Annotated in this window: 39 protein-coding genes (1 of these 39 only partly in view); 9 read left to right on the top strand and 30 right to left on the bottom strand. The window is 72.4% G+C overall.

Going from position 1 to position 42,448, the window contains the following annotated elements; all coding sequences use genetic code 11:
* From murC to ACFY9V_RS31210, 3 genes are all read right to left on the bottom strand, one after another.
* Positions 1-319 carry the 5' end (the start) of a UDP-N-acetylmuramate--L-alanine ligase gene (murC, locus tag ACFY9V_RS31200; RefSeq protein WP_355338682.1) on the bottom strand. Its footprint begins 1,076 nt before the window's first position, so only the first 319 of its 1,395 coding nucleotides appear in the window; it begins with the start codon at positions 317-319; the stop codon falls past the left edge of the window.
* Positions 320-639: 320 nt separating this feature from the next.
* Positions 640-1,107 carry an indole-3-glycerol phosphate synthase gene (locus tag ACFY9V_RS31205; RefSeq protein ID WP_355338685.1) on the bottom strand — a complete coding sequence of 156 codons (468 nt, stop codon included), beginning with the start codon at positions 1,105-1,107 and terminating at the stop codon, positions 640-642.
* Positions 1,108-1,317: 210 nt separating this feature from the next.
* Entirely contained in the window at positions 1,318-2,079 is a 762-nt protein-coding gene (locus ACFY9V_RS31210) for a dihydrofolate reductase family protein (RefSeq protein ID WP_391163887.1), read from the bottom strand.
* 181 nt (positions 2,080-2,260) lie between these two features.
* Here ACFY9V_RS31210 and zapE point away from each other — a divergent pair, with 181 nt between their 5' ends.
* A complete protein-coding gene (zapE, locus tag ACFY9V_RS31215; protein WP_391163888.1) occupies positions 2,261-3,298 on the top strand; it encodes a cell division protein ZapE in 1,038 nt (345 codons plus the stop codon).
* Positions 3,299-3,317: 19 nt separating this feature from the next.
* A complete protein-coding gene (locus tag ACFY9V_RS31220; RefSeq protein ID WP_391163889.1) occupies positions 3,318-4,286 on the top strand; it encodes a PPK2 family polyphosphate kinase in 969 nt (322 codons plus the stop codon).
* Between the two features lie 16 nt (positions 4,287-4,302).
* On the opposite strand, the gene ACFY9V_RS31225 is transcribed toward ACFY9V_RS31220, so the two are convergent.
* From ACFY9V_RS31225 to glgX, 5 genes are all read right to left on the bottom strand, one after another.
* Positions 4,303-4,455: a hypothetical protein gene (locus ACFY9V_RS31225; RefSeq protein WP_223186409.1), complete on the bottom strand. Its 153-nt coding sequence runs from the start codon at positions 4,453-4,455 to the stop codon at positions 4,303-4,305.
* Complete coding sequence (treZ, locus tag ACFY9V_RS31230) at positions 4,452-6,218, bottom strand: malto-oligosyltrehalose trehalohydrolase (RefSeq protein WP_391163890.1); 1,767 nt, start codon at positions 6,216-6,218, stop codon at positions 4,452-4,454. The genes ACFY9V_RS31225 and treZ overlap by 4 nt, the downstream gene beginning before the upstream one ends.
* Before the next feature lie 251 nt (positions 6,219-6,469).
* Positions 6,470-7,420 (bottom strand): GNAT family N-acetyltransferase, encoded by a 951-nt coding sequence (locus tag ACFY9V_RS31235; protein ID WP_391163891.1) that lies wholly within the window; start codon positions 7,418-7,420, stop codon positions 6,470-6,472.
* A gap of 286 nt (positions 7,421-7,706) precedes the next feature.
* Positions 7,707-10,229 (bottom strand): malto-oligosyltrehalose synthase, encoded by a 2,523-nt coding sequence (gene treY, locus ACFY9V_RS31240; protein ID WP_391163892.1) that lies wholly within the window; start codon positions 10,227-10,229, stop codon positions 7,707-7,709.
* Between the two features lie 178 nt (positions 10,230-10,407).
* A complete protein-coding gene (gene glgX / locus ACFY9V_RS31245) occupies positions 10,408-12,546 on the bottom strand; it encodes a glycogen debranching protein GlgX (RefSeq protein ID WP_355338705.1) in 2,139 nt (712 codons plus the stop codon).
* Positions 12,547-12,821: 275 nt separating this feature from the next.
* Here glgX and ACFY9V_RS31250 point away from each other — a divergent pair, with 275 nt between their 5' ends.
* Together ACFY9V_RS31250 and ACFY9V_RS31255 are read left to right on the top strand one after the other, a co-directional pair.
* Entirely contained in the window at positions 12,822-14,051 is a 1,230-nt protein-coding gene (locus ACFY9V_RS31250) for an SAV2148 family HEPN domain-containing protein (RefSeq protein ID WP_391049028.1), read from the top strand.
* A gap of 125 nt (positions 14,052-14,176) precedes the next feature.
* Positions 14,177-14,887 (top strand): exonuclease domain-containing protein, encoded by a 711-nt coding sequence (locus tag ACFY9V_RS31255; RefSeq protein WP_391048729.1) that lies wholly within the window; start codon positions 14,177-14,179, stop codon positions 14,885-14,887.
* Between the two features lie 169 nt (positions 14,888-15,056).
* Here ACFY9V_RS31255 and ACFY9V_RS31260 read toward each other — a convergent pair whose 3' ends face one another.
* Positions 15,057-15,923 (bottom strand): aminoglycoside phosphotransferase family protein, encoded by an 867-nt coding sequence (locus ACFY9V_RS31260; protein ID WP_355338711.1) that lies wholly within the window; start codon positions 15,921-15,923, stop codon positions 15,057-15,059.
* Positions 15,924-16,265: 342 nt separating this feature from the next.
* On the opposite strand from ACFY9V_RS31260, the gene ACFY9V_RS31265 reads away from it, so the two are divergent.
* Positions 16,266-16,487: an STAS domain-containing protein gene (locus tag ACFY9V_RS31265; protein WP_188280389.1), complete on the top strand. Its 222-nt coding sequence runs from the start codon at positions 16,266-16,268 to the stop codon at positions 16,485-16,487.
* Here the strand turns inward: ACFY9V_RS31265 and ACFY9V_RS31270 are convergent.
* The 16 genes from ACFY9V_RS31270 to ACFY9V_RS31345 all read right to left on the bottom strand — a co-directional run bounded on the left by ACFY9V_RS31270 (position 16,446) and on the right by ACFY9V_RS31345 (position 34,143).
* Positions 16,446-17,468, bottom strand: coding sequence for a sigma-70 family RNA polymerase sigma factor (locus ACFY9V_RS31270; RefSeq protein WP_355338814.1), 1,023 nt, complete (start codon positions 17,466-17,468; stop codon positions 16,446-16,448). The two genes, ACFY9V_RS31265 and ACFY9V_RS31270, sit on opposite strands and share 42 nt — an antisense overlap.
* A 253-nt stretch (positions 17,469-17,721) precedes the next feature.
* Complete coding sequence (locus ACFY9V_RS31275) at positions 17,722-19,971, bottom strand: MMPL family transporter (protein ID WP_391049024.1); 2,250 nt, start codon at positions 19,969-19,971, stop codon at positions 17,722-17,724.
* Between the two features lie 212 nt (positions 19,972-20,183).
* Complete coding sequence (locus ACFY9V_RS31280; protein ID WP_391163893.1) at positions 20,184-20,936, bottom strand: CbiX/SirB N-terminal domain-containing protein; 753 nt, start codon at positions 20,934-20,936, stop codon at positions 20,184-20,186.
* Positions 20,936-21,871 carry an ABC transporter permease gene (locus tag ACFY9V_RS31285; protein WP_355338720.1) on the bottom strand — a complete coding sequence of 312 codons (936 nt, stop codon included), beginning with the start codon at positions 21,869-21,871 and terminating at the stop codon, positions 20,936-20,938. Before ACFY9V_RS31285 ends, ACFY9V_RS31280 begins: the two co-directional genes overlap by 1 nt.
* The gene (locus ACFY9V_RS31290) at positions 21,858-22,661 is read right to left on the bottom strand and encodes an ATP-binding cassette domain-containing protein (RefSeq protein WP_391048725.1); all 804 of its coding nucleotides are present in this window, start codon (positions 22,659-22,661) and stop codon (positions 21,858-21,860) included. The genes ACFY9V_RS31285 and ACFY9V_RS31290 overlap by 14 nt, the downstream gene beginning before the upstream one ends.
* Before the next feature lie 73 nt (positions 22,662-22,734).
* Entirely contained in the window at positions 22,735-23,880 is a 1,146-nt protein-coding gene (locus ACFY9V_RS31295; protein WP_355338726.1) for an aliphatic sulfonate ABC transporter substrate-binding protein, read from the bottom strand.
* Between the two features lie 261 nt (positions 23,881-24,141).
* Positions 24,142-25,506 (bottom strand): GTP-binding protein, encoded by a 1,365-nt coding sequence (locus ACFY9V_RS31300; RefSeq protein ID WP_355338729.1) that lies wholly within the window; start codon positions 25,504-25,506, stop codon positions 24,142-24,144.
* 2 nt (positions 25,507-25,508) lie between these two features.
* Entirely contained in the window at positions 25,509-26,444 is a 936-nt protein-coding gene (gene cysD, locus ACFY9V_RS31305; RefSeq protein WP_391163894.1) for a sulfate adenylyltransferase subunit CysD, read from the bottom strand.
* Positions 26,441-26,980, bottom strand: coding sequence for an adenylyl-sulfate kinase (cysC, locus tag ACFY9V_RS31310; RefSeq protein ID WP_391163911.1), 540 nt, complete (start codon positions 26,978-26,980; stop codon positions 26,441-26,443). The genes cysD and cysC overlap by 4 nt, the downstream gene beginning before the upstream one ends.
* A 92-nt stretch (positions 26,981-27,072) precedes the next feature.
* A complete protein-coding gene (locus ACFY9V_RS31315) occupies positions 27,073-27,777 on the bottom strand; it encodes a phosphoadenylyl-sulfate reductase (protein ID WP_355338735.1) in 705 nt (234 codons plus the stop codon).
* Positions 27,774-27,953 carry a hypothetical protein gene (locus ACFY9V_RS31320; protein WP_391163895.1) on the bottom strand — a complete coding sequence of 60 codons (180 nt, stop codon included), beginning with the start codon at positions 27,951-27,953 and terminating at the stop codon, positions 27,774-27,776. The genes ACFY9V_RS31315 and ACFY9V_RS31320 overlap by 4 nt, the downstream gene beginning before the upstream one ends.
* Positions 27,950-29,674, bottom strand: a complete 1,725-nt coding sequence (locus ACFY9V_RS31325) for a nitrite/sulfite reductase (RefSeq protein WP_391163896.1) — start codon at positions 29,672-29,674, stop codon at positions 27,950-27,952. The genes ACFY9V_RS31320 and ACFY9V_RS31325 overlap by 4 nt, the downstream gene beginning before the upstream one ends.
* A 155-nt stretch (positions 29,675-29,829) precedes the next feature.
* On the bottom strand, positions 29,830-29,913 hold the full coding sequence (locus tag ACFY9V_RS31330; RefSeq protein WP_355338823.1) for a putative leader peptide: 84 nt from the start codon (positions 29,911-29,913) through the stop codon (positions 29,830-29,832).
* Between the two features lie 162 nt (positions 29,914-30,075).
* Positions 30,076-30,615: a GNAT family N-acetyltransferase gene (locus ACFY9V_RS31335; protein ID WP_391163897.1), complete on the bottom strand. Its 540-nt coding sequence runs from the start codon at positions 30,613-30,615 to the stop codon at positions 30,076-30,078.
* A gap of 229 nt (positions 30,616-30,844) precedes the next feature.
* A complete protein-coding gene (locus tag ACFY9V_RS31340) occupies positions 30,845-32,122 on the bottom strand; it encodes a GAF domain-containing protein (protein ID WP_391163898.1) in 1,278 nt (425 codons plus the stop codon).
* A gap of 383 nt (positions 32,123-32,505) precedes the next feature.
* Positions 32,506-34,143 carry an acyl-CoA dehydrogenase family protein gene (locus tag ACFY9V_RS31345; RefSeq protein ID WP_355338747.1) on the bottom strand — a complete coding sequence of 546 codons (1,638 nt, stop codon included), beginning with the start codon at positions 34,141-34,143 and terminating at the stop codon, positions 32,506-32,508.
* A gap of 18 nt (positions 34,144-34,161) precedes the next feature.
* Between ACFY9V_RS31345 and ACFY9V_RS31350 the strand changes: the two genes are divergently transcribed.
* Both ACFY9V_RS31350 and ACFY9V_RS31355 read left to right on the top strand, forming a co-directional pair.
* A complete protein-coding gene (locus ACFY9V_RS31350) occupies positions 34,162-35,409 on the top strand; it encodes a YhjD/YihY/BrkB family envelope integrity protein (protein ID WP_391048707.1) in 1,248 nt (415 codons plus the stop codon).
* Positions 35,410-35,463: 54 nt separating this feature from the next.
* Positions 35,464-36,156: a helix-turn-helix domain-containing protein gene (locus ACFY9V_RS31355; RefSeq protein WP_391163899.1), complete on the top strand. Its 693-nt coding sequence runs from the start codon at positions 35,464-35,466 to the stop codon at positions 36,154-36,156.
* On the opposite strand, the gene ACFY9V_RS31360 is transcribed toward ACFY9V_RS31355, so the two are convergent.
* Positions 36,131-36,547 carry a VOC family protein gene (locus tag ACFY9V_RS31360; protein ID WP_391163900.1) on the bottom strand — a complete coding sequence of 139 codons (417 nt, stop codon included), beginning with the start codon at positions 36,545-36,547 and terminating at the stop codon, positions 36,131-36,133. The two genes, ACFY9V_RS31355 and ACFY9V_RS31360, sit on opposite strands and share 26 nt — an antisense overlap.
* 491 nt (positions 36,548-37,038) lie before the next feature.
* Here ACFY9V_RS31360 and ACFY9V_RS31365 point away from each other — a divergent pair, with 491 nt between their 5' ends.
* Entirely contained in the window at positions 37,039-38,283 is a 1,245-nt protein-coding gene (locus ACFY9V_RS31365) for a ThuA domain-containing protein (protein WP_391163901.1), read from the top strand.
* 190 nt (positions 38,284-38,473) lie between these two features.
* On the top strand, positions 38,474-38,722 hold the full coding sequence (locus tag ACFY9V_RS31370) for a sigma factor (protein ID WP_355338762.1): 249 nt from the start codon (positions 38,474-38,476) through the stop codon (positions 38,720-38,722).
* 43 nt (positions 38,723-38,765) lie between these two features.
* On the opposite strand, the gene ACFY9V_RS31375 is transcribed toward ACFY9V_RS31370, so the two are convergent.
* From ACFY9V_RS31375 to ACFY9V_RS31390, 4 genes are all read right to left on the bottom strand, one after another.
* The gene (locus tag ACFY9V_RS31375; RefSeq protein ID WP_391163902.1) at positions 38,766-39,878 is read right to left on the bottom strand and encodes an ATP-binding cassette domain-containing protein; all 1,113 of its coding nucleotides are present in this window, start codon (positions 39,876-39,878) and stop codon (positions 38,766-38,768) included.
* Positions 39,875-40,735, bottom strand: coding sequence for an ABC transporter permease (locus ACFY9V_RS31380; protein ID WP_391048694.1), 861 nt, complete (start codon positions 40,733-40,735; stop codon positions 39,875-39,877). Before ACFY9V_RS31380 ends, ACFY9V_RS31375 begins: the two co-directional genes overlap by 4 nt.
* A complete protein-coding gene (modA, locus tag ACFY9V_RS31385) occupies positions 40,732-41,568 on the bottom strand; it encodes a molybdate ABC transporter substrate-binding protein (RefSeq protein ID WP_391163903.1) in 837 nt (278 codons plus the stop codon). Before modA ends, ACFY9V_RS31380 begins: the two co-directional genes overlap by 4 nt.
* Before the next feature lie 126 nt (positions 41,569-41,694).
* Positions 41,695-42,339: an LUD domain-containing protein gene (locus tag ACFY9V_RS31390; protein ID WP_391163904.1), complete on the bottom strand. Its 645-nt coding sequence runs from the start codon at positions 42,337-42,339 to the stop codon at positions 41,695-41,697.
* Between the last annotated feature and the right edge of the window lie 109 nt (positions 42,340-42,448).

Consider the following 42,448-nt stretch of genomic DNA (forward strand, 5'->3'; position numbering starts at 1 on the left):
TCAGCGCGGCCAGCGCGTCACTGCGGTGCACGACGGGGACGCCGCGCTCGCGGGCCGCCGCCAGCTCCGGATTCTCCGGGCGGATCGCGCTGGAGACGACCACCGAGGTGGCGTCCTGCGCCAGGTGCGCCGCGTCGTGGCCGATGTGCACGGTCACGCCGAGCGCGCGCAGCGCGCCCGCCGTCTCCGACTCACGTGAGTCACTGCCCGCCACCCGCGCCCCGCGCTGCGCGAGGATCTTCGCGATCCCCGACATTCCGGCGCCGCCGATGCCGATGAAGTGCGGTCGGTCCATGGCGGGGGGAACGGACGGGCTCATACGGAGGTCTCCCGGAGATGTGCGTGGTTCGTTTATTGACCGGGTCCTGATTCTCGCACCTCCGGGCGCGCGGACGACTCTGCCCGCGCGCCCGTGGCACCTTCCGCCGGCGCTGCCCGCGCGCCCGTGGCACCGCGCGCCGACCCTGACCGCGCGCCCATGGCACCCCCCGCCCGGCGAGACGTTTCTGCAAGGGGTGCCCGGGACACACGACGCCCGAGCCGCCGGGCGGCGCGGCACCGCCTCACCGCGCTCACCGCGCTCGCCGCCTCATCGTGCCCTGCGGCTCATCGCGCTCGCCGCCTCATCGCGCGCTGCGCCTAATCGTGCTCGGCGAAGAGCTTCAGCACCGGCACCCCCACCTTGTGCCGCGCCCGCGACGTCCAGTCGCGGTGGAAGAACTCCTCCACGAAGTGCGGCGCGGTGAGCACGATGACCTCGTCGGCGTTGGTCTCCTCGACGACCGTGCGCAGCAGGTCGAGCGGGTGCTTGTCGACGATCCGGCCCACCGCCTCCGCGCCGGAGGCGCGCAGCGCCTCCAGGGAGTGCGCCAGGGCCCGCTCCGCGACCGGGGTGGCGTCGTCGCCCTCCGGCTCGCGGTCCTCGTGCGCGGCGTCATCCAGATAGCCGAGCGCCACGTCGTCCACGGCCCGCAACAGCCGGTCCTGGTCGCCGCGTGGCTGCATGAGCACGACGAAGGAGACCTGCTCGTCGCCGTGGAGAGAGGTGACGAGCTCCACGTCGGCCGGTGCGAGCGGCTTCTCGATCATGAGTACGGTCGTGAACACGGACGCGTCCTTCTTTCTCGTGCTTCGTCGGGGCCACCGGGCCGGCGTTGGAACGATCCTGCCCCGATCTTCGCGGGGCACTCGGGTAAGTGTTCCCGCGCGGAGCGAAACGGAACGAGGGAATCCGCTTTTTTCGGTCGCGGTTCCACCGTGCGGCGCGCCGCTGGTCAGGTGGGTGGCATGAGGGGTGTCGGTGGGACGGTCGGGCGGTCAGGCCCGGACGTAACGGGTGAACAGGAAGCCGTCCTCCTCCAGGACGGAGCGCGGGACGAGGCGGGCCGGGCCCGGAACGTCGGGGCCGTGCATGATCCGGGGCGCGTCGCCGCCCCCGAGTACCGGGGCGACGGTCAGGCACAGTTCGTCCAGCGTGCCGGCCGCGGCGAACTGCGCGAGGACCCGCGGGCCGCCCTCGTGGAGCAGCCGCGTGTGGCCCAGCGCGGCCAACTCGCGCACCGCGCGGACCGGGTCGACGCCTTCGCCGTCGCCCGCGACGACCACATGGGCGCCCGCCGCGCTGGCGGCGGCGACACGGTCGGCGGGCGGCGACGCGCCGGTCAGCACCAGGGTGGGGGTGACCGGCGCGGTGAACAGCGGTGTCGTGAAGTCCAGATCGAGTCCGCGGCTGATCACCGCGACGGCGGCGGCCGGGGTCTGGCCGTCCGCCGCCCTGCGCGCCGCGAACACCTCGCGGGCCCTCGCGGGCCGGTAACCCTCCAGGCGAACCGTTTCCGCACCCACCAGCACCACGTCGGCCAGCGCGCGCAGCACGCCGAAGACCCGCATGTCCGCCTCCGACGACAGCGGCGCCGACCTGCCGTCGTACCGGGCCGCGCCGTCCAGCGACGACACCATGTTGGCCCGGAGGTACGGGCCCGCTCCCCGTTCGGGGTACGCGTACGCGTCCGCCAGACCGAGCGGGGTCTCCAGCCCGGCCGAATCGTTCGCTCCCGCTACGGGATAGAGCCGTCGCATCCCCGAAGTCTCCCACGCCGCGCCGCTACGGGCCGGTCGGCGCCCTCGGCCCGCCGCCCCCGTACGCGTGGGGTCGGACACATGCCGGCGGGGGCGGAACCGGGAGGCACTACGCTGGTGAGCTGTGTCGACCTCTGTCGTTTCGTCTGGGAGTGCCGCGATAGGCGGCGATGGCGGGCCCGTGTCACTCAGCGCGCGCACGCCGCATGTGCCGGTGGAGCGATTGGTGGCGGAGATGGTGCCGCCGCCGCGGTTCGACGGCGTCAGGTTCGAGACCTACGTGCCCGACCCGAATCAGCCCAGCCAGGCCGCGGCCGTACGGGCCCTGGCCGGTTTCGCGGCGTCGCTGACGGCCGCGCCGACGCCCAAGCGGTGGTTCCGGCGGGAGGCACCCGCGCCCGGCGGCCCCGGCGGGGTCTACCTCGACGGCGGTTACGGCGTCGGCAAGACCCACCTGCTGGCGTCGCTGTGGCACGCCACCCCGGCGCCCGCCGAGCGCAAGGCGTTCGGCACGTTCGTGGAGCTGACCAATCTGGTCGGCGCCCTCGGCTTCCAGCACGCGGTGGCGGCGCTCAGCGACCACCGGCTGGTCTGCATCGACGAGTTCGAACTGGACGACCCGGGCGACACGGTGCTGGTGTCCACGCTCCTCGGCAAGCTCGCCGACGCGGGCGTACGGCTGGCGGCGACGTCGAACACGCTGCCCGGCAAGCTCGGCGAGGGCCGCTTCGCCTCCGCCGACTTCATGCGGGAGATCCAGGGCCTGTCCGCCCGCTTCACCAGCCTGCGGATCGACGGCGAGGACTACCGGCACCGCGGCCTGCCCGAGGCGCCGACCCCGCACACCGACGAGCAGGTCACCGCCGCCGCGGCCGTCACACCCGGCGCCGCGCTCGACGACTTCGGCGCGCTGGCCGCGCACCTGGCCACCGTCCACCCCAGCCGCTACGGCGCGCTCTGCGACGGCGTCGGCGCGGTCTTCCTGCGCGGCGTGGAACCCGTCACCGACCAGGCGACCGCGCTGCGCCTGGTGGTGCTCGCCGACCGGCTCTACGACCGCGAGATCCCCGTACTGGCCTCCGGCGTGCCCTTCGACCGCGTCTTCGGCCAGGACATGCTGGCGGGCGGCTACCGCAAGAAGTACTTCCGCGCCGTCTCCCGGCTCACCGCGCTCGCGCGGGACGCCGAGAAGCTGACCGGCACTGGCGGAGACCGCTGATCCGGCGCAGGATCGGTGCATGGCCAAGAGCGGGAGCAAGGGCAAGGGCAAGCACGGCGCCGAGCACGCGCACGTGGACCGGCACGCGCACGAGGACGGCCGGGGCGGCAAGCACGCCGACGCCGCCGCCAAGAAGGCGCAGAAGGACCCGGGCCTGCGGTCCCTGCTGCGCGTGCCGCCCGGCGGCGGACCGGTCAACCTGCGGGCGTACGACCCCTCCGCGACCCCCGGCGGCCCGCGCGACAAGGCGACGGCCCTGGCCGCGACCGCGGAGCTGCGCGCCCGGCTGGCCGAGCTCCAGGAGCGGCTGTGGGCGCAGAGCACCGCGGGCGACCCGCACTGCGTGCTGCTGGTGCTCCAGGGCATGGACACCTCGGGCAAGGGCGGCACCGTCAAGCACGTGTCCTCCGGGCTGAACCCGTCGGGCATCCGCGTCACCGCGTTCAAGGCGCCCACCGAGGAGGAGCGTCAGCACCCCTTCCTGTGGCGCATCCGCCGCGCGCTGCCCCGCCCCGGCGAGCTGGGCGTCTTCGACCGTTCGCACTACGAGGACGTGCTGATTGCCCGCGTGCGCGACCTCGTGCCGCGCGCCACCTGGAGCCGCCGCTACAGCGTCATCAACCGCTTCGAGCAGTCGCTCGCCGACGACGGCGTCACCGTCGTCAAGGTCTTCCTGCACATCAGCTACGACAAGCAGCGCGAGCGGCTGCTGAAGCGGCTCGACAACCCGGACAAGCACTGGAAGTTCAACCCCGGTGACATCAGCGAGCGCGCGCTGTGGCCCGCGTACCAGAAGGCGTACGAGGTGGCCCTGGAGCGCTGCTCGACCGACGCCGCGCCCTGGCACGTCGTGCCGTCCGACCGCAAGTGGTACCGGAACTGGGCGGTCGCCAAGCTGCTGCTCGAACACCTCGAACTGATCGACCCGGCCTATCCGAAGGCCGACTTCGACATCGAGGAGAACCGCGTCGCGCTCCTCAAGACCTGACCCGCGTGCCCCGGTCCTAGCCGGAGCACGCGGTGCGCTGCGCCTCCTGCCACTCGCACACCGGGCAGTACGTCGCGCCGCGCGTGCTCGCCGGATACTCGGTCGGCTCGCCGCACAGCACGCAGTCCGCGAGGGCTTCCGCGTCGGGCGTCGGGGTCGTCTGTGTCACCCGTTCACCGTAACGCGGGCGCGCAGCACGGCGGCCCCCCGGGGCGGAAGCTGGACGGCCGCGTCCGGGCCCGGCAGCACCTTGCACGACGGCCGGGCCAGCACCACCTCGCACGGCACGTCCAGCGGCACCCGCGCGGGCGCGTCGGAGAAGTTCACGACCGTACGGAAGGGGCCGCGGGCCAGCCGCAGCGTCCGGCCGCCCGCGGTCGCCGCGACCGTGTCGAGCTGGGGATCGGTCAGGGCGGGCTCCGACCTGCGCAGCGCGATCAGCCCGCGGTACCACTCCAGCAGCTCGCGGTGCCCCGCCTTGTCCGGCTCGGCCCAGTCCAGGCACGAGCGGTCCCGGGTCGCGTGGTCCTGCGGATCGGGCACGTCCTCCTCCGCCCAGCCGTGGTCGGCGAATTCGCGGCGCCGCCCGCGCGTGATGGCCGCGCCCAGCTCCGGGTCGTCGTGGTCGGTGAAGAACTGCCAGGGCGTGCCCGCGCCCCACTCCTCGCCCATGAAGAGCATCGGGGTGAACGGCGAGGTCAGGACGAGGGCCGCGGCCACGGTGAGCTGGTCAGGGGTGAGCCGGTCGCCGGTCGCGCGGTTGCCGATCTGGTCGTGCGTCTGCGCGTAGCCCAGCAGCCGGTGGGCGGGCGCGGCGGCCCGGTCCAGCGGGCGGCCGTGGTGCCGGCCGCGGAAGGAGGACCAACTGCCGTCGTGGAAGAAGCCCCCGGTGAGCGTCTTGGCCACCGCGGCGGCCCCGGCGGCGGCGAAATCCGCGTAATAGCCCTGCGCCTCACCGGTGACGGCCGCGTGCAGGGCGTGGTGGAAGTCGTCGCTCCACTGGGCGTGCAGGCCGAGGCCGCCCGCCTGGCGCGGGGCCGTCGTCCGCGGGTCGTTCAGATCGGACTCGGCGATCAGGAACAGCGGGCGGCCGAGCGCGGCTGACAGCCCGTCCACGGCCGTCGACAGCTCCTCGAGGAAGTGCAGGGCGCGCGTGTCGACCAGCGCGTGGACGGCGTCGAGCCGCAGTCCGTCGAGCCGGTAGTCGCGCAGCCACGACAGCGCGCTGCCGATCAGGAAGTCCCGCACCTCGTCGGAGCCGGGCGCGTCCAGATTGACCGCGTCGCCCCAGGGGGTGTGGTGCCGGTCGGTGAAGTACGGGCCGAACGGCGGCAGATGGTTGCCCGACGGGCCCAGGTGGTTGTGGACCACGTCGAGGACGACGCCCAGGCACTGCTTGTGCGCCGCGTCGACAAATCGCTTCATTCCCTCGGGGCCGCCGTACGGCTCGTGCACCGCCCACAGCGACACGCCCTCGTACCCCCAGCCGTTGGTGCCGGGGAACGGGCACACCGGCATCAGCTCGATGTGCGTGATGCCCAGCCGGGCCAGGTGCGGCAGCCGCTCGATCGCCGCGTCGAAGGTGCCCTCGGGGGTGAAGGTGCCGACGTGCAGTTCGTAGACCACCGCGCCGGGCAGCGCGCGGCCCGGCCACGGCACCGTCCAGGCGAACGCGTCGTGGTCGACGACGGCGCTCGGCCCGTCCGGGCCCTCCGGCTGGCGGCGCGAGCGCGGATCGGGCAGCGGCGGACCGCCGTCGAGCAGATACGCGTACCGCGTGCCCGGCCCGGCGGACACCTCCGCGCGCCACCAGCCGGCCCGCGCCGGGTCGGGGCCGAGGCCGTGCCGTGTGCGGTCGTCGATCAGGATCTCCACCTGCTGGGCATCCGGCGCCCACACCTCGAACAGCACCCACGGCTCCCGTCTCGTCATCCGGTTCGTTCAGCGTCTTCGGTCTTCCGCGCGGCGGTCTTCCGCGCGGAAGTTCTCCGTACAGCGGTTTTCTGTACGGCGGTACGGCGGTCTTCTGTACGGCAGTCTTCTGTACGGCGGTCTTCTGTGCGGGCGCCCCCGAGGCTGTTCCTCGCGGGTGCCCGGGGCCGTGGCCGCGCCACGGACCCCGGGCACATGCATGCCCACGGAACGGCCTCCCGCATCACCGCGAGCGGATCAGCGGGGGAACATCACACTGCGTCGGGGACGAAGTCGATCCGCTCCTGAACGATCGGATACCCCGCCTTCGCGAAATTCCGCGCCATCGGGACATTCGTCCGGTCGGTGGCCGCCGCGACCTTGACCGCGCCGCGGTCGACCAGGTCGTGAGTGCACTCGACCAGCAGGTCGTACGAGTAACCGCGGCCCCGCTGCTCGGGCACCACGGCGATGAAGCCGATGCACGGGCCGGCCGGATTGCGCGCGGGCACGTGCAGCCCGGCCACCTCGCCGTCCGGGGTGTACGCCACCCGCCGCCAGTCGGCGGGCGAGGGGAACCAGTCGAAGATGCCGATGGTCTCGTCGAGGGCGGCCTCCAGGCCCTGTTCGGCGATCATCCGGCGGTCGTGGGCGTCGAGAGTGCCCTCCATGATGCGGGCCATGACGGCCCGGAAGGCGGTGTCGTCCGGCTCGGGCCGGTACTCAAGACGCCCGGTGCGCGGCGGCAGCGGGCAGTCCGCCGTCCACTCGTAGCGGTACCGCTCGACCAACTCGCGCAGTCCCGCGGCCTCGACGGCCGCCGCGCGGCTCCGCGCCGCCGCCGTCACGTCGGGGCGCTCGCGCCAGTCGGGCGGCAGCAGCAGGCTGTACTCGGTGTTCAGCGGCGCGGCGCGCAGCAGTTCGGTGGCCGCCTCGGCTTCGCCCTCGGCGAAGTCGAACCAGTCCAGGGCCAGCGGCTCGCTGTCCTCGGGCTTGGCCCACCACGCGGCCCGCGCGACGACCTTCGCGCCGCGCAGCGCGACCCACGACCACTCGGGCCGGTACTCGCCGCCCGCGTCGAGGGTCGCGAAGGACTGGCCGAGCAGGGCGCGGCCGACGAACGCGTCGCCGGTGCCGGTACGCGTGCCGGATGCCGTCTCGGCAAGCGAGTTGAACAGGGCGGACTCGCCCGCGACCAGCGGGCGGAAAACCAGATCGGACATGGTGAAACGATTCCTTCGGGAGTTCGACGGAGCGCTCCCGGGACCATCTCCCCGTGGATCTACGGACGCCCTGCGGAGGGGCGGGAGCGCGGCACAGTGATGTACGTCATCGCTCTCGCCTCCTTCTCGTCCGGTCATGGGCGTGATCGGCACCCTAGGCGGGCGACGGCCGACAAGGCCACCGGTTTTACGCGGCGGCCTTGTCGGGATGTCGACGCGGGTGCGCGGGAGCGGGTGTGGGCGGCTCAGCCCGCCGGGCTCACCTGCCGGGCTCACCTCTCCGCGCTCACCTCTCCGGGGTCAGCAGGGCCACAGGGCTGCGGCCCAGCAGTTCGGCCAGCGGGGCCGCGCCCTCGTACGTCCCGCCGCCCAGGCGGTCGTGCCAGCGGCCCGGAGGGAGCGGCAGCGACGCCTCGCGCCAGCCGCCCGCCGCGGCGAGGCGGGCGGAGAGCCGGGTGACGACGGTGAGGGCGGAGCCGCCGCGCAGGAAGGCGAGGCAGTGGTCACCGGCCGGACCCTGCGCGACGAGGGGGATGTACGAGGCGGTGGGGCCGTACCACTCGGGGCGGTCGCGCCGCAGCCGGAGCGCCACCGCGGTCAGGCGCAGCTTGGCCTCGTCGAAGGAGCCCGGCGCGGCGCCGTCCAGCAGGCGGTCCAGGGTGCGGTCGACGCCGAACCGCTGGGTCCCGCCGACCGGCCCGTTCATGGGGCCGCGGTTGTCCGGGTCGACCAGGGTGTACACCGGGAATTCGGTGTTCTGGTAGACGTCGGGCACACCCGGCATCGTCAGGTGCACCAGCGCCGCGCCGAGCGCGTTGGCATCGGCGTACGGGGCGAGGGAGTTGACGAATTCGCCCACGTCGTAGACGCCCGCGCCGCACGGGCCCTGCTCGGTGAAGTCGGTGACGGCCTTCTCGTACGCCTCGTCCTGCTCGGTCCACGAGGTGTGCAGGCCCGCCTCGCGGACCGCCTTGAGCGCGGCGGGCACCAGCCGGTCCGGGTGGCAGAAGCCGAGGCCGACGCCGGTCTGGAAGACGGTGTACGCGGTGTGCCGGTCGGGCGCGGGCGCGTCGCCTGACCGCTCGGCGCGGGCCTCGCGGGCGCCCATCCACTCCCGCCAGGCGTCGGGGAGTTCGGACAGGACGGCCAGCCGCAGCCGCAGGTCGGCGCTGCGCTTGGTGTCGTGCGTGGACAGGACGGTGCCGGTACCGGGGTGGTCGCGCTGGATCCGCGCGCAATAGGCGTGGAATTCCTCCGGGGCCGTCGCCGGATGCGCCGGGCTGCGGCCGACCTCGCACAGTGACAGCAGCGGCGAGTAGCGGTAGAAGGCGGTGTCCTCGACGGACTTGGCGTGCAGCGCGGAGGCGACCTGCGCGAAGCGGACGGCGAAGTCGTCGGCGTCCTCACCGGGCACCGTCGCGCCCTCGGCCGGGCGGCCGAGCGCAAGGTCGCGCAGCAGGCCGATCGCCGGGGCGAGCCGCCCGTCGGCGCTTTCCGCCGCACTGGAGGCGGCCTCGGTCACCATCAGGGTGTCGCCGGGCGTCGCCGGGGTGCCGGGGCGTACGTACGGGCGGTACACCGGGATACGGACCAGCAGCTCGCGCAGCGCCTCCTCCAGCACGGACGTCGCATAGGGCGCCGTGTAAGGGTCGGTCTCCTGGTGCTCGGCTGTTACCGGCCCGCCCGCCCCCTCGGTCCCGCCGCCCGTGCCGGGGCGCTGCGCCCGCTGCGCGCTCGCCGCGAGGCGGGAGACCTCCGCGGCGAGGTCGTGGCCGACGATGCGGTGGGCGGCGCGCCGCGCGGTCGGCTCCCACCGGCCGCCGCGGCTGTCCTCGACGCCGGTGAACTCCCGGTAGAAGCCGGTCACTTCGGCGACGCCCGCCGGGTCCGTGAACAGCCCGTCGATCCGGTCGAGCGCGTCGTACCCGGTGGTGCCCGCGCACGCCCAGTCGGCGGGCAGCGCCTCGTCCCGCTGGAGGATCTTCTCCACCACCGTCCACCGCCCCTCGCTGGCCTCGGCCAGGCGGCGCAGATAGCCCGCCGGGTCGGCGAGGCCGTCCGGGTGGTCGATCCGCAGCCCGTCGGCGACGCCTTCGCGCAGCAGCCGCAGCACGGTCGCGTGGGTGGCCTCGAAGACGTCCTGCCGCTCGACGCGGACCGCGATCAGGTCGGAGATCGTGAAGAAGCGGCGGTAGTTCAGCTCGGTGCGGGCCTGCCGCCAGTACGCCAGCCGGTACCACTGCGCCTCCACCAGTTCCGGCAGCGGCAGATTCTCCGTGCCCGGCCGCAGCGGGAACCGGTGGTCGTAGTAGCGCAGCACCTCGCCGCCCGCGCGCTTGTCGGAGACCACCGAGAGCTGCCCGAGGACGTCGGGCAGGGGGTCGCCCAGCACAGGCAGCAGCACCTTGCCGCCCAGCGCGGCCCAGTCGATGTCGAACCAGTCGGCGTACGCGGAGCCGGGACCGTCGCGCAGCACCTCCCACAGCGGGCCGTTGAGGTGTTCGGGCGCGGGCACCGCCATGTGGTTGGGGACGATGTCCAGGATCAGGCCGAGGCCGTGCTCGCGGGCGGTGTGCGACAGCGCCCGCAGGCCCTGCTCGCCGCCCAGCTCCTCGCGTACCCGCGAGTGGTCCACCACGTCGTAGCCGTGGGTGGAGCCGGGCACCGCTTCGAGGATCGGCGACAGATGCAGGTGCGAGACGCCGAGCGAGGCCAGGTACGGCACGTGCGCGGCGGTGTCGGCGAAGGTGAAGCCGGGCTGCACCTGCACCCGGTAGGTGGCGGAGGGCGTCACGGGAAGTCCGGTCATGAGGTCTTCTCTACCCCGGATTCGGCCGTGAAGCGGCCGAACGCGCCCGGGTCTCCCCGGACGCCGTCCGTATCGCCGAAAGCGGCCCGTCCTTCCCCGCGGCAGGCCGGCCGCGCCGCCTTAGGCGGAGCCCCGGCCGTGCCGCCTCACGCGGAGCACGTGTCGCGCCGCCGGGCCGCTACAGCGCCGGGCGCTGGAGCACCACCATGCTGCGGTCGGCCAGCTCCACCCGGTCCCCGGCCTGTACGCGCTGGCCGGTGCCCGGCGGGACCCCCCCGGCCAACTGGGTGTCCACCACGAGCTGCCACTCCAAGCCGTGGTTGACCGGGACCACGAACTCCTGCGGCTTCGGCGCCGCGTTGACCATCAGCAGGAACGAGTCGTCGGTGACCGGCTCGCCGCGCGGCCCCGGTTCGGAGATCGCGTTGCCGTTGAGGAAGACCGACATCGACCTGGCGTGCGCCGCCTGCCAGTCGCGCTGCGCCATCTCCTGCCCCTCGGGCGTGAACCAGGCGATGTCCGACAGTTCGTCGTGCGTGCCCTCGACCGGCCGCCCGTGGAAGAAGCGCCGCCGCCTGAACACGGCGTGGTCGCGCCGCAGCCACACCATCGTGCGCAGGAACTCGTGCAACTGCTGCGCCTCGTCGTTCGGCCCGCCGTCGTCCGGCTTGCCGGGCCAGGACACCCACGCCAGTTCGTTGTCCTGGCAGTAGACGTTGTTGTTGCCCTTCTGGGTGCGGCCGAACTCGTCGCCGTGCGAGATCATCGGCACGCCCTGCGAGAGCATCAGCGTGGCGAGGAAGTTGCGCATCTGCCGCCCGCGCAGCGACCGCACCTTCTCGTCCTCCGTCGGCCCCTCCGTACCGCAGTTCCAGGACCGGTTGAAGCTCTCGCCGTCACGGTTGTTCTCGCCGTTGGCGTCGTTGTGCTTGTCGTTGTACGACACCAGGTCGCGCAGCGTGAAACCGTCGTGGCAGGTGACGAAGTTGACCGAGGCCAACGGGCGGCGGCCGTCGTCCTGGTAGAGGTCGGAGGAACCGGTCAGCCGGGAGCCGAACTCGGCCAGCGTGGCGCTCTCGCCGCGCCACAGGTCCCGTACCGTGTCGCGGAACTTCCCGTTCCACTCGGTCCACAGGGGTGGGAAGTTGCCCACCTGGTAGCCGCCCTCGCCGACGTCCCACGGCTCGGCGATCAGCTTCACCTGCGAGACCACCGGGTCCTGCTGGACCAGGTCGAAGAAGGACGAGAGCCGGTCCACCTCGTGGAACTGCCGGGCCAGCGTGGCCGCGAGGTCGAAGCGGAAGCCGTCCACGTGCATCTCGGTGACCCAGTACCGCAGGCTGTCCATGATGAGCTGCAGGACGTGCGGGCTGCGCATCAGCAGGCTGTTGCCGGTGCCCGTGGTGTCCGTGTAGTACCGCTTGTCGCCGCCGAGCCGGTAGTACGAGGCGTTGTCCAGGCCGCGCAGCGACAGCGTCGGCCCGAGGTGGCTCCCCTCGGCCGTGTGGTTGTAGACCACGTCCAGGATCACCTCGATCCCGGCCCGGTGCAGCGCGCGCACCGCCGTCTTGAACTCCAGCACCTGCTGCCCGCGGTCGCCCAGTGAGCAGTACGAATGGTGCGGCGCGAAAAAGCCGATGGTGTTGTAACCCCAGTAGTTCGCGAGGCCCGCGTCCACCAGACGGTGGTCCTGGATGAACTGATGCACCGGCATCAGTTCCAGTGTCGTCACCCCGAGTTCCACCAGATGGCCGATCACCGCCGGGTGAGCCAGCGCCGCGTAGGTGCCGCGGATCTCCTCCGGCAGACCCGGGTGAGTCATCGTCAGGCCCTTGACGTGGGCCTCGTAGATGATGGTCTTGTGATAATCGATCCGCGGGGCGCGGTCGTCGGCCCAGTCGAAGTACGGATTCACCACGACGGACGTCATGGTGTGCGGGGCGGAGTCCAGATCGTTGCGCGAGTCGGGCTGTCCGAAGCGGTAGCCGTAGACCGCCTCGTCCCAGTCGATGCTGCCGCTCATCGCCTTGGCGTACGGGTCGAGGAGCAGCTTCGCGGAGTTGCAGCGGTGGCCGCGGGGCGGGTCGTAGGGCCCGTGCACCCGGAAGCCGTACCGCTGACCCGGCATCACCCCCGGCAGGTAGGCGTGCCGTACGAAGGCGTCCGCCTCGCGCAGCTCGACGGCCGTCTCCGACCCGTCGTCGTGCAGCAGGCACAGCTCGATACGGGACGCCACCTCGGAGAAGACGGCGAAGTTGGTGCCCGCGCCGTCGAAGGTGGCACCCAGGGGGTACGACTGACCCGGCCAGACTTGCATCTCGTGACTCTTCCACTCCCGGACCGGGAGAGCGCGGACCGATCCCGCGCACCCGGCCAGCTTCGTTGCCGAATTCGTTGCCGAGAGTGCATCCTCCCACCTGGTCCACCCGAGGGTGACAAAGCCACAACAGCCAGCTACCGCAAGGGTGATGAGCTTGTCCGGTAGTAGTCAAGTAGGGTCAACAGGGCTGCGGGGCACCCTGCACCGCAGTACCCTTCCTTGATCGTGGACGGGGGTGGGAGGCGGGTGGCGTGGAGACGTCCGGAGGTCTGATGCTCCCGGGTGGTGGAGATCAGGAGGACCGTCAGGTCGCGGACGGTGCCGCCGCCGAGGCGGTGCAGAGCGCGGTCACCCTCGCCCAGCCGCTGGAGATCGGAGCGGAGCTGGACTGGGGCGCGGAAGCCTGGTCGGAGGTACGCACCCGCGCCACGCGCGCCGGGCGGGCCTACGTGTGGCTCAACCTCGTGGAACAGCGCCTGCGCGCCGTCGTCAACGCGGTGCTGCGCCCGATCTACGAGCCCGTGCACGGCGAGGAGTGGGTGGTCGCCGCCGCGGGCCCGGCCGGGCACGAATGGGTGCAACGGGCCGTCGCCGTACGGGAAGTGAGCCGCCGTAAGGGCTTCCTGCTCGACCCCGCCGACGACAATGTGCTCAGCTTTCTGACGCTGCCCCAGCTCCGCGAACTGGTCGTCCAGCACTGGCCGTGCTTCGAGCCGTACTTCGACGACCGCCGCGACCTCGAACTCGCCCTGGACGAGCTGGAGGTGGCCCGGCACGTCGTCTCGCGCAACCGGGCGCTGTCCAGGACCGTCCTGGACCAGGCCGAGCGGGCCGCCGCCAAGCTGCTGGAGCTGCTGGGCGCGGGACCCGCCCGTACGGCCGCGCAGCGGCTGCCGGTGGACGCCGTCGAGGACCTGGTCGCCGACCGCTACTCCGACGTCATCGGCGTCTACCCGGACCGCGTGCGGCTGCAACGGCAGCTGCCCGTCGAGGACTTGTTCGCCGGCGCGCGCCGGCTCGACGCGATAGGCATCGGCCTCAATCTGCTGGTGCAGAACTACTCGGGGCGGCGCCTGGTGCGGCTCGCCGAGTCCGGCTGCCGGGTCAGACTGCTCTTCCTCAACCCCGCGAGCAGTACGGTCCGCCGCCGCGAGCGGGAACTGGGCCTGGGACGCGGTGAGCTGGCCCGGTCGGTCGAGATGAACATCATGCACATGCGCCGGGTGCGGGCCCGGCTGCGGGACCCCGACGCCTTCGAGATCCGGGTCTTCGACGAGACCCCGCGCTTCACCGCCTACCTCGTCGACGGCGACACCGGCGACGGCCTGGCCGTCGTGCAGTCCTATCTGCGGCGGGCCCGCGGCATGGAGGTGCCGGTGCTGCTGCTGCGCGGCGGGTCCCGGCAGGTGGTCGCCGAGGAAGGGCCCGCGGAACACGGGCTCTTCGAGGTCTACCGCGAGGAGTTCGAGGGCATCTGGACGGATTCCCGTCCCGTGTCGTGACCTCCGGGGGAGGGGCGGGGACGCCCCGGGAAACGGAACCCCGCCGTCCGGCGCTGTCAGTGGTCCGCGCGATGATGGCAGGGCACACGGGGGTTACGGGGAAATGGGTGGGAAGGATGCTCGCCATGGCATGGCATGAGGAGCTGTTGGTCGGGTTCGACCTGGAGACGACGGGGACGGATCCGCGCCAGGCGCGGATCGTGACCGCGGCGGTCACCGAGGTGAAGGACGGGGAGCCGGTACGGCACCGGGCGTGGCTGGCCAATCCCGGCGTCGCCATTCCCGAGGAGACCACCGCCATCCACGGCATAAGCACCGCCCGCGCGGCGGCCGAGGGGCGCCCGGCGCCGGAGGTCGTCGCCGAGATCGCCGACGCCCTGCGGGGGTACTGGGCGGCCGGGGTGCCCGTCGTCGTCTACAATGCGCCCTTCGATCTCACCCTGCTGGACGAGGAGTTGCGGCGGTACGCGCTGCCGCCGCTGGCCGTTCCCGGGGCCCGCCCGGGGCCCGTGCTCGACCCGCTGGTGATGGACCGCGCCCTCGACAAGTACCGGCGCGGCAAGCGCACCCTGGAGGCCGCCTGCGGCGTCTACGGTGTCGTCCTCGACGGCGCGCACGAAGCGGGCGCCGACGCCCTCGCCGCCGTCCGCGTCGCCCGCGCCCTCGCCGCCCGCTACCCCCAGGTCGCCGACGCCGACCTCTGGGACCTCTACGACGAGCAGCGCGGCTGGTACGCCGACTGGGCCGAGGACTTCGCCTCCTGGCTCCGCCGCAAGGGGTCCGCCGACGCCTCCACCATCGACCGCGCCTGGCCGCTGCGCGTCTCCGCCGCCTGACCCCTCCGGGGCCGGTCACCCGCCAACCCGCGGCCCGCCGCGGCGGCGGATCGAAGAGGCGCCCCCTCTTCGGCTCACCTGTGCGTCGCGTTCAACTGGGGGCCGTGCAAGGGGTGATGGGGTGGGGGAGGGCGGTGCCTTCCTTGAAGGCCGCCGCGGTGGGGCGGGGTCAGAAGGAGTACCAGCGGACGGTGGGGTCGGCGGCTCTCAGCGAAGCGACACGTCGGCGGAATTCGTTGAGGGCGGCCGGGCTGGCGGGGGCGTGCTGGGCGACCCAGGCGCAACTGGCGGTCTCGCGGGCACCGCGCAGGACGGTGATGCCGGGCCACTCGGTGACGTCCCAGCCATAGGCGGCGGTGAAGGCGTCGTACGCCGCCGCGGGCACCCCGTAGCGGTCACGGCTGAGCGCCTGGACGACGAGGTCGTGCTCGCGCAGGTCGGAGGAGAAGGTCTCCAGGTCGACCAGGACCGGCCCGTCGGGCCCGATGTGCACGTTGCGCGGCAGCGCGTCCCCGTGGATCGGCCCGCGCTCCAGATGCGGTACGAGCTCGGCCGCGGCGGTCGCGAAACCGTCGCGCCGATTGCGCAGATACGCGGCGTCCGCCGGATCGATCGCGTCCCCGGCCAGCCGCAGCCAGCGCTCGACCCCGCCGAGCAGCTCACGCGGCGGCAGCCCGAAGTCCGGCTCGGGCAGCGCGTGCACGAGCAGCAGCAGCGGCGCCACATCGGCGGGCTCCGCGGGCCGCAGCGGCTCGGGCAGCCGCTGCCAGTACGTGATCGGGTGGCCGTCCACCAGCCGCACCTCGGACTCCGCCGAGCGCACGGCGGGCACATCGTGCTTGGCCAGCCAGTCGGCGGTGCGCACCTCGCGCCGGGCCCGCTCCAGCAGATCGGCGCTGCGGCCGATCTTGATCACCAGACGCCCGGCGGCGTAGACCGCGTTCTCGCCGAAGGCGAGCAGCTCGGCCTCGTGATGCCCGGCGGCATCCAGCACCGCCCGCGCCCGCTCCCGCGTGAACACCCTCGTGTCCGCCATGCCGAAACCCGAACCCTTCGCCGAATCGCCCGCAGTCCCGAATCGTCCACTGTCCCGTACCGCCGCGCCCGCCCGCGCCCTCCTCGTACGCCCCCGCCGTGTCACGCGCCGCCCCACCGACGTGCCGCTTTCCGTACCGCATATGCCGACAGCATCGGTCAACGGCGCGGAACTAGGCCAGTGTCGCATCCGCGCGCCCCCTGAACGCGCGTCACCGGCTGAGAATGCGCCGTGAATACGCCCGAATACGTCGGGCGCGCAGCGATGAATCCTGGCCGCCCGGCCGGTCGGTATCCATGAAGGCCCGTCCGGGGGCCAGGTCCAGGAGAGGCGGAGAAGACTGTGACGGCGGCACCCGGCCCGACGGAACCCCTGGTCGTGGACGTGACCGGGCTCCCCGGCGGCGCGCCCGGCACCATCGGCGCGCTCGCCCGGCTGGGGCTGGCCGCGCACAGGACCGGGCACACCGTGCGGTTGCGCGGCGCCACCGCGGAACTCCGCGAATTGCTCGAACTCGCCGGGCTAGCGGGGCAGTTCGAGTGGGAGGCCGAAAAGCGGGAATAGGTGCGCGGTGTCGAGGAACGCGTTGATGCCGGTGATCCGGCCGTCGGTGATCTCCAGCACCTGGAGCGCCCACGGGTGGTGGCCGCCCTCCGGGCCGTTCGACCGGTACTGCCCGAAGCCGGGCGATCCGTTCGCCCACACCGGCAGCAGCCGGGAGTCCTTGCACTCGATACCGGTGCCGAGGAACCAGTCGCGTATGTCCTGGTGACCCTGGAGCCACAGGGCGTACGGCGGCATGGACAGCGTGACGTCCTCGTGCAGCAGGGCGGTCAGCGAATCGAGGTCGTAGCGCTCGAAGGCGTCCACATAGCGCGCGAGCAGCTTCTCCTGCGCCTCGTCCATCGGCGCGGCGGCGGCCTTGGCGTAGTCGGTCCCCGCCGTGCTCACCCCGGCCTCGCTGAGCGTGGCGCGGGCGCGCTGCAACGCGCTGTTGACCGACGCCACCGTCGTACCGAGCAGTTCCGCGGTCTCGCTGGCCTTCCAGGCCAGCACCTCGCGCAGGATCAGGACGGCCCGCTGCCGGGCGGGCAGGTGCTGGAGGGCGGCGACGAAGGCCAGCTTGATCGTCTCGCGGGAGACCACGACATCGGCCGGGTCGCCGGAGGACGGCAGGGCGCGGACGTCGGGTACCGGCTCGATCCAGACGCTCTCCGGGGAGGCGGCGGGCAGCGTCGCGTCGGCGTGCGACGCGGGGGACAGGTCCATCGGGCGGGCCCGGCGCTTGCCCGCGTTGAGACTGTCCAGGCACACATTGGTCGCGATCCGGTACAGCCAGGAGCGGAACGAGGCCCGCCCCTCGAAGCCGCGCTGCCCGCGCCAGGCGCGGACCAGCGTCTCCTGCACGGCGTCCTCGGCCTCGAACACCGAGCCGAGCATGCGGTAGCAGTAGCCGGTCAGCTCTGCCCGGTGCTCCTCAAGACGGAGCTCCACCTCGTCGGCAGCCAGGGCGGTACCGCTCCCGGCGCTTTCGCTCTCTCTCACGGTCACGCTTTCCACACTAGGCCCGCCCACTGACAACGAGCCCGGAAAAGGGGCCCGGATCACCGCCCGGAACGCGCCGGAGCCCCCGTCCCGGGCGGGACAGGGGCTCCGTGACCTGCGGAGAAACGCGGGATCCGAATTTTCCGAGGTAATTTTCGCGCCGGGCCGAGGCGGGCCGGGCCGGGCCGGGAACAGGTCCCGGGGTCCTCCCCGGCCCCCGGCCCCCGGCCCGGGATCAGGCCCTGGCCGGGGATCAGACCCGGTCGGGCACCTGGTCCCGGTACGGCTCCTCCGGCAGCGCGACGACCGGCGGCGGGGCCAGGGTCGACTCGTCGTGCGTCATGTCGGGCAGCCGGTGCATCCAGCGCGGCAGGTACCAGTTGCGCTCGCCGAGCAGGCTCATCACGGCCGGGAGCAGCACCCCGCGGATGACGGTCGCGTCGATCAGCACCGCGAAGGCCAGGCCGACACCCATCTGCTTCATGCTCTGCATGGACAGCGTCCCGAAGATCGCGAACACCGCGACCATGATGACGGCGGCGCTGGTCACGACGCCCGCGGTGGTGGTGATGCCGTGCTCGATCGCGCCGCGGGTGCTCATCCCGCGCACCTTGGCCTCGCGGATCCGGGAGACCACGAACACGTGGTAGTCCATGCTCAGCCCGAACAGGATCACGAAGAGGAACAGCGGCAGCCAGGCCACCACCGCGCCCGTACCGGTGGCGCCCACCAGCGACGCGCCCCAGCCGTGCTGGAAGACCGCGGACAGGATGCCGTAGGCCGCGCCCACCGAGAGCAGATTCAGCACGATCGAGGTCAGCGCGATGGTCAGCGACCTGAAGGACAGCAGCATCAGCAGGAAGGCGAAGACGGTCACGAAGGCGAAGACCGGCAGCACACTGCTGGTGATCTTGGCCGTGAAGTCCATCGACCCGGCCGTCCCGCCGGTCACCGGCGCCTGGAGGCCGTCGACCTTGCCGAGCGTGTCGGGCCGTACGTGGTCGCGCAGCGTCCGCACGTTGTCCTGGGCCTTGGCGCGGTCGCTGCCGCCGGCCAGTGGTACGTCGATCTGGGCGACGTTCTGCGCGGCGTGCACGGTCAGGGTGACCGGGCCCTTGCTGGCGCCCGAGGACACGGCCTCGGCGCGGAAGGCGGCGATCGCCTTCTTGACCGCCGGGGCGTCGATGTCGTCGGCCTTGACGACCACGTTGGCCTGGTCGGGACCGCCGGGGAACGCCTCGTTGATGTGCTCGTAGGTCTGGATGATCGGCAGCTTGCTGCCCAGTTCCTGCGGCATCGACAGATTCGCGGTCTTCATGCCGAACGCGGGGAGCGCGATGACCAGCAGCGCGCCGCCCGCCATCACCGTGGCGGTCTTGGGGTGGCTCAGCACCGGGCCCAGGACGGTCTTCCAGAAGCGGCTGCTGGGGTTGGCGGCGCGCCGGGCGGTGTTCTTCCGGCCGCGGTTCAGGAACGGGATGCGGCCCTTCTCGACCCGGTGGCCGAGCAGCGACAGCAGCGCGGGCAGCACGGTGACCGAACCGAACATCGCGATGGCGACGACGATCATCGTGGCCAGGCCCATCGCCTTGAAGTCACCGATGCCGGTGAAGAGCATGCCCGCCATGGCCACGATCACGGTGATGCCGGAGATCAGGATGGCCCGTCCCGAGGTGGCCGCCGCGATCTTGATCGCGGTCTGTCCGTCGTGCCCCGCGGCCCGCTCCTCACGCTCGCGGCGCAGGTAGAACAGGCAGTAGTCGACGCCGACGGCCAGGCCGACCAGCAGCATCACGGAGTTGGCGGTGTCGCTCATCGGGATGATGTGGCTGACCATCGCCACCACACCGCCCGCGGCCATGAACGCCGTCATCGCCAGCGCCACCGGCAGCAGCGCCGCGACCAGCGCGCCGAACGCGATCAGCAGGATGCCCAGTGCCACGGGCACGGCGGAGAACTCGGCGGTCTTGAAGTCGCTGCCGAAGGCGTCGTTGAGCACCTTCCCGCCGCTCGCGTCGCCGAATTCCTCGATCCGCAGGTCCGTGTGGCGCGACTGGACCTTCTTCACCGCGTCCATGACCGGCTGCACCTTGTCGGGCGCGTCGTCCGCCAGGCCGAGCATGTCGAAGCGGACCAGCGCCGAACGCCGGTCGGCGGAGACGGCCTTGGTGTCATAGGGCGAGGTGACCGCGGTGACCTTGCCCGTGCCCTTGACCGCGGTCATCACCTCGGCGACCGCGGTGCGGAAGGCCGGGTCGGTCGCGTGACCCGAGCCCTTGGCCTGGATCAGCACCATCTCGCCCGCCGCGCTCTTGAGCCCGGCGTTCTCCTTTATCGTGGCGGCCTGGTTGATCTCGCCGGACATCGACTTGTCCTGGTCGAGGTCGACCCGGCCCGCCGACTGTCCGACGAACATCGCCAGCATGACGAAGAGCAGCCACCCGCCCACCGCCGCCCAGCGGTGCCGGGCGCTCCAACCGCCCATAGCCGCCGCGATGCCCATCCTGCTGCCGTGTGCGCCTGAGCGACTCACGGTGTCCCCCTTGAAGGATCGTCATGGGTGGCGGCCTGACCTGGTGATCCGGGGCCGCTCCGTACGCCTATGACGCTATGGGGACGCGGGGCGCCGACCCATCCGGCCTGCTGGTGACTTCCGGGAGGGCGGGCTCCCCCTCAGGGGTGGGGACAACCCCACCATGGCCGGGAAGTTGGCCCTTACACCGACACCAGTCGGCGCGCGGGCAGCAGCGCCTCGTCGTACCGGCGCAGCAGCAGTTCGGCCAGCTCCGGCGCGGCGCCGAGCACCGGCGCGAGCACGTCGGCGCCCGCCTCCCGCGCGCCGCGGGCGATCCGGTCGGGCAGGAAGCCCGGCGCGATGACGTACGGGGCCACGGCGATCCGGCGGACGCCCTCGGCGCGCAGCGCGCGTACGGCGTCCTCGGTGCGCGGCAGGGCGGCGGAGGCGAACGCGGGCCGCACGGCGCGCCATCCGGTGCGCCGCCACTCCCGCGCGATGTCGGCGATCACCGCCCTGGCCTCCGGGTCGGTGGAGCCCGCGGAGGCCAGCACGACACCGGTCGAGGCGCGGTCGTCCGGCCGCAGCCCGGCCTCCGTCAGCCGCCGCTCCAAGGTGGCGACCAGCAGCGGCGACGGGCCGAGCACGTCGGCCTGCGTGATCCGCAGCCGGGAGGGGGCGTCCCGCAGTACGGCGGGGATGTCGGCCTTGGCGTGGAAGGCGCGGGTCAGCAGCAGCGGAAGGGCGACGGTCTCCCGTACGCCCTCGGCCGCGAGCCGTTCCAGCACCTGGGGCACCGAGGGGGCGCAGAAGTCCAGGAAGCCGGTCTCGACCCGCAGACCCGGCCGCGCCGCCCTGACCCGCCGGGTCAGCGCGCGCACGGTCTCGGCGTGCCGCGGGTCGCGGGAACCGTGCGCGATGACGACCAAGGGGGGCCGGGCGGCGGGGCGCACTACTGCTGGGCCCCGGCGGTCAGGCCGCGGCTGCGCAGCACCCAGCGCTCCAGCGGGCTGAAGATGATCTGGTCGATGGCGATGCCGACGAACAGGATCAGCAGGATGCCGAGGAAGACCCCGGCCATGTCGGAACCCTCGCGCATGTTCTCCAGGTAGCGGCCGAGGCCGACGCCCAGGTCCGGTGAGGACGCGATGAGTTCGGCGGCCATCAGGGAGCGCCAGGAGAACGCCCAGCCCTGCTTGAGGCCCGCGACGTAACCGGGCAGCGCGGCGGGCAGCAGGATGAACCAGGCGCCGCGCAGGCCGGTCGCGCCGATGGTGCGGCCCGCGCGCAGGTACAGCGGCGGCACCTGGTCGATGCCGGACACCAGGCCGTTGGCGATCGACGGCACCGCGCCCAGCAGGATCACCGTGTACATCGCCGAGTCGTTGATGCCCAGCCAGATCACCGCGGCGGGCACCCACGCCACCGACGGCAGCGACTGGAGCCCGGACAGGATCGGGCCGATCGCCGCCCGTACGAACGGCACACGGGCCACCAGCAGGCCCAGCGGGGTGCCGATGGCCAGCGCGGCGACGAAGCCGAGCAGGCCGCGCTGCACGCTGGTCCAGATGATGGAGAGCAGGTCGCCCTCGTTCCACCGCTCGGACAGCGCCTGGCCGACGGCGTGCGGGCTGGGCAGCTTCGTCGGGTCGGAGAAACCGCCCCACACCGCGAGCTGCCAGACCACCAGCACCAGCAGGATCGCGGTGACCGGCGGCAGCACCTTCTTGAACAGGATCTCCCAGAAGGGCGCCCGCCGGACCTCGACGGTCTCCAGCGCGTCGAGGCCCGCTTCGAGCCCTGACAGGTCGTGCCGGTCCGCGGCGCCCGGCCCGTCCGTCTTCCCGAGCGGGACGGCGCCTTGCGCGGACGTCTCAGTGCTGGCCATGGCGGCGGATCTCCCCACGCAGTTCTTCGGTGATCTCGACGGACAGGTCCGCCACGGCCGCGTCCTCGATACGGCGCGGCTGCGGGATGTCGATGGTCCACTCACGGGCGATCCGCCCCGGCCGCGACGACATCAGCACGACCCGCTCGGCGAGCCGTACCGCCTCCCGGACGTTGTGCGTCACGAACAGCACCGACAGGTCGGTCTCGGACCAGATCCGGGTCAGCTCGTCGTGCAGCACATCGCGGGTGATGGCGTCCAGCGCCGCGAACGGCTCGTCCATCAGCAGCAGTTGGCTGTCCTGGGCGAGCGCGCGGGCCAGTGCCACGCGCTGCCGCATACCGCCGGACAGCTCGTGCACCCGCTTGCCGTACGCGCCGCCGAGCCGTACGAGGTCCAGCAGCCGCTCGGCCTCGGGGCGGCGCTCCTCACGGGGCACGCCCCGCAGCCGCAGGGCCAGTTCGATGTTCTTGCCCGCCGTCAGCCACGGGAACAGCGCGTGTTCCTGGAACATCAGGGCGGGCCGCCCGCCGGGCGCCGCGATGGCGCCCGCGGACGGCTTGTCGAGTCCGGCGACCAGATTGAGCAGGGTGGACTTGCCGCACCCCGAGGCCCCCAGGAGGCAGACGAACTCACCGGGCCGCACGTCGAGCGTGATGTCGTCCAGCACGAGTTGCCGGGCGCCGGGCCTGCCGAACGCCTTCGACACATGGTCGAGCCGCGCGGCGTACGCCTCGGGCTCCGCGGTCTGCGCGTCGGCACTGGTGAGGGTGTCGGCCATGGGTGTCACCTCCTGGGGTCCTACGGGGCGGGTGCGGTTGACGCCGCTACGGGTCGTCGGGGGGCGGGTGTCGCGGGCGGGGCTACTGAGCGCCGAGCCCCGCGGCGTCCACCGTCGGCTTGCCGTCCGCCGTGAGCACCTTGTTGAGCAGCGTCAGGTCGTACAGCCCGTTGAGCTTCGGCGCCTTGAGCAGACCGGCGTCCACGGCGTGCTGTGCCTCCTCGCCCGCGGTCTTCGCCAGCGGGTCGTCCAGCACCTGGATGGACTTCCACGCCGGGTCGAGGACGTTGGCCGGGAGCGCCTTCTGCGTCAGCTTCTTGAGCTGCTCGTTCGCGTCCGCCTTGGCCTTGTCGGGGTTGGCCGCGATCCACGCGTTGGTGTTCACCGAACCGCGCAGCACCGCCTCGACCACGTCCGGGTGCGCCTTGAGGAACTTCTGCGACACGATCACATTGGTGATCACGAACTTGTTGTCGGGCCACAGCGTGCTCTCGTCCAGCAGCACCTTCGCGCCCTCGGCGACCAGCTTCGACGCGGTGGGCTCCGGCACCCACGCGCCGTCGATGGAGCCCTGCTTGTACGCGTCGGGGGTGATCTTGTTGTCGGTGCGGACCACCGACACATCGCCCTTGCCGCTCTGCGCGTCGACCTTCCAGCCCTTGGTCTTGATCCAGTTCAGCAGCGCCACGTCCTGGGTGTTGCCGAGCTGCGGGGTGGCGATCTTCTTGCCCTTGACGTCGTCCAGCGTCTTGATCTTGTCGGGGTTGACGACGAGCTTCACACCGCCGGACGCCGAACCCGAGATGATCTTCAGGCTGGCGCCGTTCGACTTGGTGTAGCCGTTGATCGCGGGGGAGGGGCCGATCCAGCCGATGTCGATGGAACCGGCGTTGAGCGCCTCGATCTCCTCGGGGCCCGCGTTGAAGGTCAGTTCCTTGACCGTGGTGGCGCCCAGTTCCTTCTGGAAGATGCCTTCCTTGAGGCCGACCAGCGGGGTGGCGTGCGTCAGGTTCGGGAAGTAGCCGATCTTGACCTGGTCGGCGGAGAGCTTCTTCGCGTCGGCCCCGGCACTGGCGGCCGGCGCGGTCGTCGCGTCACTCGACTTGTCGTCGTTGGAGCCGTAGCCGCAGGCGGCGAGAGCGCCGAACAGGATCGGCAGGGCGGCGGCCGCGGCGGTGAGTCTGCGGCGGCGGAGGGCGCGGGATACGGGACGGGACTGGGCAGACACGTGGGTGTCCTCTCGTAAGGCCCGGCGTGTCGCGCTCGTGGTCAGGGCGCGGCCGGAAGTTCGTCAGGTCTTCGAAAGCGGTGCAACGGGGGCCGCTGTGCGCGGCGCTGGGGTACGGCGGCGGTCACGGCGTGCCCGTGGTCCGCGGCCGGGCGCGTCAGCCCACACATCGTGCGACCCCGCCCGTACCCGCGCCGAGCGAGCCGCTGCCGACGCGGCCGCCCTCCTTCGCGAAACCCGAGAAGGCATCCTGAGTCATCGTCAGAAGTCCCAACCCTCGTCGTCAGCCGCGCCATCCGCGGCCGGATCCGTCTTCTCCGCGAACGCCTCGCCCGCCATGCCCGCGGTCAGCGTCGTACCGTCCGCCGGGTCGATCAGCAGGAAGGAACCGGTCAGCCGGGAGTCCGCGTACGCGTCCACCGGCAGCGGCTCCGCGGTGCGCAGCAGCACCGCTCCGATGTCGTTGACCTCCAGTTCGGCGGGCTCGTTGTCGTGCGCGAGACCGTGCGAGAGGTCGATCCGGTACGGCAGGCCCTTGACGATCGCCTTCACCGTCCGGGTGGTGTGCTTGAGCAGCACGCGGTCGCCGATCCGCAGCGGACGCTCGTGCAGATGGCACACCGTGGCCCTGATGTCCTGGGTGATCGCGGGCGCCGTCGCGGTCGGCGCGATCATGTCGCCGCGCGAGATGTCCAGGTCGTCGGCGAGCAGCACCGTCACCGACTGCGGCGCCCACGCGGTGTCGACGGCCTCACCGAGCGCGTCGATCCCGGAGATCGTGGTGGTACGGCCCGACGGCAGCACGGTCACCGCGTCGCCGACGCGCAGTAGCCCCGAGACGATCTGGCCCGCGTAACCGCGGTAGTCCGGGTGCTCCGCGGTCTGCGGCCTGATCACGTACTGCACGGGGAACCGCGCGGGGCAGCCGGTCAGGTCGTGGCTGACCGGGACCGTCTCCAGGTGCTCCAGGACGGTCGGGCCGCCGTACCAGTCCATGTGCGCGGACGGCTCGACGACATTGTCACCGGCCAGCGCGGAGATCGGGATCGCGGTGATCTCCGGGACGCCCAGCGAGGCCGCGTAGGAGGTGAACTCCTCGGCGATGGCGGCGAACACGGGCTCCGCGTAGTCCACCAGGTCCATCTTGTTGACCGCGAGCACCACGTGCGGGACGCGCAGCAGGGCCGCGACGGCCGCGTGCCGCCGGGTCTGCTCGATCACGCCGTTGCGGGCGTCGACCAGCACCACGGCCAGCTCCGCCGTCGAGGCGCCGGTGACCATGTTGCGGGTGTACTGCACATGGCCCGGGGTGTCGGCGAGGATGAACCGCCGCCGCGCGGTGGCGAAGTAGCGGTAGGCGACGTCGATGGTGATGCCCTGCTCGCGCTCGGCCCGCAGGCCGTCGGTGAGCAGCGCCAGGTCCGGGGCCTCCTGGCCGCGGCCGAGCGACGCCCGCTCGACCGCCTCCAGTTGGTCGGTGAGCACCGACTTGGAGTCGTGCAGCAGCCGCCCCACCAGCGTGGACTTGCCGTCGTCGACGGAGCCCGCGGTGGCGAAGCGCAGCAGCGTGGTGGCCGACAACTGCTCGGCGGTGAGGGGGTTGGTGGGACCCGTGGTGGCGGTCATGGTTAGAAGTACCCCTCGCGCTTGCGGTCTTCCATCGCGGCTTCCGACATCTTGTCGTCGGCGCGGGTCGCGCCCCGCTCGGTCAGCCGGGAGGCGGCGATCTCGGTGATCACCGCGTCGAGCGTGGTGGCCGCGGAGTCGACGGCGCCCGTGCAGGACATGTCGCCGACCGTGCGGTAGCGCACCTGGCGGGTCTCCACCGGCTCACCGGCCTTCGGGCCGCCCCACTCGCCCGCGGTCAGCCACATCCCCGACCGGTTGAACACCTCGCGCTCGTGCGCGAAGTAGATCTCGGGCAGCGCGATCTTCTCGCGGGCGATGTACTGCCACACGTCCAGCTCGGTCCAGTTGGACAGCGGGAAGACCCGTACGTGCTCGCCCGGCGCGTGCTTGCCGTTGTAGAGCTGCCACAGCTCGGGGCGCTGGCGGCGCGGATTCCACTGCGAGAACTCGTCGCGCAGCGAGAACACCCGCTCCTTGGCCCGCGCCTTCTCCTCGTCGCGCCGACCGCCGCCGAACACCGCGTCGAAGCGGTGCTCCCTGATGGCCTCGGTCAGCGGCACCGTCTGGAGCGGGTTGCGGGTGCCGTCGGGGCGCTCGCGCAGCCGCCCGTCGTCGATGTACTCCTGCACCATCGCGACATGCAGCCGAAGGCCGTGCTCGGCGACCGTACGGTCCCGGAACTCCAGCACCTCGGGGAAGTTGTGCCCGGTGTCCACGTGCAGCAGCGAGAACGGCACCGCCGCGGGCGCGAACGCCTTCAGCGCCAGGTGCAGCATGACGATCGAGTCCTTGCCGCCGGAGAAGAGGATCACCGGCCGCTCGAACTCGCCCGCCACCTCCCGGAAGATGTGCACGGCCTCGGACTCCAGCGCGTCCAGGTGCGAGAGGGCGTACGGGCTGTCCTTGCTTCCGGAGTGCGCGACGGCGGCGGTCATATGGTGAGCCCCTTCTCGACAAGCAGCGCGTGCAGTACGGAAGCCGACTCCTCGACCGTGCGGCCCTGGGTCTCGATCCGCAGATCGGGGTCGGCCGGGATCTCGTACGGGTCGTCCACGCCGGTCAGGCCGGTCAGTTCACCCGCGGCCTGCTTGGCGTACAGGCCCTTGACGTCACGCGCCGAGCAGACATCGACCGGTGTCGCGACGTGCACCTCGACATAGCCGGTGCCCTGCTGCTGGTGGCGCTTGCGGACGGCCTCGCGGCTGTCGGCGTACGGCGCGATGACCGGGACGAGCGCCAACACGCCGTGCGAGGCGAGGAGTTCGGCGACGAAGCCGATGCGCTGCACATTGGTGTGCCGGTCCTCGCGGCTGAAGCCGAGGCCCGCGGAGAGGAATTCGCGGATCTCGTCGCCGTCGAGCACCTCGACCCGGCGCCCCTGCGCGCGCAGCCGCTCGGCGAGTGCGTGGGCGATGGTGGTCTTGCCCGCGCTCGGCAGACCGGTGAGCCAGACGGTGGCGCCGGTGGTCATCCCCAACTCCTGACTGGTCGTCACTGCCTCGGTCGTCACCGCGCCGGTCCGCGTGGGGCCCTTCGTGGCACCGGTCCCCGTCCGACCGGCCGTCACAGGTGGATCCCGCACTCGGTCTTGCCCAGGCCCGCCCAGCGGCCGGCGCGGGCGTCCTCGCCCTCCAGTACCCGGCGGGTGCACGGCGCGCAGCCCACCGAGGCGTAACCGTCCGTCAGCAGCGGGTTGGTGAGGACCCCGTGCTCGGCGACGTACGCCTCCACGTCGTCCTGCGTCCAGCGGGCGATCGGCGCGATCTTGACCTTCCGTCGCTTGGCGTCCCAGGACACCACCGGGGTGTTGGCCCGGGTCGGCGACTCGTCGCGGCGCAGGCCCGTCGCCCACGCCTCGTAGCCGCGCAGGCCCTCCTCCAGCGGAGCGACCTTGCGCAGCGCGCAGCACCGGTCGGGGTCGCGGTCGTGCAGCTTCGGCCCGTACTCGGCGTCCTGCTCGGCGACGGTCTGGCGCGGGCTGATCGTGATGACGTTGACGTCCATCACGGCCGCGACCGCGTCCCGCGTGCCGATGGTCTCGGGGAAGTGGTAGCCGGTGTCGAGGAAGACCACGTCCACGCCGGGCAGCGCCCGCGAGGCGAGGTGCGCGACCACGGCGTCCTCCATCGAGGACGTGACGCAGAACCGCGGCCCGAAGGTGTCGGCGGCCCAGCGCAGCACGTCGAGCGCGGACGCCTCCTCCAGGTCGCGGCCCGCCTGCTCGGCCAGGGTGCGCAAGTCCTCGGCGGTGTGCTGTGCGGTGGTCACGGGGCGCCTCCATGCGGGGAGTTGGCGGTCGTTCCCCTGGACAGCAGCCCGAGGAACTTCAGCGTGAATGCGCGATTGCAGGCGTGGCATTCCCACGCGCCGTGGCCTTCCTCGGACGGACGCAGGTCCTCGTCCCCGCAGTAGGGGCAGTAGAACGGCGCGGCCCGCTCGCTCATGACAGCTCCTCAGCGGAGGCGCGCGCCGCCCACTGCGCGAAGCGCTCGCCGTCGGTGCGACCGGCCTGGAAGCGGGTCAGCACCCGCTCCACGTAGTCCGGCAGCTCCGCCGAAGTGACCTTCAGACCGCGGACCTTGCGGCCGAAGCCCGCCTCCAGGCCGAGGCTGCCGCCCAGGTGCACCTGGAAGCCCTCGACCTGCTCGCCGTCGGCGTCGGTGACGAGCTGTCCCTTGAGACCGATGTCCGCGACCTGGATACGGGCGCAGGAGTTGGGGCAGCCGTTGATGTTGATGGTGACCGGCTCGTCGAAGTCCGGCAGCCGCCGCTCCAGTTCGTCGATGAGCGAGGCGCCGCGCGCCTTGGTCTCCACGATGGCGAGTTTGCAGAACTCGATTCCGGTGCAGGCCATCGTGCCGCGCCGGAAGGGCGACGGCGTGGCCTGGAGGTCCAGCGACTCCAGACCCGCGACCAGTGACTCGACCCGGGACTCCTCGACGTCCAGGACGAGCATCTTCTGGTCGACGGTGGTCCGCAGCCGGTCGGAGCCGTGCTCGGCGGCCAGTTCGGAGATCTTCGTCAGCGTCGCGCCGTCGATCCGGCCGACCCGCGAGGCGAAGCCGACGTAGAAGCGGCCGTCCTGCTGCCGGTGCACGCCGATGTGGTCGCGCCACTGCTGCACCGGCTGGTCGGGCGCCGGACCGTCGGTCAGCTCGCGCTTGAGGTAGTCGTCCTGGAGCACCTGGCGGAACTTCTCCGGACCCCAGTCGGCGACCAGGAACTTCAGCCGGGCGCGGGCGCGCAGCCGCCGGTAGCCGTAGTCGCGGAAGATGCCGATGACGCCCGCCCACACCTCGGGCACCTCGTCCAGCGGCACCCAGGCGCCCAGCCGCACACCGAGCTTGGGGTTGGTGGACAGCCCGCCGCCGACCCACAGGTCGAAGCCGGGGCCGTGCTCGGGGTGCCGGACGCCGACGAAGGCGATGTCGTTGATCTCGTGCGCCACGTCCAGCAGCGGCGAGCCGGAGACCGCGGTCTTGAACTTCCGCGGCAGGTTGGAGAATTCCTTGCTGCCGATGTAGCGGTCGTGGATCTCGTCGATCGCGGTGGTGCCGTCGATGATCTCGTCCTCGGCGATGCCCGCGACGGGCGAGCCGAGGATGACGCGGGGCGTGTCGCCGCACGCCTCCATGGTGGACAGGCCGACCGCCTCCAGGCGGCGCCAGATCTCCGGTACGTCCTCGATCCGGATCCAGTGGTACTGGATGTTCTGCCGGTCGGTGAGGTCGGCGGTGCCGCGGGCGAACTCCTGCGAGATCTCGCCGATCACCCGGAGCTGGGCCACGGTCAGCCGGCCGCCGTCGATCCTGACCCGCATCATGAAGAACTCGTCGTCCAGCTCCTCCGGCTCCAGGATGGCGGTCCTGCCGCCGTCGATCCCGGGGCGGCGCTGCGTGTACAGCCCGTACCAGCGCATCCGGCCGCGCAGGTCGGCGCCGTCGATGGACTGGAATCCGGCCTTGGAGTAGATCGTCTCAATGCGTGTCCGCACATTGAGACCGTCGTCGTCCTTCTTGGTCTGCTCGTTGCCGTTGAGCGGCGTGAAGTGCCCCATGGCCCACTGGCCCTCACCGCGGTGCCGTCCGGCCTTGCGGCGCGACGCGGCAGCCCCGGCGGCGGCGTCTCCGGCCGGAGTCTGGGGCAGGTCAGGGGTGGAAGCCATGGCGATGCGTCCTTCGGGCAGGCTCGAATACGGTCGATTACGCGCGGGAGCACCCTATGGCCTGGGAAAACGCAGGGCTGTGAAACACAGCGGGGCGGCCGGGGACTCCCGGGCATCCACGACGACGGGGATGGCGGGGAGCGGAGCTAAGTCGGTCAGACCGCCGGACAGATGGCGCTGGACACGCGGCAGAAGTCGACGTGCGGCCGACCTACCAAGGCGATTCCAGTGCGTGACATGACGAAAGCGTGGCATGCGGGTCTCCGGAGAGTCCACCGCCATCCATTATGTGGACCAGATAATCTCACCAGGTGAGAAACTGTGGCGTCGGTCACGCCCCGCCCGGCGCGACCGGCGCGCGGACGGTCACGCGCCCGGCGCGCGCACGGTCACGCGCCCGGCTAAGTGGACGGGGAAGCGGCGACCGTCGTGTCGAACACCCGGAAGCCGCGCCGCCGGTAGTTGTCCAGCGCGTACGGCCCGTCCAGCGAGCAGGTGTGCACCCACACCCGCTCGGTCGGTTCCCTTCCCTCCCAGCGGTCGCCCAGGTCCCAGGCCCGCTCGGTGCCGAAGGACAGCAGATGGCCGCCGAGACCGCGGCCCCTGGAGTCCGGCAGCAGCCCGAAGTAGACGATCTCCACCACGCCCGCGTCCTGCGCCCCCAGCTCCACATAACCCGCGGGGGTGCCGTGTTCGTACGCCACCCACACCTCGGTGCCGGGCCGCGCCAGATGCGCCCGCCACTGCTCCGGCGGCCACGGCAGCCGGTCCCGCCACGCGCAGTCCGCGCCGACCGCCGTATACAGAAAGCGCCCGAATTCGGCCGACGGGACCTGCGACCGCACGATCCGGACACCCGACGCCTCGGGCGGCACGGCCGCGGCCCGCAGCTCGTCGGGCGAGGTCAGTTCGAGGGACCAGGTGGTCACGGGCGTACTCATGCGGCCCACCCTAGGCGGTGCGGCCCGGCGCCCCGGGCCCGCCCCGGACGCCGCGACCGGGCACCCGGTGGCCGGATCTCGCCCCCGGCCCGCGCCCGTACCGCGCTCCGCGCGCCCCCACGGCGCGGACACGTCCTCTTGACGGCCGCGCCGCCGACTCGTTTCGATGGTCATCACGCGAATGCGGCCGGACACGTACGGTGACCGGTCGCGCCCGGCGGCCGTACGGTCAGCGGCGCGCGGCCAGCACCGCGGGCGCGAGCGAGTGCGGGAGGAGGTCCAACGGGTGGTGCGGACGGATGAGTTCGACATTCACCCCGTCGGCGAAACGGTACGGCCGGTGCGCCAGCACGCCCGCCAGATTCCGCCGCAGCCGGGACAGCTCCGCGCGCACCGTCACCGTACGGCTCGGATCGCCGAACAGATCGGCCGCCAGCTCGGCCGCGGTCCTGCCGCCGCGGTGCACCGCGAGCACGAACAGCAGCTCCGCGTGGCGCGGACTGAGCTGCTGCGCCCAGCTCCCGGCCGCGCCGCTCACCGTCACCATCCAGTTGCGCGGACGGCTCACGTCCAGCACCACCTGGCTCGCGCCCGACGCCCGCTCGCGGCTGCCCAGCCGTACCAGCCAGCCGCCCGGCAGCGGCTCCACCGAGCACAGGCCGAGCGAGGGCAGCCACATCTGCCCGGCGCTGACGGCCGCGGGCAGTTGCAGCCGGTCCGGCGGCGCCATCCCGGCCACCGCGGCCACCCAGCCGTTGGGGTCGACGGCCAGCGCCTGGCCCTCCATCCGGGCCAGCAGCGGCGCGGCCACCGACCGCAGCCGCTCGACCGCCGCCCAGTGCCTGGCCCGCAGTTCGCCCTCGGCGACCCTGGCCACCGCGGAGACCAGCGACAGATTCGCCGGGTGCGCGGTGGAGGCGGGACCGGTCACGTTCACCACGCCCAGCAGCCGTCCGTCGCGCGGATCGTGCAGCGGGGCCGCGGCGCAGGTCCAGCCGTGCAGATTGCGCACGTAGTGCTCGGCGGAGTGCACCTGGAGGGGGGTGCCGGTCACCAGCGCCGTACCGATCGCGTTCGTGCCGACCGCGTCCTCGGCCCAGCTCGCGCCCTCGGCGAAGCCCAGCCGGTCGGCGAGGGACTTGCGGGACGCGAGGCTGCCGTCGCGCCACAGCACCCGGCCCTCCGGGTCGGTGACGATCATGATGTGCCCGGCCACGTCCGCGACCGCGTGCAGACCGTCGCGCAGCAGCGGCAGCAGAGCGCCGAGCGGGGTGGACTGCCGCCGGTACTCCAGCTCGTCGGTGCCCAGCAGCCCGTCGTTGCGACCGGTGTCCGGGTCCAGGCCCCGGCTCAGGGCGCGTGTCCATGACTCGCCGATCACCGGCCGCGGCGGCTTCGGCGGCACATCACCCGCAAGAGTGGCTTCCCGGACCGAGGCCAGCAGGTGCGCGGACGCGCGGGCGTCCATCGCGTCCCTCCGGCCGACCTGGATCGGAAAGTGTGTCACGTCGCCCCCGCCCTGCGTGCTCTCCGTCTTCCACTGCCCATGGTGCCGCCGTACGGGCCCGGCCGTCGCGATTTCCCTCCCCTCCGCCGGAGGTCCCCGCACGGCCTGACGACATGTGCAACGGGCTGCAACCATTGCGAGCGTACGCGACTTCGACGGAGAGTGACGCGGCGTCACCGGCGCGCGGCAGCCCCCCGCCCGCGCTGCCGGGACGGTCGGCCTGACGGCCCAACAGACCGGGGGTGGTGCCGAGTCGGCGCGGCGCCACCCTCCGTGGGCGCGGCGGCGGAAACCTTTCTGCTCCCCCTTCGGGGGGCGAGCGGAGGGACAGCCGCTGCCGCGCCGTTTTCCGTTCCGCCGCGACGGGACTTCGCGGACGCGCCCTAGGACTGGACCGGGCGGGCGCGGTCGACGATCGAGGACAGGTCCAGGGTGTGGGGGAGGGTGCCGAAGGTGGCGCCCCAGTCGTGGCCGAGGCGGGAGGCGCAGAAGGCGTCGGCGACCTCGGGGGGCGCGAAGCGGACCAGGAGGGTGCCCTGGAGGACCAGCGCCATGCGCTCGACGATGCGGCGGGCGCGGGTCTCGACTCCGTCGAGGTCGGCGAGTTCGCCGAGGAGGTCCTTGACGGCGCCGTCGAGGCGGTGGTCGGCCCCGCGGGCCAGCCCCAGCTCGGCCAGGAAGGCGTTGAGGGCCAGCGGCTCCCGCTGGAGGACGCGCAGCACGTCGAGGGCCTGGACGTTCCCCGAGCCCTCCCACACCGAGTTCAGCGGCGACTCGCGGAAGATCCGCGGCATGCCGGACTCCTCCACGTAGCCGTTGCCGCCCAGGCACTCCAGCGCCTCGGCCGCGACGACCGGACAGCGCTTGGTGACCCAGAACTTGGTGACGGCCACCGCCAGCCGCCGGAAGTGCCGCTCCTGCTCGGTGTCCGCGTCGCAGGCCGCCGCCAGCCGCAGCGCCGTGGTCGTCGCGGCCTCCGACTCCAGCGCGAGGTCCGCCAGCACGTTGCGCATCAGCGGCTTGTCGGCCAGCGGCCCGCCGAAGGCGCTGCGGTACGTGGCGTGGTGCACGGCCTGCGCCACCGCCTGCCGCATGAGGGCGGCCGAGCCCAGCGCGCAGTCGAGACGGGTCGCCGCGACCATCTCGATGATGGTGGCCACCCCGCGCCCCTCGTCGCCGACCCGCCGCGCCCACGTACCGCTGAACTCCACCTCGGAGGAGGCGTTGGAGCGGTTGCCGAGCTTGTCCTTCAGCCGCTGGATCGCGAAGACGTTGCGGGTGCCGTCCGGCAGCACGCGCGGCAGCAGGAAGCAGGTCAGCCCTCCCGGCGCCTGCGCCAGGACGAGGAAGCCGTCCGACATCGGCGCGGAGCAGAACCACTTGTGCCCGGTCAGCGCGTACGCGCCGTCCTCCGCCAGCGGCTCGGCGTGCGTGGTGTTGGCCCGTACGTCGGAGCCGCCCTGCTTCTCCGTCATGCCCATTCCGAACAGCGCGCCCGGTTTCTCGCCGGCCGCGACCAGTTGCGGATCGTAGACCCGCGACCCGAGCCGCGGCTCCCACTCGGCGGCCAGCGCCGGGTCGGTGCGCAGCGCGGGCACCGCCGCGTGCGTCATCGACACCGGACAGCCGTGCCCGGCGTCGACCTGCGACCAGACCAGGAACCCGGCGGCCCGCCTGAGGTGCCCGTCGGGCCGCGACCAGGCGTCGGTGAGACCGGCGGTGACCGCGTGCCCGAGCAGCCGGTGGTACGAGGGGTGGAAGTCCACCTCGTCGATCCGGTTGCCGTAGCGGTCGTGGGTGCGCAGCACGGGCGAGTACGTGTTCGCCTCCTCGCCCCAGCGCTGTGCCTGGGCGGATCCCGCGGCCTTGCCCAGCTCGCTCAACTCGTCCGTGATCTCCGTGAGCCCGGCCGGATCGGCGTGGCGGGCCACGGCCTCCACGAGGGCGCTGTCGGTGCTGTACACGTCATGGCCGACCAGCGGCGGAGCCTGATTGGTCACCGTGTGAGTGAGGGTGCTCATGGCAGCTAACGTAAGGGGGTGCAAGCAGCCGAAGAAAGAGGCCATCGTCGCCCGAGCAGGTGGCGCCGGGCTCGGGTGGTGTACCGCAACGTCTCCAAGCGCAAGGTCGCTTGGCTGCTGCTGAAGGACACCGTCAACTCCTGCATGGAGTACCGGGTGACCGGCCTCGCCGCCGAGGCGGCCTTCTTCGTCCTGCTGTCGCTGCCGCCGCTGCTGCTCGGCCTGGTCGGCGCCCTCGGCTACGTCGACACCGTCATCGGCCTCGACACCATCGACCACATCCGGCACAACATCCTCACGGCGTCCTCCACCGTGCTCTCCGACAAGGGCGTCAACCAGCTCGTCAAACCCCTGGTCGACGATGTCTTCCACGGCCGCCGCCCGGACCTGATCTCGCTCGGCTTCCTGATCGCCCTGTGGTCGGGCTCCCGCGCGGTCAACGTCTTCGTGGACACCATCACCATCATGTACGGCCTGGAGGGCCGCCGCGGCATCGTCAAGACCCGGCTGATGTCGCTGGTGCTGTACGTCGTCGCGCTGATACTGGGCGCCGCCGTACTGCCGCTGGTCGTCGCGGGACCCGACGCGGTGGTCGACGTGCTGCCGGGCGGCGAGGGCGCGGTCGCGGTGCTGTACTGGCCCGCCGTCCTGCTCGCCACGATCGCCTTCCTCACCACGCTCTACCACGTGTCGGTGCCGGTGCGCTCCGCCTGGTACGAGGACGTGCCCGGCGCGCTGATCGCGCTGCTGATGTGGGTGGTCGGCAGCTTCGTCCTGCGGATCTACCTCACCCACACCGTCGAGGGACCGACGATCTACGGCTCGCTGGCCGCGCCGGTCGCCGTCCTGCTGTGGATCGGCGTGTCCGCCTTCGCCGTCCTGGTCGGCGCGGCCGTCAACGCGGCCGTGGACCGGGTGTGGCCGTCGCTGGCCACCGCCGCGGCCCGCGAGGAGAACGCCAGGCTGCGGGAGGCCGCGGCGGCCGAGGTCGTCGCGCAGGCCGCCGCCCGCAGGGCCGCGTACGCCGGGGACGAGGACGGCGACCCCGACGACGACCCGCCCGCCGAATACCCCGAGCGGTGGGCGGAATTCCTGCCGCACGCCGATGTGCGGTCCCGGCTGCGCCGCCGCCCCGACGTACCGCCGATGGCTCCGGCGCCCCCGCCCGCCCGGCACTCGGCCCCGCACCGCTCGGCCTCCCGGCCCGCGCCTCCGCCGCCCGCCGCGCCCCCGCCGCCGATGCCGCCCTTTCCGCCGGAGCTGTGACGCGCGGCTCGGCTCGGCGGGACCGGCGGCCGGGTCGCGGTGCACCATGGAGGCATGTACGAGGAACGTGCCGCCGCGGTGCCGGGCGTCACCGTGTGGACCCGTGAGAACGGCGGCGGGTCCTACCGCGTGCTGCCCGACGGCTGCATGGACCTGATCTGGTACGACGGCGGTCTGCTGGTCGCGGGCCCCGACACCCGCGCGTTCGTCGCCGACGACCCGCCGGGCGGCTCGTACGCGGGGCTGCGGTTCGCGCCGGGGCTCGGCCCGCTGGTGCTGGGAGTGCCGGCCCGCGAGCTGCGCGACCGCAGGGTGCCGCTGGACGCGCTGTGGCCCGCGGCGCGCGCCGGACGGCTGGCGGACCGGCTGGGCGGCCGGGACGCCGCGGCCGTCCTCGACGCCTGGGCGGTGACGCGGCTCGGCGCGGCCGGGCCCGTCGATCCCCTCCCGGCCGGCGTCGCCAGGGCGCTGGCCGCGGGCCGCCCGGTGGGCGCGATCGCGGCCGGGACGGGCCTGGGGGAGCGGCAGTTGCGCCGCCGCTGCGAGGCCGCGTTCGGCTACGGGCCCAAGACGCTCGGCCGGGTGCTGCGGCTGCAAAGGGCGCTGGAGCTGGCCCGCGGGGGCACCGCGTTCGCGCAGGTCGCGGCGGTCGCGGGCTACGCCGACCAGGCCCATCTCGCGCGCGAGGTCAAGTCGCTCGCGGGCGTGCCGCTCGGGCGGCTCATCCAGCCGACGGCTCCGGCATAGCGGCGAAGAGGTCGACGGTGTTGCCGTCCGGGTCGTACACGGCCGCGTAGCGCTGGCCCCAGAAGGCGTCCCACGGCTTGAGGTGGCCGGTGTGCCCGGCCCCGGTCAGCTCGGCGTAGGCCGCGTCCACGCCCTCGGGGGCGCCGCAGTCGAAGGCCAGCGACATCCGGGAGCCGGTGGCGGCCGACCAGCCGGGGTCGAAGGAGCGGACGGTCTCCACGGTGTCCCAGGCCAGCCGCAGACCGCCGGGGAGCGTGACCTCGACGTGCGGCTCCGCGTCCGCCGCCGCGGGCAGCTCGATGCCCAGGAGCCGGTAGAAGGCGAGCGAGGCGGCCATGTCCGCGACGACGAGGCCGATCAGATCGATACGGGGCGTGAGGGGTGCGTTCATGCCGTTCACGCTAGGCGGGCCGGGCGCCGGGTGTCTTGAACGAAACGGACACCCGGCACCCGACCTGCGACCCCCCGGCCCCCACCGGGGTTGTGAGCGTCGCCGCGGTCGCGCACCGTGCTCCGCGGGCGACGCGGTCCGAAGGATGCGATGAGGCCGATGGGGACTGATGAAGGCCGATGGGGTCGGATGAGGCCGATGGGGTCGGACGGGGCCCGACGGGGAGGAGTACGGGCCAGTGGTAAGGGGGAGGTATGCGGTGGTGCGTGGAAGGAAAGCTTCTTGTCCGTTGGTTCGGAAGGATCGCCCCACCGGGCCGCCGCGTCAAGGGCTGGGTCAAGGAAGTGAACGAAAAACAACTCACCCCCCGGTCAACGCTGTTACTAGGTCAAGGATTCGACCGCGAGTCATTGACATGAACATAGTCTGGACCTTTCAATCGCGGTACAGGCGCACGTCCCCCACCGTCGCGCACAAGGAAGGTCCCCCACATGATCAGATCCCGCACACAAATACCCTGGTCGCGCACCCTGTTGAGGCTGTTCGCGCTGTTCGCCGTGGTGCTCGGGGTACAGGCGGGGCCCGCGCACACCGCGCAGGCCGCCGACTTCAAGGTGATCGCCTTCTACGACGGCACGTACGACGCCGCCCACATCAACTTCGTCCACGAAGCGAACGCGTGGTTCCCGCAGCACGCGGCGCAGTACGGCTTCTCGTACACCTCGACCAACGACTGGAGCCAGCTCAACACCGCCAACCTGGCCCAGTACCAGGTGGTCATGTTCCTCGACAACGCCCCGCAGACCGCGGCCCAGCAGAGCGCGTTCCAGACGTACATGAACAACGGCGGCGGCTGGATCGGCTTCCATGTCGCGGCCTATAACGACGCGTCGTCCAACGGCTGGTCCTGGTACCACCAGACCTTCCTCGGCACCGGCACCTTCAAGTCCAACACCTGGGGGCCGACCGCCGAGACGCTGAAGATCGAGGACCCGAACCACCCGGCCACCGCGGGCCTGCCCGGCACGATCGCCTCGTCCGTCAGCGAGTGGTATAGCTGGCAGAACGACCTGCGGCAGAACCCGAACATCGACATCCTGGCCTCGATGGACCAGTCGACGTTCCCGATCGGGACCGACCCCAACCAGACCTGGTACAGCGGCTATTACCCGATCGTGTGGACCAACAAGAACTACAGGATGGTCTACAACAACTTCGGGCACAACGCGATGAACTACGACACCAACACCGCGCTGTCGTCCACCTTCGCCAGCGCCCAGCAGAACCAGTTGCTGATCCAGGAGATCCGCTGGGCGGCGGGCCAGAGCGGCCCGGTCACCCCGCCGCAGGGCGGCCCGACCGGCGCCATCCACGGCTACGGCGGCAAGTGCGTGGACATCGCGGGCGCCAGCAGCACCAACGGCGCGGCCGTACAGCTCTACGACTGCAACGGCACCAGCGCCCAGACCTGGGCGGTCGGTTCCGACGGCACGCTCAAGGCCCTCGGCAAGTGCATGGACGTCACCTCGGCGGGCACGGCCAACGGCACCAAGGTGCAGCTCTACGACTGCAACGGCAGCGCCGCCCAGAAGTGGACGCGCAGCGGGAGCACGCTGGTGAACGCCGGGTCGGGCAAGTGCCTGGACGCGACGGGCCCCAGCAGCGCCAACGGCACCCGGCTCCAGATCTGGACCTGCGGCACGGGCGCCAACCAGCAGTGGACGCTGCCGAGTTGATCCCCCGGCCGGGCTGATCTCCGCGGCCGGCCGACACCCGAGCGGAGCCGGGCCACGGCCCGGCTCCGTACTCGTACGCCCCACGCCCACCTGAGGCCACACCCACCCCGGATGAACGCGGCGCGCGCCGGTCGCGTATTACTCCCACAGGGGTTGCGGCGTGCGCCGCCCCCGGGGGAGGGGACGACCGGTGACACCGGAAGAACGCGAAACCGGGCAGCACACCGAGCACTACGAGATGCTGGTGTCGTTCGCCCTCGGCCACGTGCGCGACCGCGCGCAGGCCGAGGACGTGGCCCACGAGACGCTGCTGCGCGCCTGGCTGCACCTCGGCCGGATCGAGCCGGGCAGCGCCACCGTCCGCGCCTATCTGCTGACCATCGCCCGCAATCTGCTGGCCGTGACACCGGGGGCCGGCTCGCCGCCGAACTCCCGCTGAGGGCCGCCGCGTCGGTACCGCTGAGCCCCGCCGCCCGGCCGGCTCACGCGGGATAGGCGTGCGTCTGGGCCGCCTTGACCGTCGCCCACACCTGCGCGCCCTCGTGCAGGCCCAGTTCGGCCACGGACACCGCCGTCAGGTCGGCGGTCAGCGGCAGGTCGTCGGCGCTTCCGGTGAGGGCGACACGGATCTGGTCGCCGTGCGACTCCAGGCCGCAGATCCTGGCCCGCCAGGTGTTGCGCGCGCTGGAGGCAGGCCGGTCGGTGGAGAGCGTGACCGCGCTCGGCGGGAAGGCCACGAAGGCGGGCCCCGTCAGCTCCTCCGTGGCGGTCACGGTCAGCTCCGGACCGAGCCGGACCGTGTGCCCCTCGGCCTCGCCCCGGTAGAGATTGAGCCCGACCAGCCGCGCGATGTAGTCCGTACGCGGACGGCGGGCGATCTCCGCGGGCGTGCCCTCCTGCACCACCCGCCCGTGCTCGATCACCACCAGCCGGTCGGCCAGCACCATCGCGTCCAGCGGGTCGTGCGTCACCAGCACCGCCACCGCCTCGAACGCGGCCAGATGGCGGCGCAGCTCCGCCCGTACGTCCAGCCGCGCGCGGGCGTCCAGCGCCGCCAGCGGCTCGTCGAGCAGCAGCAGCCGCGGCCCGGTCGCCAACGCCCTGGCCAGCGCCACGCGTTGGGCCTGCCCGCCGGACAGCCGCCGCGGCTTGACGCCCGCGTGGTCCGCGAGCCCCATCCGGTCCAGCAGATCCGCCGCCCGCGCCCGCGCGTCCGCCTTGGACGCGCCGTGGCAGCGCGGCCCGAAGGCGACATTGTCCAGCGCGGTCAGATGCGGGAAGAGCAGATAGTCCTGGAAGATCACTCCGACCGGCCGGTCCTCGGCCGGCACCCGCCGCCGTACCGCCGGTTCCTCCAGCGTCCGCCCGTCGAGCCGCAGATGGCCGCCGGACAGCGGGGCGAGACCGGCCAGCGTACGCAGCGCGGTGGTCTTGCCCGCGCCGTTCGGACCGAGCAGCGCCAGCACCTCGCCGGGCGGCACCGACAGCCGTACGTCCAGCCGGAAGGTGCCGCGGTCCAGGACGAGACGCGCGTCGAGGCCGTCGGCGTCCTCGGCACCCCGCACGTCGGGCCCGTCCCCCTTGTCGAGTCTCATGACGCGGCCGTCCAGCGTTCGCGCAGCCCGGCGAGGACCGCGACGGAGACCGCGAGCAGGACGAGACTGAGCGCGATGGCGGCGGCCGGATCGTCCTGGAGCGCCAGATAGACCGCCAGCGGCATCGTCTGCGTACGGCCGGGGAAACTGCCCGCGAAGGTGATGGTCGCGCCGAACTCGCCCAGCGCCCTGGCCCAGGCCAGCACCGCGCCCGCCGCGACACCCGGTGCGATCATCGGCAGGGTGACCCGGCGGAAGGCGGTGAACCGCGAGGCGCCCAGCGTCGCCGCCGCCTCCTCGAACCGCGTGTCGGCCGCCCGCAGCGTCCCCTCGACGGTGATCACCAGGAACGGCATCGCCACGAACGTCTCCGCCACCACCACACCGGCCGTCGTGAACGGCAGCGTGACGCCGAACGCCGAGTCGAGCCAGCGCCCCACCACACCGTTGCGCCCCAGCGCCAGCAGCAGCGCCACACCGCCGACCACCGGCGGCAGCACCAGCGGCAGCGTCACCAACGAGCGCACCAGACCGCGGCCGGGAAACGTCGTACGGGCCAGCAGCCACGCCAGCGGGACCCCGAACACCAGCGACACGGCGGTCGCCGTGGTCGCGGTCTCCAACGACAGCCGCAGCGCCGTCCACACCTCGGAACTGGTGAGCTGCGACGGCAGGCTCCGCCACGGCGCCCGGATCAGCAGCGCCAGCAGCGGCAGCAGCAGAAAGACGAGTGCGATCAGCGCGGGCAGCAGCAACGGCAGCGGGACACCGCCGCGGCTGCGCACGAAGCGGCGCCGCGGCCGGTGCCCGGGAAGTCCCGGACCGGCCGCGGCGCCCCACCGCTCCTGACCGGTCACGGGTTGAGGAAGCCCGCCCCGGTGAGCACCTTCTGGCCCTCGGCGGACCGCACCAGCGCGATGAACGCCTGCGCGGCCGTCCCGTTGGGCGCGTTCTTCAGCTCCACGATCGGGTACGTGTTGATCGCCTTCGCCGACTCGGGGAAGTCCACGCCCTGCACCTTGCCGCCCGCGGCCTTCACGTCGGTCTTGTAGACCACCGCCGCGTCGACCTCCTTCAGCTCCACCTTCGTCAGCGCGGCCTTCACGTCCTGCTCGTAACTGACCGGCGTCAGCTTCAGCCCGCTGTCGGTCAGCGCCGTCTGCGCGGCGGCCCCGCACGGCACCGTCTTCGCGCACAGCGCGACCTTGAGGCCGGACTTCGTCAGGTCCTTCAGCGACGCGATCTTGTCCGGGTTGCCGGGCAGCGTCGCGATCTCCAACTGGTTGCGCACGAAGGGGGCGGGAGTGCCCGCCGCGTCCTTGGCGTCGGTGACGATCTTCATCGTCTTCGTACTGGCCGCCGCGAAGACGTCAGCGGGCGCGCCCGAGGTGATGCTGGCCGCGAGCACGTCGCTGCCGCCGAAGTTGAACGTCACCTTCGTGCCGGGGTACGCGGCCTCGAACTGCTTGCCGAGCGTCGTGAAGGACTCCTTCAGCGACGCCGCCGCGAACACGGTCACGGAACCGGTGACCTTCGGCGTGGTCGCCGACGCGGAAGCGGAGGACGAGGCGGAGGGGGACGACGAGCCGTCGGAACCCTTGTCCGAGGACGAGCAGGCAGTGAGCGCCAGCAGTACGGCGGCGCCGCCGACGGCCGCCACCATGCCGCGGCGCCGTTCGGTACGGATCATCACAGGAACTCTCTCTCTGCCGCGCACCAGGTCATTGTGACGATCATAGTGACGCATCTGCGAGGGATAAGTCTCCTGGCGCATTGCATAAGCCGCATGATCCAGCTGTCCGCCTCGTTTGTGCGATCACACAACCATGATGACGTCCAGGGTGCGGGGGCCGTGGACGCCTTCGACGCGGTCGAGTTCGATGTCGCTGGTGGCGGAGGGGCCTGAGATCCAGGTCTGAGGCCGGGTGGGGTCCAGGCGGGGGAGGGCCTGGGGGACCGAGGCGACGATCTGCGCGGGGGTGATGACGCAGATGTGGTGGTCGGGGACGAGGGTGATCCGGCGGCGGCCCTGGTCGGGGGAGGTGTCGAGCACGATGGTGCCGGTCTCGGCGATGGCCAGCGCGCAGCCGGTGACCACGGTGTCGATCGCGTCGAGGTCGTAGGTGGTCTGCTCGGGCCGGTCGGTGTGCCGCTCGGTGTCCGGGCCGATCGCGTCGAGCCAGTGCGCGGGCAGGCCCTGCGGGGTGACGACGCTGCGGCTGCCGTGCTCGGCGATCAGGCGGGCGACGGTCGCGGGCAGTCCGGTCTCGTCCGTGTGGTGGACGTGGGCCCGGTAGTCGGTGAGGTTCTCCGCGAGCAGGGTCGCGGTCTCCTGCGGGGTGCGGTCGGCGTGGGTGTGCAGGTAGTCCCTGGTGAGGGGGGTGTCGTGCGGGCGGTCGTCGCGGGGGACGTCCGCGAGGGCGTTGCGGATGCGGGTGAGGACGGTGTCGCGGGAGGTCACTGGCCGTTCTCCTTGGTCTGGGGGTGGTTGGCTGGTTGGTTTTTCTGCCACCAGTCGCGGAAGGTCTGCGGGGGGAGGGTGGGGAGGTCGCGGGTGGCGGTCCAGGCTT

This window comes from Streptomyces sp. NPDC008317 (genome assembly GCF_042955955.1).
GTDB lineage: Bacteria > Actinomycetota > Actinomycetes > Streptomycetales > Streptomycetaceae > Actinacidiphila.

What these genes read in the sequence shown, in the direction of transcription:
- ACFY9V_RS31210 (WP_391163887.1), bottom strand. Translation starts at nt 2,079, where the DNA reads ATGCGACGGCTCTATCCCGTAGCGGGAGCGAACGATTCGGCCGGGCTG.
- ACFY9V_RS31220 (WP_391163889.1), top strand. Translation starts at nt 3,318, where the DNA reads ATGGCCAAGAGCGGGAGCAAGGGCAAGGGCAAGCACGGCGCCGAGCAC.
- treZ (WP_391163890.1), bottom strand. Translation starts at nt 6,218, where the DNA reads ATGACGAGACGGGAGCCGTGGGTGCTGTTCGAGGTGTGGGCGCCGGAT.
- ACFY9V_RS31235 (WP_391163891.1), bottom strand. Translation starts at nt 7,420, where the DNA reads ATGTCCGATCTGGTTTTCCGCCCGCTGGTCGCGGGCGAGTCCGCCCTG.
- treY (WP_391163892.1), bottom strand. Translation starts at nt 10,229, where the DNA reads ATGACCGGACTTCCCGTGACGCCCTCCGCCACCTACCGGGTGCAGGTG.
- glgX (WP_355338705.1), bottom strand. Translation starts at nt 12,546, where the DNA reads ATGCAAGTCTGGCCGGGTCAGTCGTACCCCCTGGGTGCCACCTTCGAC.
- ACFY9V_RS31250 (WP_391049028.1), top strand. Translation starts at nt 12,822, where the DNA reads ATGCTCCCGGGTGGTGGAGATCAGGAGGACCGTCAGGTCGCGGACGGT.
- ACFY9V_RS31255 (WP_391048729.1), top strand. Translation starts at nt 14,177, where the DNA reads ATGGCATGGCATGAGGAGCTGTTGGTCGGGTTCGACCTGGAGACGACG.
- ACFY9V_RS31260 (WP_355338711.1), bottom strand. Translation starts at nt 15,923, where the DNA reads ATGGCGGACACGAGGGTGTTCACGCGGGAGCGGGCGCGGGCGGTGCTG.
- ACFY9V_RS31275 (WP_391049024.1), bottom strand. Translation starts at nt 19,971, where the DNA reads ATGGGCATCGCGGCGGCTATGGGCGGTTGGAGCGCCCGGCACCGCTGG.
- ACFY9V_RS31285 (WP_355338720.1), bottom strand. Translation starts at nt 21,871, where the DNA reads ATGGCCAGCACTGAGACGTCCGCGCAAGGCGCCGTCCCGCTCGGGAAG.
- ACFY9V_RS31300 (WP_355338729.1), bottom strand. Translation starts at nt 25,506, where the DNA reads ATGACCGCCACCACGGGTCCCACCAACCCCCTCACCGCCGAGCAGTTG.
- cysD (WP_391163894.1), bottom strand. Translation starts at nt 26,444, where the DNA reads ATGACCGCCGCCGTCGCGCACTCCGGAAGCAAGGACAGCCCGTACGCC.
- cysC (WP_391163911.1), bottom strand. Translation starts at nt 26,980, where the DNA reads ATGACCACCGGCGCCACCGTCTGGCTCACCGGTCTGCCGAGCGCGGGC.
- ACFY9V_RS31320 (WP_391163895.1), bottom strand. Translation starts at nt 27,953, where the DNA reads ATGAGCGAGCGGGCCGCGCCGTTCTACTGCCCCTACTGCGGGGACGAG.
- ACFY9V_RS31325 (WP_391163896.1), bottom strand. Translation starts at nt 29,674, where the DNA reads ATGGCTTCCACCCCTGACCTGCCCCAGACTCCGGCCGGAGACGCCGCC.
- ACFY9V_RS31330 (WP_355338823.1), bottom strand. Translation starts at nt 29,913, where the DNA reads ATGTCACGCACTGGAATCGCCTTGGTAGGTCGGCCGCACGTCGACTTC.
- ACFY9V_RS31335 (WP_391163897.1), bottom strand. Translation starts at nt 30,615, where the DNA reads ATGAGTACGCCCGTGACCACCTGGTCCCTCGAACTGACCTCGCCCGAC.
- ACFY9V_RS31345 (WP_355338747.1), bottom strand. Translation starts at nt 34,143, where the DNA reads ATGAGCACCCTCACTCACACGGTGACCAATCAGGCTCCGCCGCTGGTC.
- ACFY9V_RS31355 (WP_391163899.1), top strand. Translation starts at nt 35,464, where the DNA reads ATGTACGAGGAACGTGCCGCCGCGGTGCCGGGCGTCACCGTGTGGACC.
- ACFY9V_RS31360 (WP_391163900.1), bottom strand. Translation starts at nt 36,547, where the DNA reads ATGAACGCACCCCTCACGCCCCGTATCGATCTGATCGGCCTCGTCGTC.
- ACFY9V_RS31365 (WP_391163901.1), top strand. Translation starts at nt 37,039, where the DNA reads ATGATCAGATCCCGCACACAAATACCCTGGTCGCGCACCCTGTTGAGG.
- ACFY9V_RS31375 (WP_391163902.1), bottom strand. Translation starts at nt 39,878, where the DNA reads ATGAGACTCGACAAGGGGGACGGGCCCGACGTGCGGGGTGCCGAGGAC.
- modA (WP_391163903.1), bottom strand. Translation starts at nt 41,568, where the DNA reads ATGATCCGTACCGAACGGCGCCGCGGCATGGTGGCGGCCGTCGGCGGC.